Source organism: Paenibacillus sp. A14, assembly GCF_036864815.1.
In the GTDB taxonomy this organism is placed as follows: domain Bacteria; phylum Bacillota; class Bacilli; order Paenibacillales; family Paenibacillaceae; genus Fontibacillus; species Fontibacillus sanfengchensis.
Genome location: NZ_JBAGJD010000004.1, coordinates 57,672 through 115,342, shown reverse-complemented (window position 1 = coordinate 115,342; position 57,671 = coordinate 57,672). Strand labels below are relative to the sequence as shown.

Below are 57,671 nucleotides of genomic sequence, written 5' to 3'. Positions count from 1 at the left end.
TTGACCCGTCTCGCCGGAGAAATCTCCAAACGGCAGCAGCGCGAATCGCGAAAAATCGGCGATATGCTGGCTTATATTGAACAGCATTACCAATCCGAGCTTTCGCTGCAAGACCTCGCCGCCCATTTTCAGGTCAGCCGGGAGTATATCTCCCGCAAGTTCAAACAGGAGTTCGGCGACAATTTCTCCGACTACCTGACGGCCTACCGGATCGACAAGGCGAAGAAGCTGATGCGAAACCCGAACCTGAAAGTCCGGAGGATCGCCGAGATGGTCGGCTTCAATGACGTCAAGTACTTCAGCAAGGTGTTCAAGAAACAGGAGGGCTTGTCCCCGCGGGAATACCGGAGCAAATGGACGGACTAGCATTAAAAAAAGTGCGGACGGCCGAAGAGAGAGAAGAAATCTCCTCTTGCCGTTCGCACTTTTTTTATTAGTGCCTCCTCATCAGACATTAGTCTCACACCCAAAGGCATCTTCAAATCGGATTTAGTATACAGTTCCGGCAGGTATATTCAGGCCAATCCACAATGGATGCGAAAAGATGCAAATCTGCAGGTTTTTAAGCCGAGCCTCGCGGAAATGCGAAAAAAGATGCAAATCCTGCAGGTATTTCTAACGATTTTAAAGAACCGAGCCGGTTTCGTCGAAAATTCCTGCAGAATCGCAGGAATTTTAAAATATTGGCCCCGAACAGGAAAAAAACATGCAGATTTGCAGGAATTCTATGTTACCAAGGTTGTCCGATGGGGCCTTAGCTGGAAAACCTCCCGCTAATATGCCACTCTTGAGCCTTGAATTGGATTTAGCTGAAAAATCCCCTCTTACTCTCTCTCGATTCGTCCGATCCGTTTCCGATCCGGCCGATTTCGGGCTAATTTAGCGGAGGAGTTCCATCCTACGGGCCTTTTCGGATTCCCTCCCTAGACCACGAATTAACGGGAGGAAGTCCCGTTAATCTAATATTAGGGTGATCATCACCTTTCATACCAGGCTAAAAAGGCTTCCGCCACGGCCTTTCCGGCCAAACCGTTCGGGTGCGGATCATTGCCGGGGCTCATAAACTCCGGCCGCAGGCAGTGATCCAGCGGGGCGGGCTGCGACAATACCGCGGCGATGTCGAACACCCGGTCCACGCCGGCTGGAGGAGCGGTCCGCAGCGTCTCGTTCACCCGGCGCCAGACCTGCTCCCGGTCGCCGCTGAAATTGAACGGCGGCACCGTAAACATCACGATATCGACAGCCGGATTGTTCGATTTCAGAATCGAAACGATCCGGGTCAAATCGCCGAGCAGTTGCCCGGCGCTGCGTTCGCCGATATCGATATCGTTCACCCCGAGCGCGATCAGCACCTGGTCGCCCTGTCTCGCTTTGTTCAACCAGGCCGTATCCGTGGCGGCATCGTAGGCCCGCGCCCAGCCCGAACCCAAATTCCAGACGCCGTAGTCCGGTCCGAGCCCGTCGGCAATTCGGGCCACCCAATACTCGTAGCCGTCCACGGCGGTCCGGACACCTTGCGTGATCGAATCCCCGAAGAACACCATCCGGCGTTTTACGGGCTTCCGGTACCCGATCCACGCGGGCATCACGAGCATTTTGTCCGAAAGGGAAAAAAACTCCGCTCCGGCATCCTCCGCGTGCTTCCCGGGGGCATCGAAGGCCGTCACCAGCATCTGCTCGACGTTATAGGGAACCGATCTGCCCGAGCCTGCGGCGATGGTCCAGGAAAAAGCCAGGTCATGCCCGTCCGGCAGCGCAAGCTCCACCGGATCGCTCCAGAACGTCTCCCCCGGCCGGACAAGCCGGGACGGGCTGCCGCCAAAGGTGACGGGCACCCGGGAAGCCGGGTTGACGCTGCCGTCCCGCCGGGTGCCTCCATCGGCCACAAAAGCGGCCTCAATCAGCCAGTCTCCGCCGGGTTGCCCTCCGTTCGCCACCTCGCCGCGATCCCAGGTTGAATCGACGCCGTTGCTGAACCAGAAACGAAGCTCCAGGTTTCCTTGTTCCCGCAGCCGGACGTAAGTCCGGTATGTATGCGTAAATGCCTCAGGGCGCTCTATGATATAGTTAGCCGCGGTCGACAGCACCGTGGCGGAAGAATAGTCCCCCAGCATCGGCTCCATCTTGCCGCTTCCCTCTTGATGACCTGCCCTCTCCATTCGCTGTTCCATGCCATATCCACTCCATCTTCATTGGTCTCTCCTCGAACCATTGTACAAAAAAACCGGAGCTGCGACTACAGCACCCGGTTTAAAAATGTTTTGGTCCGTTCCTGCTGAGGATTCCCAAACAGCTGCTCCGGCGTCCCCGACTCGATAAATTCGCCGTCCGCCATGAAGATGACCCGGTCGGCCACCTCCCGGGCAAAGCCCATTTCATGCGTGACGACGACCATCGTCATCCGCTCTTCGGCGAGCTGCCGCATGACCTGCAGCACCTCGCCGGTCAATTCCGGATCGAGCGCGGAGGTCGGCTCGTCAAACAACAGGATCTCCGGGCTCATCATGAGCGCCCGGGCGATCGCGACCCGCTGTTTCTGGCCGCCGGACAGGTTGGCCGGATAGGCGTCGCTCTTCTCGAGCAAGCCGACCTTCTCCAGCAGGGCGGAAGCCCTGTCGCGGATTTCGGCCGCCGGCAGGCGCTTGACCAGCTTCGGCGCCAGCTCCAGATTGCCGCGCACGGTCAGATGCGGAAACAGGTTGAAATGCTGGAACACCATGCCCATCCGGGCCGTGATCTCTTTGATTTTGGGCGGGGATGCGTATTTGCCGTCCCGCACCAGGAAATCATCCCCGATCCGGATGCTGCCCGCATCCACCTGCTCCAGATGAGCCAGACTGCGCAGCATGGTGCTTTTGCCCGAGCCCGATGGGCCGATCACTGCCACAACCTCGTTCGGCGCGATTTGCAGGGAAACCTTTTTTAGCACCTCCAGTGAACCGAAGGATTTCCGCACATCGCTCACATCAATCATCGTATTATTCATCGTCATCCATGATCCCTTTTAATCGAATTTGAATTTGCGCTCAAGGATTTTGAAAAACAAGGTCAGTATCAGCGTCATCACCAGATAAATAACCCCCGCGATCACGAAAGGCATAATCGTAAAGTCGCGGTTCACCGCGGTTTTCGCGAAATGCAGCAGCTCCGGCACGGCGACCGCGTACAACAGCGCGGTGTCCTTGACCAGGGTAATCGCTTCGTTCGATACCGCCGGGAGCGCGATTCGGAACATCTGTGGCAGAATGATCCGGGCCAAAGTGTGAAAGCGCCCCAAGCCAAGCACTTGCGCCGCTTCATACTGCCCCTTGTCGATAGCAAGCAGGCCGCCGCGGAAAATTTCGGCAAAATACGCGGCGTAGTTCAGCGTAAACGCTAGAGCGGCCGCAACAAAGCGGTCAAGCACCAAGTATTCCCCGATCACCGGCAAAACGGGCAGGCCGAAGCAGAAAAACAGCATTTGCAGCAGCAGCGGCGTACCCCGCATCACATAGATAAAGGCATTGGCCAGCCAGGCCAACGGTTTGAATCGGCTGCGGACCAGCAGCGTTATGGCAAAACCCAGCGGAATGGACGTTACGATCGCCAGAAAAAACAGCAGCACGGTCGTTTTCGCACCCTCCAGCATCGGTCCCGTAATTTCCCAAAAATAATCCATACTCATAAATGACTCTCCTCTAAATGAAAACTAAAAACCGGATATAAAATCCAATCCGGTTTTTAAAACGCCCCGTCTATTTCAACACCTTATCCTCGCCGAACCAGGTCTCCGAAATCTTGGCGGCGGTTCCGTCCTGATTCAGTTCATCGAGCGCTTTCTGCAGCTTCTCAAGCAGTTCTTCATTGCCTTTCTTCACGCCGATGCCGTATTCCTCGGGGGCAAGGGATTCGTCCAGCAATTTAAAGGTGCCCTCTTCCTTGGACATATAGTAGCGGGCCACCACCTCGTCGATGACCACGGCATCCAGCCGCTTGGTTTTCAAGTCGCTGAGCGCAAGCACATTGTCCGGGAATTCCGTGACCGTCTTGATTTCATCCTTGATCGGATTGGCATTCAAGGCGTCCGCCGCCGAGGACAGCGACTGCAGTCCAACCACTTTGCCGGCCAATTCGCTGATCGCGGAAATCGGGGAGTCCGCCAGCGTAACGATCACCTGACTATTCTTCAGGTACGGTTTGGTGAACAGAACCTTTCCTTTACGTTCGTCAGTAATCGTATAACCGTTCCAGATCAGGTCGATCCGGCCGCTGTTCAGCTCGGACTCTTTGGCCGACCAGTCGATCGGCTGGAAGGTGGCTTCCATGCCCATTTTTTTGGCCGCAGCCTTCGCATAATCAATATCAAAACCGACGATCTCGTTATTTTCATCCCGGAAGCCCATCGGGGCGAATTTATCATCGATGCCGATGACCAGCTTGTTATCATCCTTGCCGGCGCCGGAAGCGGAGCAACCGGACATCACAACCAGCATCATACTCAAAATCGTCAGCAGAATTGCGCTCTTTCTTCTCATCTGTATCTCTCCCCCATCATGTAGACAAAAGCGCGATGCGCGCGCTTTAGTTCGTTAATACGTTATCAGATTCTCATGATAACATACTACCAGAAAAGAGTCGAGAGAAATGAGAGTTTCCCAAAAAAAGTGAGCCGATTTTATCACAGGATGGCTTCGGCCAACTCCCGATAAATCCCCACGATCTCCTCCATGCTCATTCGCACCAGCCCGCTGGAGGAAGGAGCCACGAAGTCCTGCACGCCATCCACAAGCATATCCGATTGAAAGCCCCAGCCCGCCCGGGAATTTCCGCTATATTCGGTGTACACGCCTTTGCCGACAAAACAGGCGACCTTGGGTCTGTACTCCTGAAGCTTGCCGCGCAGCAGGGTTCGGCCCTGCTTGTACTCCTCGCGCGTGATATCTTCGGCTCCCCGCGTCGGGCGCGCCACAATGTTCGTAAACCCGTATCCGAGCTTGAGCAGCTCGCTGTCTTCCTCCGCCTTGTAGAGCCGAGGCGTCAGGCCGGACCGGTGCAAAATCCGCCAGAAATTGTTGCGGGGATTGGCATAGTGATGTCCCACCTCCCCGGACCGCAAGCTCGGATTAAACCCGATAAATACGATGGACAAACCGTAATCCAGATGATCCTGAACTTCCTGCATCTCCCGCGAAACCTCCTTTTGTTTTGGCAAAAACACGGCAACCGATCGTCCCGGGGCTTAACGTAAATCCGAGCCCGCGCTGCCTTAAGCGAGGACCCGGCTGCGCGGTGGCTCTAGCGCAAGCGCGTTGCGCACTGATCGATGCGAGATCCGAACTGATCGAAGCTGCTGCGCTGCCCTATCGGAGATCCGCGCTGATCGATGCTGCTGCGCTGCCCTTTCGGCGATCCGCGCTGATCGGAGCTGCTGGCGCTGCCCTAACGGAAATGACAGCCGTTATTTCGCGAATATTCGCACTTTCGGATTTCTAACGGATCCAGTAGCGCCTATTTGAGCTCATTCCCGCCGAATTGACCTCATTTTGCCGAAATAGCGGCTGCTGCTTCCGTTAGAATCCGCAATCGGCCTTGATGGACGAAATAGCGGCTGTGGCTGCCGTTAGAAACTGCAGTTAGGAACTTCCGTCAGCAACTTCTGTCAGCAACTTCGGCCCAGACCGGACCGGATATTCGGACTCCGCGAGGCGAGGCTATACCTTTTCCTGATAAATCCTTCCCGCCGCCTTGCGCCTCTTTTTAATATAATCACCCAGCGCAAAGAACAAACCGTAGATTACCACGAAAAGAAACAAGGCGATCGCCTCCTCGGCCAACAGATACAGCGGGTGGGGCCCCAGCCAATCGAGTACCGACGGCGTATCCGGCTTGTGCAGCAAAAACATATAATTGGCTCCGATCGCGGCATTCAACAAACCTACCGCTAACGCCAGGACATTCAGGAAAAGCATCGTTTTGCCGATCGACCTCCAGGTTGGACGGTACCCTTCCACCCATGTCATATACAGCGGAGCAAGAATAATGGCCAAATGGGCGATGAAAAACTGAAAGAAGCGGAAATGCGGAAATCCGTACGCCAGATTCGGCGTTAAAAAAGCCTGCAGCGCTCCCCCAATTCCGGCAAACAGCAAAATTTCGTACAGCCAGCGCGTTCGGGTCCACAGCATCAGAATCGAGAGCAGGAGCGTAATCGTACAGAGCTCAAGGGGCAGCGTGTAACGGATATCCCAAACCTCCTCGGCAAAATACCAGATGTTCAGACTGCCTTCACATAGAATAAGGAGGAAGATCAATCCGCATCTTACGGCCAGGCGCAAGGTCTTTTTTTCACGGATATGTCGTCTGGTCAAAAAGAGCGCCAAAGCGAAAACGAGCAACAGTGCGATCGAAATGAGATGGGGCGCGGAAAACATAAGAAAATCCGGAGCTTCCCGGGAATTAAAAAACGACAAAATCATAAGTTCTCCTTTTTCAATTAAATAAATATGTATCAAATTGGTTGTGACTTATCGTATCATGCGCCGGAGACTTCGTAAAAATCTTTTCTCCTCATCCGGGAATTTGATATAATAAGCTAAGACATTGGAAAACGTTTTCAGACATAAGCGAGCCGTCCTTTTTGTAAGCGCTAGCATGAATGTTGGTTGTGGAGTCATTTTTGTACCGCCATTATTTCTTGAAAAAGAGAGGGATTCACGATGTCCGCAGCAAAACCACGCATCCTTACCGTAAACCAGATCGGCTATCCGGCGGCCGGACTTAAATCATTCCGCTATACCGGGCCCGGCGGAACTTTTGAAGTGATCCGCGCTTCCACCGGAGAGGTGGCCTTCGCGGGGGAAACCGCCCCCGCCCGGCAGGACGAGGCTGCCGGAACTCCGGTTGGTTCGGGGGAATTCTCCGGGCTGTCCGAACCCGGAACCTACCGTATTCGGATGAACGGCGAGGTTTCGGCTCCCTTTAAGATCGATTATGATCCGTACGCCGAACTGCATACCGGCCTGCTTAAAGCCTTTTACTTCTTCCGCTGCGGCTGCGATCTGGCGGAGGAGTTCGCCGGGCCTTGGGCCCACCGGGCTTGCCACCTCGCGGAAGGCATCGTCTACGGCGAGCCCGAGCGGAGACGGGACAGTGCCGGGGGCTGGCACGATGCCGGCGACTACGGCAAATACACCGGCCCGGGGGCCAAGGCGGTCGCCGATCTGCTGCTCGCCTACGAGCTGTACCCGCAGGCCTTCCGCCGCACCGTGCCGCTCCCCGAGAGCGACGGGCGTATGCCGGATGTCCTTCATGAGTGCCGCTACGAGCTGGAATGGCTGCTCAAAATGCAGGATGAGCAGACCGGCGGCGCGTTCCACAAGCTGACGACCAAGCAATTTCCGGGCCTCGATGTCATGCCGGAAGACGATTTGGCCGAGCTGTATTTTCTGCCGATATCGGCTGCGGCTACGGGCTGCTTCGCTGCCGTGATGGCCATGGCTGCCCGCATTTACCGCCTGTTCGACGGTACGTTTGCGGACCGCTGTCTGGATGCGGCCCAACGCGCCTGGCGCTGGCTGCTCGATCACCCCGAAGTCCCCGGCTTCAACAATCCGCCCGATATCGCCACAGGGGAATACGGCGACGCCCAGGATCTTGACGAACGCTATTGGGCGGCGGCGGAGCTCTTCCGCACCACCGGCGACGAGGCTTTTCACGAGAAGTTCAAACGGCTCGCCCTCCAGCAATTCCCGAAATTTGAACTGGGCTGGGCCGATATGGGCGGCTACGGCTCCCTGGCCTATCTGCTCGGCGGCCCGGGAAAGGCCGATCCCGCCCTCTATGCCCGGCTTCAAGACGGACTCCTGGCGGAGGCCGGCAAGCTGCTGGCGATCAGCTCCGGTGACGGCTACGGCATCTCCCTGACGCCGGCGGATTATATATGGGGCAGCAACATGGTCGTCATGAACCGCGCGATGCTTCTGCTTATGGCCTTCCGCTTCGGCGGCAAACCCGAGTACGAACAAGCCGCTCTTGACCATGTCCATTACCTTCTGGGACGCAATGCGCTCGACTTCAGTTATGTGACGGGTTACGGCGACCGCCCGGTCATGCACCCGCACCACCGCCCCTCGGTAGGCGATCGGGTGGCCGATCCGGTACCCGGTATGGTGATCGGCGGACCGAACCGCGGCCTTAACGACGACTGCATGATGGAGCATCTGCAGGGCGAAGCGCCGGCCCGTTGCTTTATCGACGATGAGCTCAGTTACGCGGGGAACGAAGTGACGATCTACTGGAACTCGCCGGCCGTGTTCGCGGTCTCGCATTTCGTTTCATGATGCGAGCAGGAAATTGGCCGCCCGCTAACGGGAAAATCTCCCGTTAAATTACCGCTATGGGCTTTTGAACCGGATTTAGCTGGAAAAGCTCCATCTATTTCGCGGCCCTATTGCCGTTATACACAATTTCAAGCGAATTAGCGGGAGGTTTTCCAGCTAATTCGCCTCTGCAGCCGCATACACACCAAATTAACGGGAAGAATTCCCTTTAATTCAAACCAAACCATTAGTTGTAGATCAAGTAGTTATAGATCAAGGGTGTGAGAAGAACCCTTTACACCGCTGTCTAATATGCAAATTAATAGTTTTACCTATGATAGCAGGAGATTTACCGACTAATTGAGCTCTGCTGCGGGGAGGGATTCTAATTAAAGGGGAAATCTCCCGTTAATTGCGCAACGGCCTAATCGTGCTTCAGCCTAAGTGTTCGAATTTTATCCGTCAAAAAAAAAGCAGGTTCCCAAGGCGTAACTCCCTGGAAACCTGCTTGATTAGTTTTGCCGGCTTACTCCGCCAGCCCCAAAGCGCGCATCGTGCGTTGCAGCACAATGGCGGCCTCCGCCCGCGTTGTATAACCGCCCGGCAAAAATTGCCCCTTCGCGTTCCCTTTCAGGATGTTCTGTTCCGTCAGCTGTGCAACAGACGGCGCCGCCCATGCGGGGATGGCGCCCTGATCCGCAAACCGCGCCAGGCTGGCAATGCCTGACGAAGCGCCGGATGCCGCCGTGCTCTCCTTCCCGTTCTTCGCGAGTTCCCACGCGCGGGAGAGCAGCACGGCCATTTCCGCGCGGGATAGACGCTCACCCGGGGCAAAGGTGCCCCCACCCTCGCCTTCACCGTCGACGAGTCCGAACTTCACCGCCGCCCCGATATCCCCGGCCAGGGAACCGCCCGCGGAAACGTCGGTGAACGGGTTCGCCTCCGCGGCCGAAGGCAAGCCGAGGCTCCTTACGAGCAGAGCGGTAAACTCGCCCCGCGTCACTTGCCGTCCCGGCGTGTAATGGGACGCATCCGTGCCCTTGATGATCAAGCGGGAAGCCATCGCTTCGATTTCTTTCTCCGCCCAGTGGCCGGTCACATCATTGAACTCTTTCTTGTGTTCCACGATCATGAAGACTCCGCTTCCACTTCCGGGCGACTTCAGTTCCAGCGCAGGCTGGCCGTTCCAGGTTACGGACACCGCCGGAACCGGACGGAACTCGCCGGCCGCTTCGTCGAATTGGACGGCAACGCGATTCGCGCCGCCGCCGGAAGCTCCAGCCGGAAGAGGAACGATCCGGCTAAAAAGATCCGCTCCGAATCCATCCAGAGCCTTCGCCGTTCCGCTGTGAATCAGGCTGGACCGGAACTCCAGCGCCGTCCCCTTCACAGCTTGAGCGCCAAGGCTTGCCGCCGCGGTCTCCAGCTTCTCCAGCTGAACCGCGGACACCGGAGCAACGGAAATGGACAGCAAGGACTGCGGGTTCAACCCGCTCCCTGTTCCCAGCGCCTTGTTCACGCTATCGCTTACCGCTTTTAGCGGGAGGCGATAGCCCCCGGCTCCGGTCTCGATCACGACAGCCGGGGTGGAAGAGGCTTTGGCCGCACCCGCGATCAGCGTCTGGACCGGAAGCCGCACCTCTACGCCCCCGTTTACGTCCGGCAAAGAAATCGTCACATGATCAGCGGCGCCGCCGACAACCGCCTGAAGCGCGTTGTCCAACACGGCCGCCGACTTGACGCTAACCACCGTTATCGTTTGACCCGCGGCGTTCACGTTCTGCGTTGTTTGCAGTTGGTCGCCCGAAAGCTTGGCGCCCGGTGTCTGTGCAGCCGGAGGCGTCGAAGGCGCCGGCGTCGTCACGCGCCCCGAGCTGCCGCCAGATTGGCCGCCACCGCTCACAGGTTTGGCCTGCTCCACGATCCGCCCTTCCACTTGGGGCGCAACCGTACCTCCAAGCGACTTCACATGTTCGATAAATATCTCATAATCCGGATACCCGAGATCTTCATAATAGCTCCCCGAAGCAATCGCTGCGGCAAAAGAGGCATAGCCGTCTCCGCCATTCGCCACAAAGCTGTTGGTGGCCATGCGGTAGGTCGCCTGCAAATTCAAGGGAACATAGCCCGATCCCTTCAGAATTTGAACATCATACACCCGGCTCCCAACCGCTTGGGCCGGATCCCATTTTAACTTCATGCCCGCAATCTGCGGGAATTTGCCGGGCAGATCGTTCAGCTTGGCACCGCTGATCCCGTTTTCCAGCCCGTCCTTCAGCTGCTGGCCCGTTACATCCATAACAAACAGCGTATTCCCGAACGGCATCACGGTGCGCAGCTCACCCATTGTAATGTCTCCCTGATCGATCGGAGCGCGGATGCCGCCTCCATTGGTCAGAGCGATGTCCGCGTTTTTCAACTGCTTGGCTTTCGCCAGCATTCCGTCAGCGATCAGATTCCCCAAACTCGTCTCCCTGGAGCGGACATTCTTGCGTTCCCCGTCCAGCGGAACCGCGGCCGTTCCGATCACGGTCTTTTTCAGCTCCTCGAGGTCCGCGTTGAGCGGAGCGAGTATTTCCGCCGCTTTGGAGTCCTCGGGCACCTTGGCATCGACAGTAATGAGTCTTCCCGTCGTTTGTCCCGGGCCCGTCAGTACCGTCCCTTGGCTGTCAAACACCAGATCGACACGGCCGAGGAACTTGCCCCATTCATTGGCCTGCACGATCACCGTAGGCGTCCGGTGCACGTCATCGACGACAATTTCGGGCTGGTCCAACCGCGTATGCGTATGGCCGCCGACGATCAGGTCAATGCCCTCCACGGCCTCCGCGAGCTCCTGATCCCTTCCGTATCCCAAATGCGAGAGGCCGATAATAATATCGATGCCGTCCTGTTCAATCGCTTGGACCGTTTCCTTTGCCGCTTCCGCCGCATTCCGGAACGTGACATCTTTGCCTGGACTGGACGTTTCTTTGGTATCCTCTGTCGTCAGGCCGAATACCGCCACTTTCTGGCCTTCGACGTCAAGTACGACATAAGGGTATACGCCGGCATTATCCAACGTTTTGGGCCCTTTAGGGTCGACCGTGATCGTAGCCTTGAGCAGTGGAGCCATATTGGCGTCCCGCCTTAAGTCGACATTGGAGCTGACAAGCGGAAACTTGGCTTTTTTCACAAAATCGGCCAGAACCTTCGTCCCTTTGTCAAACTCGTGGTTTCCGAACGTCATAGCGTCATAGCCCATATAATTCATAAATTCAAGATCCGCCAATCCCTGCCATTTCGTAAAATACAGATCCCCGGAAAAAACATCTCCCGCATCCAGCAGCAAACTGTTCCCGCCTTCGGCCCGGACCTGCTTCACCAGCGTGGCTCTGCGCGCCACATCGGCTAAATGGGCATGCGTATCGTTCGTATGCATTACCGTCAGCTCCCAGGTAGCCTGGCCGCCGCTTCCCACCGTGACGACCGCTTGCGCCACACCATAGCCGTCCTCGCTCAGCGCCGTAATCACAGCCTGACCCTCGGCGACCGGTGTCACGTTCCCGTCGCCATCCACTTTCGCGATATCCGGACGCGACGAGCTCCATGTTACGCGGTTCGAATTCGATTCGGCAGACTCCACGGTGGCTGTCAGTTGCTCCCCCCCTCCTCCGGCCTGCAGCCGCAGGCTGTTCTTATTCAGCGAAACCTTGGTTACGTCCAGCTCCAGCACCGACACGGTGCCCCCCACTTCATTGGCGACAAGCAAAAGCGGACGGCCTGTCGGACTGTCGGTTGCCGGAATAAACTCCAGCCCCTCCGGCCCGGTATCCGTGTTGATGCCCGCCGGGAAGTCACGCGTGTTCGTATAGTTCACAAACACCGGATTTTCCGGGTTCGTGATGTCATAGGTCATCACTCCGCCAACCCGCTCCAGGCCGATAAACGCAAAAGCCTTGGTTCCGACCTGACCAACGGTGACGTATTCCGGTTCGGGACCTTTTTTGGGACTACGGTCATCTTTTTCCACCTTACTGTTGCTCACATTAAAATAATCCGGCAGCCGCTCCGCGGTTATCCGCTCAAAATCGCTGCCGCTATCGTATACCTGCGTAGTTACCGTTGCTGCAGAGGAAGCGTCCCAGATGGAGAAAGAACGCGCGCCATACATATACACGCTGTCCGTCCCCATATCGCCGGCGGCTTCCACTTTGTCATAGGTCGCCCCATGCTGGCTCAGGAACTGGGCTGCGGGTGAGGCGGAATCCAGATTCGCCTTCAGCTTGGAAATTTTGCTGCTGTTTACCCGGTGATCCCCCCATTCGGTCGCATCGCCTTCGTTGGCGGTCAACAGGTAGGTCTTCCCGTCCTTTTCGTAAGCCGCAATTCCGTCAGGCATGTACATGCCTTGGAAAGGCGCGGTCTCCAGCTTGATTTCCCCGTCGTTCACCAGGTCCAGGGCGTTCTTCGGATCGCTGAAATCCTTGGTCCCCAGGCCGTGAACCGCCGTGACTTTCCTCTCGGCAATGTTCACTACCGCGATGGCATTGTTCTCCTGAAGAGTCACGTACGCCGTTTTTTCGTCCCCGGACAAAGCGATGTATTCCGGCTCCAGGTCGTGGATCGCATCTTCTTTGGATCCGGGCCCCGTGATATTCCCGTCCGCATCCGCTGCTCCGCGAATATGCACGGCATTATCGATCACCGCGGGATCGTCGAACTTGACGTGAGACACTTTATCCGTTTCCAGGTCGATGATCGTCACGCTGCCTTCGGGGTCGATCCCCGCCTCGCGAGGCTCACCCTCATCGGCGGTCAAAATATACTCCCCGTTCGAGGTAAACTTCACCATATCCGGTTGAATTCCGGCCTCGTAAGTGGTTAGCAGGTTTCCTTCATAATCGAGCACCAGGATTTTGCCGTTTTTGTCCGGTGCCGCTTCCTGAACCGCCGCTGCAATCGTGCGGGTTTTTGCATTGATATCCAGGCTGGTCAAATCCCCGAATTGGAAGCCCTCGGTTTCCGCCAGCTCCTTCACATCGATGCTCTTTTCCTTGGTCAGCCGACCGTCAGCCGTTAAAGGCACGATATCGATCGAAGGCGGATTGGTCGAACCGTTGACGAGATAAAATTTGCCGTTATCCCGGTTGTATCTGACGATTTCGGCAACCCCGCCGTCCTTGTTGGGCGTTCCCGTTTCATAGCCGGCGATTTTGCGGATTCGCAGCGTATCCTTTGCCGGAGCGGGAGACAGAGCCGGTCCAGCCGCGTTCACCTGCAACTCTCGGGTATCGGTAAATTCCGTGGAATTCGCATCCTTGATGGTAAAAGTAACCGTGTAATTGCCTTCCGCACCGGACGCGGGCATCCCCTCAATCGCACGGGTCGTATCCGAAATCGCCAAGCCTGCCGGAAGCCCTGCCGCTGCAAAAGTATAAGGAGCTTGTCCTCCATACACGTCCAGCGTCACGGAATAGAACTGTCCCACGGTTGCGGCGGGCAAAGACGTACCCGATATTCCGATGGTTGCCGACGAGCTCAAACTTGATCCGCGGTCATCCGCGCCAACAACTCCGGTATCCGTCGCTCCGGCGTTCATCATTCCGGCATCCATCGATCCGGCATCCATCAATCCGGCATCCATCGCCCCGACCGTCTCGGTCGCCCCGGCCTCCCCTGTGGCTCCGACCGTACCTGCGGCACCCGCCACTGAACCGACCGTTGTGCTGAGCAAAATTTCCGCCGCCATCAGCAGCGAGATCATCCTCACTATCCTCAACTTCAATCCGATTCCCCCCATATCAGCATCATTCCCCCACAGTCTATTGAAGAATTGTTAGCGCAGGGGCCTTTTTCCTTCATGGATATGTAAAATATGTAAAGTCATCTTTCAGATATATATGTGATCAACCATGCGGCAGTCGTGTGATGTGAAATGTTCTTAACCGCTGCAGCTATCCTCTATCCTCCCAACCTAATACAGATCCTCAAAAAGAAGCTGGTTACTCCAACTAACTAATCGCCCACGTAATTGCGGGAAATCTTCGGTATTTTGCCCCTCCACCTGCCCGAACGAACTTCGCCTTCCTTAAGGAACCGGATTTATCGAGCTAGAAAAGAGCTATAAATGAGAAATTCCTGCAAATCTGCAGGCTTTTTTCCCGAATCGGAGAAGCATTTCAAAATGCCTGCATTTTCTGCAGTTTTTTTCGACGAAAAGCGCCTATTCCTCGCACATCGCTATAAATTCCTGCACTTTTGCATCTTTTCTACTCCGCCCCCGCTGGACTCGCCGAAATTCCTGCAGATTTGCATCCTTTGAGTTCGGTTGCTTGATGCATCTTGCCGAGTGAGAACTCGGGGCCCTCGCCGATAGCGGCTTTTTGGGACGCTATTTGAGCATTTTATGCTCAACCAACAAAATAGGGGGCTTTTTAGGGCCTAACATGGGCCACAAAACAATAAATCCGGGCTTTCTCCCCAACTTTTACCGAAATAGGAGCCCGAAAGTCCCGCGAGTTAGGTGAGGTGGTACGGAAAAAACAAAAAGGACTCTCGTTAAGAGAGCCCATTTTCTCCGCCTTTAAAACGGCCGTTCGGCGCCCCATCGGGCACACCATACGAATGGTCTGCCCGGCGGGCTTGAAGATCGTCCGTAACGTGCCGCCAAGCTCGCGGTAATGCCGCTCCAGCACCGCGCCGTTCGAACGGCACAAATGCGGCCGGCGTGCAGGGGCTAACCCTTCCGCCTGCTTTTGAACCACCGGCAGCACTCAGCCCTCCTGCACCGCGGCCGCCCGGATCTCTTCCAGCATCGCCTCCGCCACCCGCTCGGCCTCCTCCAGAGGCAGGGCGTCGAACTTGTAGGGATTGCTGTGCCCGACATGCTCCCGCCAAGCGGCATTCAGCACATCCCGGCGCCGCCGGACGAGCGAGATGAAGCGGCCGTCCACATTCTCCGCCCATTCCGGCGTCTCTTCCAGGACGATGTGAAACGCATCCTTCAGGATGGCGCGTGCCATCACCCAATGGCCGTCCTCCTCGGGATGAACCGCGTCCCCGTACTTGTAGGCGGAATCCGCCTCACGCCGCTCCCGGATGTAGGACATCAACGGCTCCCGCAAGTTCACGACCGCATAGCCCCGCTCGGCCCCAAACCGTTCCACCCAGTCGGCGTACCTTCCCAGAACTTCATCGTTGTATCCCTGGTAAGGGGTTTCAAAAGCATAGTCCGGCATTCCTTCGGGCAGAGGCTCCCCATTCACGGACAACACATCGAACGGAGGCGGCGTCATCAAGATCACACGCGCTCCGGCCCGCTCCGCCTGTTCCACCGCCCGCTTCATGCCTTCCCGATAGAGCTTGAACCGCTCTTCCGAAAAAGGATGATAAATCCCGTCATTCATCCCGTAGCAGAAAAACACCCAATCCGGCCGGCTCTCCGCCAGTGCGCGTTCCAAGCGTTCATGGACGCAGGGCCGCGGAAAAGGATGGCTGGACTCATGCGTGCCAGCCGCCGTCTCACTGCCGACGCCCAAATTGATGAAATCCAGGCGGCGGTCCGGAAAATGCTTGAGAAAAAACGCCTCAAGATATCGGATATAAGCCCCGTTTTCGGTAATGCTGTCTCCCAGAAAAACAATTCGCTTCCCGTCCGGTACCCGGATCAGGTTATCGGATTTAAGGTTCATGCCTTCCACGCCTTTCAACATAAAATAAAGAATGGTTACATTCTACTGCCGTTATAAAACGATTGGATATGAAAAATAAATCAAATGTGGAACCTGGCCCGGAACTTCCCCGGCGGCTCGCCGGTCCACCGCTTGAACTGGCGGCTGAAATGCGCGATGTCCTTATAGCCGAGGCGTACGGAGACGGCTTCCACGGAAAGCGACGGCTCCATCAACAGGAGCTTCGCTTTTTTCAGCTTCAAAGCGGACAAGTATTGGCGCGGCGACATGCCGTACACTTTGTGAAACATCCGGTTGCAGGATGAGGCGCTGTAACCGAGGCCCGCCGTCACGGCGGCCACGGTTTCCCGGGTAGGCTCGCCCTCCGCCCCATCGGCCTCCACGCATTTCTCCAAACCGGCCGCAATCTCGGAGGCCACCCGGACCGTCCGGTTCCCGGGGGCTTCCGGCTTGCCGCGTTCGGTCAGCGTCTCGCTGAACCCGGCAAACAGCTCGTACACGGCGGACATCGTCCGCATGCGGTTTCCGAGCTGTTCCGCCTCCGCACGGGCCGTGAGCGCGATCAGCTTGTCCAGGCTCGGCCGGATGGCCTGCGTCAACGGGCTGCTCGCGCCATAATAAATCTTCTTCCCCTGACAGAGCAGCCCCCTCAGTACCCTGTCGTCCACGTTAAAATGAAGACAGTAGTAAGTCATGCTCTCCGATCCCGCGGCCCGACTTTCATGGACCTCCTCCGGGCGCAGCAGCATGACATCGCCGGGTTCCTGGACATAGCTCTGGCCGTTAACCGTCATTTCCTGCCGGCCCGCCAGGAGCAAATTCACCTCAAACATCGGATGGCTGTGCCTCGGATAGGACCAGTCCGGGGTTACGGTACGCAGATGCGCCGCGAACAGTTGAAACATGGAATCCATATCCGGCAGCATAAATTCGGCGATCTGATGTTCCTCATGCATCTCCATACTTCGCACCCTCCTTGATCCGCCTATTCCATTATTGAACGTTTTGGGTAAAACGATAATCGCTTTGGACATGGGACTCCGCCTAATCCCTTGATATAATCAAGTTATCACAATGTTCCGAGGTTGAACAGGAGGTTTATCAAGATGGGTAAAAGCATATTTTTCAACGCGCATCACTCCCCGGTGGGAGCCTTTGCCAGCTTTACTTTGGGATATCCGGGCAAAAGCGGCGGTTTCGATCTTGAGCTGGGAAGCCCGCCCAACCAGAATATATACATCGGCCTGCAGGAAGACGGGCAGCAAAAATACAGGGTGCTCCCGTTTTTCGGCGAAGGCCAGGACGAACGGGACCGCTATACTGCCGAGCAAAACGAGACCGGTAAAGAGCCGGCCGAAGCGCTGCTCCTCCCGTTTGCCAAGGATGCCGTCTCCCGCAAGTTTGGCGCAGCCATAGACGAGTGGCAGGCCGGCGATCTGACTTTCCGGCTCTACTCCCCGTTCGGCAGCGTGCCGGACCCCGCGTCGGCCGATGCCGAGGAGCTGAAATTCGCGCTGGTGCCTGCCGTTCTGGCGGAAATCACGGTCGATAATACGCGCGGCGTCTCCGCGAGAAAAGCCTTCTTCGGCTTTCACGGCACGGACCCTTACTCCGCCATCCGGAGGCTGGAGGATACGACCGGAGGAGAGATTACCGGCATCGGACAGGGCCGCCATCTCGCCATCGCCACGGACGACCGCCGGGTCAAAAGCGCGGGCTTCTTCACGATCGAAGACATTCTGAAACCGAAGGTGGAAGAAAACCTGCGGTTCGGGCTCGGTCCGGTCGGCGCATTGCTGATGGATACCCCGGCTGGAGAAAAAGCGACATATCGCTTCGCATTGTGTTTCTATAAAAGCGGTTTCGTGACGACCGGGATGGATGCCGCTTATTTTTACACCCGTTACTTTGCCGATATTGAAGAAGTCGCCCGGTTCGCCTTGAACCAGTATGACCGGAAGGTGGAAGCGGCCGGATGGTGCGAGGGGTTTGCGAAGGCCCCCCACTTGAACGAGGACCAGCGTTTTATGCTTCATCACGCCATCCGCAGCTATTACGGCTCGACCGAGCTGCTGGAGCATCGGGGCGAACCGCTGTGGATCGTCAATGAGGGCGAATACCGGATGATCAATACCTTCGATTTGACGGTGGACCAATTGTTTTTTGAGCTGAAAATGAACCCCTGGACGGTCAAAAACGAACTCGATTTATTCGTCAGCCGGTACAGCTACAAAGATACGGTACGCCTTCCCGGCGATGACACGGTGTATCCCGGCGGCATCAGCTTCACGCATGACATGGGTGTGGCGAATTCCTTCTCACGCCCGGGGTATTCCGCTTACGAACTGCACGCCATTGAGGACTGCTTCTCCCATATGACCCATGAACAGCTGGTCAATTGGGTGCTGTGCGCCGCCGCCTATGCGCAGCATACCGGGGACAGCGCGTGGCTTGGCCGCAATCTCGGCATTTTCGAAGAATGCCTGGAGAGCATGGTGAATCGCGATCATCCCGACCCGGCCCAGCGCAACGGCATCATGGGACTCGACAGCGCCAGAACGATGGGCGGCGCCGAGATTACGACCTATGACAGCCTGGACGTGTCGCTGGGGCAGGCCCGGAACAACATCTATCTCGCCGGAAAAAGCTGGGCCGCCTATGTTGCGATGGAGAAGCTGTTCGCCGCAAACGGACGGCCCGAAGCGGCCAAGCTGGCGGGCGACCAGGCGGAGCGCTGCGCCCGGACGATCGCCGGCCAACTGCGGCCGGAAGGCTACATTCCCGCCGTGATCGCGGAGAATAACGATTCCCGGATTATCCCGGCGATTGAAGGCCTGGTGTTCCCGCTTTATACCGGCTGCCCGGAAGCCCTGGATCCAAACGGCAGGTTTGCGGCCTACATCAGCGCTCTGAAACAGCATCTCGCAACGGTGCTGGTCCCCGGCGTCTGCCTGTTCGATGACGGAGGCTGGAAGCTGTCCTCCACCAGCGATAATTCATGGTTGAGCAAAATCTACCTCAGCCAGTTCATCGCCCGGCACATCCTCAGCCTGCCGTGGGACGAAGCCGGCGCCGCCGCCGATGCCGCCCATGCCGCCTGGCTGACGAGCAAGGACAACGCCTACTGGAGCTGGAGCGACCAGATGCTTGGCGGCGTGATTTGCGGCAGCCGCTACTACCCGCGGGGGGTCACCGCCATCCTTTGGCTGGATGAAGCCAAGATGAGCTAAACCCGAGCGAATGAAAAACAGGAGCCAAATCTCCCTAACCCTAAAAGGGGTCGGGAGATGGCTCCTGTTTTTGGTCCTGCGCCATCCGGCCCCGGGCCGCGCGGTTCCGCCCTTCGCGCTTGGCCTGATAAAGCGCCTGGTCCGCCGCCTTGTATAACCGGTCAAGCGTGATGCCGGGGCCCGGTACCTCCGTGACCATCCCCATACTGATCGTATAGCGGATCGCATGCTCACCGACCGTCAGGTCCTCCCCGCTTCTACGTTCCCGCACCTGCTTCAGCAGTCCTTCGGCTTTGGCATCCGCCTTCGCTTCTTCCGCCTCCGGCAGAAAAAGTGCGAATTCATCCCCGCCGTACCGGCCGAACAAATCGCTGCCGCCGAACCGCTGCCTGACGTTTCTGGCCAAATCCCTTAGGACGGCATCGCCGGCATCGTGTCCAAGCGCATCGTTGATCCCTTTAAAATTGTCGAGGTCCAACAGGATAAATGTCGCCGGCTTCCGATGCTTCGCGCAATCGGCCAGCAGCCGCTCGGCCTCTTGAACGAACGAGCGGCGGTTTAACGCCCCCGTCAAATCGTCGTAGCTGGCTAGCTTGAACATCTCCCGGTCGGCTTTTTCCTTCGAAATCAGCACGAACCCCGTATTCCCCAAGGTCATAATCAGATAGAGCGACAAGAACGACAAAGCCTGGTAAGGCCCCGGCTTGTTCATCGTTACAGGCAGGACCGAGAACAGGGTGACCCCCGTCCGGATCAACAGACCGCCCGCCACAACGAGATAAAGATAGCCGATCAGAACGCGCAGAGCCGACCGTTCCCCGGACCCGACCATGCGGAACACCGGAGGCAGCAGAAAAAGCGCCACCGCCAGAGACACAACGGAAATACGCAGCGGTTCCGTGTTTTGCAGAAGAACCACCAGGAGGTAGGCCGTCATGGAACCCGCGATAAGCCATCCATAATAGCGCCCGGTCCCGGGACTCGGCCCATCGACAATCCGCATCAACGCCAATGTCTCAAGCCCGACACCGAGTAAAAAAACGAGATTGGCCGTGGCGAGAACAACCATGGGGACGCCCGAACCCGGGACAGCCAGCAGAGCCCAAGTGATCGCTTGGCACCCTTTTGCCGCATAAAAGATAGGATAAGAGACATCCTTTGGTTGTTTGTAGCGATAGGCCGTGATGAACATCATCGCAAACAAGTGGCCCAGGGAAAGCAGAATATAAACAGTTTTCATATCCATTTGTAACAGCGTCATATTGAGATAGCCACGCCTTCCCCCGAAGAAAGGTTTATATTCTGATAATAATAACTGAAATTTTAAGCTTTATCGATAGTATGGGATAAAAAAACAGGCCTCCGACGCGTTCGTCGAAAACCTGTTCTTATGTGATCCGATTTATATTTATCAAGTCAAGCCGGTGCAGGCTGGCTCTGTCTGGAAATGACGAACAGCGCCGTCCAGATCAGGATAAAGCCCACAGCTTGCGCCACGGTGACCATCTGTTGGAACGCAATCCAGTTCACCAGCACGCCCACCATCGGAAAGCTGAGCTCGGCCAAGGTAGCCACGGAAGCCTTCGTGGTCGTCAAACCTTTGTAGTAGACCAGCAGACTGAGGAGCCCCGGAAGCAGCGCCTGACCTAGCAAATTCAGCGAAAAGGCGGCCATGCCGGAAGCCTCCGTCGGCAAATGCCAAGCGGCCCCTTCATTCCAGGTCACAGCCAGCAACAGCGGCAGCGCCAGGATGAACCGCAGCGAGGTGACCGTTTCATACTTCATCTGTCCGACCATCATCCGCCCCATTACCGTTGATCCGCCCCAAAGCGCGGCGGCGCCCAGCGAGAGGAGACTGCCGACCTGGATAAAATCATTCCAGTGTCCGAACGGAACCGAAAAGCCGAAGGTCAATAGATAGGTGCCGGCCAGTGCGATGAGAAACAGCAGGGAAAATCGGCGCGGGAGCGACTCCTTCAGCAAAAAGCGGGCCATCAGGATGGCGAACAGCGGCTGAAGCTTTTGCAGCAGCAATACGGCATTGGCATCGCCGTGGGTTAGTCCCATGGTAAACAGGATGGTGGCGATGGCGGAACCGCCCCAAGAGATGAACAAGAGCGCTCCGACATGCTTCCAGCCGATCCCCCGCAGCTCTTGACGGTTCTTCCACAAGGTCGGCGCCACGACCAACGCGATGAGGATATGCTCCAGCAATACAAGCTGGGCCGAAGTGATCGATTTCAGCAAAATCAGACGAAACAGCGGATCGACGCCCCAGAGGGCCGCCCCCAACACGACCAGCCAGAAACCGCTTTTTGCGCGAGTCCCCGAGACCGTTCTCGACGAATTGACTTGAATGGTGGCACGTGATGCATTTTCCATATTCCCGACTCCTTCTTGAATATGGGGTCTACGCGAAAAAGCCCCCGCATTGACATCAGTCAAATTTCGGGGGCCGATCAAATAAGCTTGCGGGGGTGGAATACACCCGCACCCGCATGCCTGTGATTGATCTTCTCCCATCCGGACTTTACCGTCGGCCCTGGAGTCGCACCAGGTCAGTCTCCATCCCTTGCGGAACGGAGAGTCGCGGGCTAAATCATCGATACGATGACCATCACCGCCGGTCAGGAATTTCACCTTACCCCGAAGATCCATATTCATTTAAATTTTAATTTAATGGGTTGCTTTCATAGTACTGCTTGCAGCCGATGAAACTCTGTAACAAACGTCACAATGTGAAGTCACCCTGACCACTGAATGAAAAAACCTCATTTGTGATCATTATAACACTACGATAGCATATTTGTAATCAACTATTTTTTTTATAGTGAGTTACTCGAAGGCCGGAATAGCGATTTCACTGTAGTTGTCTTCCAGAAACTGTTTTACCTCCGGACTCGAAATGGCCTTGGCCAGCTTTTGGACCGCCTCGGAATCTTTGTTGTCCTCGCGGGCCACCAGCGTGATGGCAAACGCGGAGTCCGTCGTTTCCGTGAGCAGGGCGTCCTTTTTGGGCGTCAGGCCGAGCGGACTTGCATAGGCCGGCGTCATGAGAACCAGATCGGCGTCGTCCAGCATCCGGGCCAGCATGAGCAGATCAACTTCCTCGAATTTAAAGTTTTTGGGATTTTCCGTAACGTCAGCTACTGTGGCATTGATTCCTACGCCTTCCTTCAGCTTGATCATCCCCGCCTTCTCCAGCATGACGAGCGAACGCCCCGTATTCGACGGGTCGTTGGCGATCGCAATCGACGCGCCTTCAGGCAGTTCTTCCATGCTCTTGTAGCGTTTGGAATACGCTCCGTAAACGGCGTGATAAACCGGCTGCACAGCTGCGAGCTTGCTGCCCGTGTTCTCATTATATTGCTCCATGTAAGGAACATGCTGGAAAAAGTTCGCGTCGACTTCCTTGTTCGCCAGCGCGTCGTTCGGCTGAATATTGTCGGACAGCACAACCAGTTCCAGATTGACGCCTTCTTCCTGAAGCTGCGGCTTGATCAGCTCCAAAATTTCCGTCATCGGCGGAATCAGCGTAGCGACTTTCAGGGTCACGGCCTGTTTGTCGGACGCTTTCGCGGCGGAAGAAGTATTTCCTTTCTCCGCGCTCCCTTTCTCCGCAGCTCCGCCAGTATTACTGCCGCAACCCGCGGTCAGGATCATGATCAGGGCTACCAGCCCAAGCATCCATTTTCTGTTGTTCATCTCCAACATCCTTCCCTCTTGCTCTTTGTTTTTTGTGAATGGACCTGATCTATTGATTTACATAGCCCGTTAACAGGTATTAACGGGAAAAAGCTTTTATCGGCTTCGGCTCGCGTTATCTTTTATCCAGCCATCTGGAAATCCGGCTGCCGGCGAACTGAATGAGCTGAACCAGCACAATCATCAGGACGATGACCGCGGCCATCAGCTCCGTCTCGAAGCGCTGATATCCGTACCGGATGGCAAAATCACCGACCCCTCCGCCGCCCACGACCCCCATTACCGTGGAATAGGAAATAAAGCTGATCGTCGAGGTGGTGAGACCGAGCACGAGTCCGGAACGGGCTTCGACATAAAGAAATTTCATCACAATCTCCAGCTTGGAAGCCCCCATCGAAAGAGCCGCCTCAACCACGCCGCGCGGAACTTCCAACAAAGACTGCTCCACCTGCCTCGCATAGATGGCCATGGAGACAACGCCCAGGGGAACGGAAGCCGCTATGGTTCCGATCGCCGTTCCTACGAGCAGCCGGGTCAGCGGAATCATAAATACGACGAGAAGCAGAAACGGAAAAGATCGCACCACATTCACGAACCCGTTCAGCAGCGACGACCACGTCCGATTCTCGTAAAGCTGCCCTTTGGCCGTCAGAAACAGCATCGTTCCGAGCGGGAGGCCCAGCAGCACGGCGGCGGCCACGGAAATCCCCACCATCAGAAAGGTTTCTCCGACGGCTTCGGCGATCTGGATCCGATACTGCATCACCTTTTCGGCCATCAAGGCGAAATCAAACATCGGCTCCCCCTCCCTTTCCAAGCAATTGTTCCCGATAGGACATTCTTGGGCGGGACACTCCCTCCAAAGGCCGGCTCGGCAGGGCAAAGCTGTCCACCAGCCTGCCCCGCTCCATGACGGACACCTCGTGGCAGAGTTCCTTCACAACCTCCATCTCATGCGTCACGATCACGATCGTGACCCCGAGCGCCCCATTGATGTGCCGAAGCACCGCCAAAATTTCCGAGGTCGTGTCCGGGTCCAGGGAGGATGTCGGCTCATCGCACAGCAGCACGGCCGGCCGGTGGGCCAAGGCCCGGGCGATCGCGACCCGCTGCTTTTGCCCGCCGCTGAGCCGGGCTGGATATTGATCCGCTTTGTCCTCCAGTCCGACAAACCGGAGGCACTCCAGCACGCGCTCCCGCCGTTGCGTTCTTCCCGTACCGGTCAATTCCAGCGGTACGGCCACGTTTCCGCTCACGGTGCGGTTATGCAGCAAATGGAACTGCTGAAACACCATGCCGATCGAGCGGCGGGCGATGCGCAGTTTGGCTTCTGGCAGCGCCGTCAGGTCTTGGCCGAGCACGGTAACCCCGCCCGTATCGGGCGGCTCAAGCAGGTTCATCATCCGGAGCAAAGTCGATTTCCCCGCCCCGCTCGGTCCGATAATGCCGTGAATCGTTCCTTCGCGGATGGTCAGGGAAACCCGGTCGACCGCCGGGAAGCGTCCGGCCCCGAAGCCGTAGCTTTTGCTGACTTCATAAAGCGAAATCATTGGTCTCCTGTCCCCCTATGGATCAACAAAAGTTGTATCAATATTTTTTGCATACTGTTACAATGCGTAAATCCCCTTGATTATAGATCAATTTGAATACTGTGTCACCAAAAATAGTTTATTATTATACAACTATTAGAAAATAGAACATTTTCCAGCTTGTTTACGTCTATATTCTAAGGAATAATCGCAAACCCGGGAGGAGATTAACAGCATGTTAAAAAAGAGACGGAGAAAGCGTGCCTCGGGAGCCGCCAGCTCCTTGATATTAGCCGCTCTGATGCTGAGCGCGTGCTCGGAGAATACCGACTCGCCCACAGAAAATACAGCTTTCGAAGCGAATTCGTCCCAACCTTCGCAGACCGGGCTTCAGAAGAACAAGCCTGATCAAGAAATCCAAAGCCCAAGCCGGTTGCCGGAGGCGGAGCAGGATCGGATTGCGGACGATTTTGAGGCACTGCTTAAACAGGGGGGAACACTCAAGGAGGCTTTTGATTCTCTCGGTCAATATACCGGCAAAATGAGCGGGGAACGGATGTCGACGATGCTGCTGGCCTTCGAAGACGCTCAGATGGAAGCACTGGGCCCGCTCACCGACCGGTATTATGAAGGCAACCGTCAGGAGATGTTGAACCAGGTTATTGAGGAAGGAGATACGCTGGAGGAGCTGATCGGCAAAGTTCAGGATGACTCGTTGAAAACACTGCTGACCGAAACCCGGGAAGGCAAGTTCGTGCTGGACTGGACCGAAGGGATGTTCAGTCCGGCACCCGATTACACCGCTCTCGCCGCGTTCGGGAGCCAGGCCGGGGATGACACCGCCGCCTATTTGGAGCTGATGGCCCAAGAAACCGTGCAACCGACTTCCCGTGATGCCGGCCTTACGATTACTTGGGAGGAACTGCTGAACCGATCGCTGGCTTTGGAAAAACTCACAACAAAATACCCCGATTTCAAATGGACGGAGGAATTGAAACCCAAGCTCGATTACTATAAACGAACCCTCATGTACGGCCTGGACAATACGCCGCTGTTCGGCTTTGAGACCTCCGTCATGGAGCCCGAGGCCAGACAGGCTTATGAGGCGGCGCTTGCCGAAGGCGATGTCGAAGCAAGTCCCTTGCTTCAGAACTTGAGGGCCTTTATGGACGAGGCCACGAAGGAAGAGTACAAACTGAACGAGTCCCTGGAGGAACTTCGCAGCAAGCTAACCTCCGCCGACAGTTAATCCGCAACACAAAAAAAGAGAGCACCCGCTCTCTTTTTTTGTTAAATCGTCGGCATTACATTGCCGCCATTGACCGGAATATAAGCTCCGGTAATAAACGAGGCCAGGTCCGAAGCCAGAAACGCGACCGTATTGGCGATGTCCTGATCCTCGCCCCGGCGCTTCATCGGTACCTGGGCAATATAAGCGGCGTCGTGCAGTTCGGCTTCGCCGCGGTCTTTTTCGCTGATCGTCCATCCCGGCGCAACCTGATTGACCGTAATTTGATGAGGGCCGACCTCCTTCGCAAGTACGCGGTATACTCCGTCCATGCCCCGTTTTCCCGCCGTATACGCCGATTGGTGCGGGAAGTTCTGCATGGCGCATTCCGTGTTGATTCCGATCATCCGCCCGCTTCCTTTTTCGATCATAGCCGGAATAAACGCCTTGGCCAAAAATACGCTCTGCAAGACGCAGGAATCAAACTGGCTGACATAATCCTCGGCCGACTGCTCCAAAACGGACTTCCACTCATATTGGACGACCGCGTTGGCCACGACGATGTCGGGATTTCCGAGCCTCGCCTGAATCTGCTCCTTCATTCCCAGGACAGCATCCTCACGGGTAATGTCCGCCTGTACAATCATCGCGTCCCCGCCTGCCTTCGCAATTTCCTCCATCAACTCCAGCGCCTTGGCTTCATTGCTCATATAATGGATCGCCACTTTGGCTCCGCACCGGGAGAGCGTCCGCGCCATCACGCGTCCAAGCTGGCCGGTCGCTCCGGTAATCAGCGCGATTTTCCCCGTTAAATCTATATTCATCATGAGATGATTCTCCTCTCCTGGCGATGGTCCCGCTGGCGTGTTCTGCACAGGGCCACAGGCCACCCCTTAGCTGCCGTTCGCTAATAAATTTCTGCATGCGCTTCCGGATTCCTGCGCAAGCCCGTTTCCTGAGGGGTACGGATAGCATTATGCTAAATATTTTTTATATTTTGCAATATATATATTGCATTTTGACGCGTCACATATTAATATAAGGCCAACAAGAGGAAAACAGCAACTTCACGAAAGGGGTTCACAACATGACCTGGTTTAACAAAAACAAACTGACGGACGAACGTATCGTCAACTTAAAAAATCAAATTTACAGGGAAGCCTATCTCCTCATCACGATCATCTGCTCCGCGTCCATTATCCTGAAGACCTTTCTGCAGAAAGACCCGTCGGCCCTGACGGAAGTCATAGTGTTATTGGCCGGCGGTATTTACTACGGAATCCGCAGCGTCATGCTCGGCATCTACTCCGAGGAAGTGGAAGTCCATGACCGGGAGAGCAAGACCCCCTACAGCCGGAAAACTGTATGGTCCGGTCTCGCGATCGGCTTGGGGATCGCCCTCTTCTTCGGAATCCGCAGCGCGGTGCTTTACGGAAAAAGTGATTTTCAGACCCAGGTCTGGTACTTTTTCCTGGTCTTTGTGGTCTCTCTCATCATTTACCTGCCGTTTTTTATCGCCTTTCAGGTGACCGTCCATCACTGGGCCAACAAGGCAAGCAAGAAATTTGCGGAAAGCGATTTGCGCGATCCTGAATAAGTGAGGAGGTAGGGGAATAGCGCATGAAAAACCTGAAATTAAAGCTGGCCCGCGTCGAAAAAGATCTGTCACAGGACGAACTGGCCAAGCTGGTGGGCGTATCGCGGCAAACGATCGGGCTCATCGAGCTCGGAAAATACAATCCGTCCCTCAGCTTGTGCATCGCCATATGCAAGACGTTGTCCCGGACCCTGGACGACTTGTTTTGGGAGGAAGAATCGTAGCGGAGCGAGTCCGCCGATTTTTTCATACATACATTCATTACTTAGGGGGAGAAAAAGATGACACACCTGCAAAAGAAGACAGCAAGAACCTTGGCCGCGCTGCTGGTAACCGCCGTGCTGGCCGGGGGGTGGCCGATGGCCGGCAAAGCCGGGGCAGAAGCCTCCACTTCCACTTCCACTTCCGTCCCCGTCGCCGGAAAAGTGACGGAAGTGCGTACCTCCAGCGAGGCAATATCGGATTGGAAAGCCTGGGCGAAGAACCACGCCTATCGTCTGGAAACGATTCAGCCCACGGAGGCCGGACAAACCGCCAACTACGACGATTTGCAGATGCTGAAGCCGCTGCTTCAGGACAAACGCATCGTCTTCCTGGGCGAAAGCTCGCACGGCGTTGGAGAATTCAACTCGGTCAAGACCCGGTTGATCCAGTTTCTGCACGAAGAAATGGGCTATAACGTGCTCGCTTTCGAAAGCGGCCTCTCCAATACGGCCCTCGGCTATGGAAAAGCCGGAGCGGCCAGCGCCGAGGAAACGATGAAGAGTTCGATTTTTGGCGTGTGGTGGTCCAAAGAAATTCTGCCTTTATTCGACTACATCAAATCTTCCGCCCGGACGGAGCAACCGCTTGTGCTTACCGGCTTCGACATGCAGCTGCAGTACCCGCTGATCGAAGGGGATTGGCTTCAGGACGCGGCGCTGGCGAAAAAGCTGAAAGAGGCGGAGGAAAAACTCTCCGATTATTCCGCAAGCGCCGATATTAAGGCTTATCAAAAGGATAAAAGCCGGTTGATCTCCGTTTATAAGGAAGTTCTGAAATCGCTGAAAACGGAAAAGGTGCAAGCGAAGCTGAAAGAGCTGTACCCGACGAATCCGAAGCTTCCGATTCTGCTGGAACGCAGCCTGAACGACCGGATTCGCGTGGCGGAGGAATATGTCGAGCTGTCGATCCAGTCCAACGTCGACATGGCGGCGGGAGATTATACGGCGTTCCTGAAAACGATGGAATGGCGCGATCAAGCGATGCTGAACAACCTGCTGTGGCTGGCGAACGAAGTGTATCCGCAGGAAAAATTCATCGTCTGGGGCCATAACGACCATATCCGCAAAGCCCAAAGCAAGGTCATCGGCTCACCGTATCCCATCAAACTGATGGGCGAAATGCTTCCCGACGAGCTGAAAAAATACAGCTACGTCCTCGGCCTGTACGCTTCCAGCGGCAAAACCGCGGACAACACGGGGGCCGAACATGAGGTCCTGCCTCTGGAGCCGGGATCGGTGGAATCCATCCTGTCGGCGGAAGGTGCTCCTTATACGTTCATCGATTTGCGCTACCGTCAAAACGAAAGAGGCAACTCCTGGATGTTCGAACCGCGGCAAACGTACAGCTGGGGCATGATTCCGGAAAGTTTAATCGCGCGCGACCAGTACGACGGACTTCTGCTTATCAACAACGTTCATCCGCCGCAGTACCTGCGGAACAAGAAATAGTATAGGTTGAACTGTCGATTTGCATATTAGACAGCGGTGTAAAGGGTTCTTTTCACACTCTTGACTCGCAGCAAATGGTTTGGTTTCGAATTAAAGGGAATTCTTCCCGTTAAATTGGTAGGTATGCGGCTGCAGAGGCGAATTAGCTGGAAAACCTCCCGTTAATTCTCCTGAAATTGTGTATTCCGGCAATAGGGCCGCGAAATAGATGGAGCTTTTCCAGCTAAATCTGATTGAAAAGCCAAGATCGATACATTAACAGGATATTTTCCCGTTAATTGATGCAGACTCCGACGATGGGACTCTATGTCTACAATTAGTACAACCTATATAGTTTGAGGGCGGGGCGAAACGCCCCCAAACCAAACGGAACCAAAAAGCCGCTTCCCCTGCCGATCCGAAAATGGATCGGGGGGAAGCGGCTTTCAGCGCTTGCGGCTGCGCCGCCCTGCCGCAAAGGGCCGCCGCACGGCGCCTAGCCGAACAGCCCCAGCAGCCGCTCGGGGCTGAGCTCGGCGGTCGACGGCAGCAGCAGGTCGGCCTCGCCGAGCCGGTCGGCGCTGCCGATGCCGACCGCCTTCATGCCGGCGGCCCGGATCGCCGCCACGCCCGCGGCCGCGTCTTCGACGCCGGCGCAGTGCTGCGGCGGCACGCCGAGCATGTCCGCCGCCCGGAGGAACAGCTCCGGGTCCGGCTTGCCCTTGCGCACGGCGGCGGGATCCGCCACCGCCTGGAACCAGGAGCCGGCGCCCAGCCGCTCCAGAATCAGCGGGGCGTTCAGGCTCGCCGACGCCAGGCCGACGGCGATGCCCCGCTCCCGCAGGGCGGCGATGAGCTCGCGGATGCCCGGCAGCAGGTCCGCCGGAGTGAGCCGGCCGAGCAGTTCCCGGTAGCGCTCGTTTTTGCGCAGCGTCAGGGCGGCCTTCTCCGCGGCGGTCCATGCGCGCCCGCTCCGCTCCAGAATGATCTCGAGCGACTCCGCGCGGCTCACCCCTTTCAACCGTTCGTTCACCTGACGGTCAAAAGGGATGCCCAGTTCGTCGGCCAGCTCTTTCCAAGCGAGATAGTGCAGCTCCGCCGTATCCGTGATCACGCCGTCCAGATCGAAGATGACGGCCTCCAGCTTCCGGACGAGCGAGCGTCGGACCGACGAGCCCGCCGCGGACAGCTCCAGCTGTTCGCCGCGATGCCGGAAGGTGAGGCGTTCCCCCTCCAGCAGCGTGTACTCCACGGCTTCATGCCCAATCCGGACATCCAGCAGACAGCCGCGATGCATGATCTTGAACCGCAGGCTGTCCCACTGAGCCGGCAGCGCGGGCACAAACGACGGCACGCCGTCCCCGAACAAGCGCAGGCCCGCGAAGCCGTTGACCACCGCCATCCAGGAGCCGCCCATCGCGGCGGTGTGCAGGCCGTCTTTTACATTGCCGTTGACATCGTCCAGGTCCATCCGCACCGTGCGGTTGAAGTATTTGTACGCCTCCTCCAGACGGCCGATCTCCGCCGCAACAATGCTATGAATGCAGGGCGACAAAGAGGAGTCGTGCGTGGTCAGCGGCTCGTAGTACCGGTAGTTCCGCATTTTCTCCGCCAGCGAAAACCGGTCGCCGAGCAAAAACAGCGCCAGCACGAGATCTGCCTGCTTCAGCACCTGGTGCCGATAGATGACGAGCGGATGATAATGCAGCAGCAGCGGATATTTGTAGGACGGCGTATTTTCGAAATCCCATCGTTCCTTGCTCAAAAAGGAGTCGTCCTGCGCCACGATGCCCAGCTCGGCATCGCCGGGAATATACATTAAATCCGCGGCCCTCTTCCATTCGGCCGCTTCTTCCTCCGTGAGCGCCAGCTCCCGCTGCAGCCGCTCGTAGTCGACAGGGTAATCCCTCCGCAGCTTCTCCGCTGTCTTGCAGGTGTAATAAAGCTGCTCCCGGACCATCAGATTCGTATAGGCGTTGTTGTTGACCACCGCCGTATATTCATCCGGTCCGGTGACTGCGTCGAGGCAGAACGCGCCGCCCCGCGCGGGATTGTAATGCCCGAGGTCGACCCAAAAACGGGACGTCTCGAACAGGATTTCCGCGCCCTTTTCCGCCAAATACCGTTCGTCCCCCGTCGCCAGCACATATTGGCGGATCGCATAGGCGATGTCGGCGTTAATATGCGCTTGCGCCGTTCCGGCCGGGAAAAACGTGGAGTTCTCCTCCCCGTTGATCGTCCGCCACGGATACAGGGCGCCTTTCTGCGACATCTGGGCCGCCCGCTCCCGGGCCTTCCCCAGGGTGGCATAGCGGAAATCGAGCAGGGCGCGGGCCACCTCGGGCCAGGTGAAGGTGAAGAAAGGCATCATGTACATTTCCGTATCCCAGAAATAATGGCCTTCATACCCTTCCCCCGACAAACCTTTGGCCCCGATATTCGTAACGCCGTCGCGGCCGGTGGCCTGCAGCAGACCGAACGCGTTGAACCGTACGCCCTGCTGCATGGCGGGGTCGCCGCCGATCTCCACGTCCGCGCGGCTCCAAAAACGTTTCAGAAAGGCCCGCTGCTGCGCGGCCAGCTCTTCGAAGCCCAGCCGGTCCGCCAGCTCCAAAGTTTCCGCGCTGCGTCCCGGAAGTTCTTCCTCCGGGTAATCGCGCGAAGTATGGTACGCGATATATTTGGTTAACCGGACGGTCTCCCCCCGGTTCAGATGCAGCGTATACCGAATCCCGTCGCGCGTCCCGCTCACGCATCTTTCCACCCGACAATCGCGCTCGTCCGGGGCTTCCAGGCGGTGGTACAAGCCCGTGTGCAGGGCAAACCGGGTGTTGCGCGTCCGGTGCCGCATCCAGCAGCCGGCCCCGTCCTGCCCGGCTTCCTCGAGCAGCAGGCTGGGCTCGGCCCGCCGCACCCCCAGCCTCGGATCGTCCGAGCCTTCCGGGCCCGTGACCTGGGCGTCGATCTGCGAGGACAGCTGAATTTCGCCGGAGAAATTCAGCGTCTTGACCTCGTAGTGGATAGCCGCCAGGTGCTTGTGCTCCAGCGAGACCAGGCTGCGGATCGCGATTTCCACCCGGTGCCCGTCCGGGGACTCCCACTCCACCATTCGGCGGAGCAGGCCTTCCCGCATATCCAGTTCACGGCTATGTTTGTGAACGATGCCGGTGTGCAGATGAAACGGCTTCCCGGCGATACAGAGTTCCACGATCCGCGCATTGGGAACATTGAGCATTGAATGATTATGCATAGGATAGCCGTAAGCCACCTCGGGATAATGAATCGGCTCGGCATCGTAAAAGCCGTTGAGATAGTTCCCGGTAACGGATGAGCCCTCCGTTCCGTGGTACCCCTCTTCAAAGTTTCCCCTCATCCCGATGTAGCCGTTTCCGAGAGCAAAAATGCTTTCGCTCAACTGCTGGTTTTCCTCAAGATAAGCGACCTCTCTGATGCTCCATTCCGTAAAAGGATACAAGGCATATGCATGTGCTTGTGCTTCCGGTTTTATGATCATCTTTTTTCCCATCCTCATTCCAAGCTTCGTCTGTGCTACGCACCATTACCCTCCGGTCTCAGCCTTTAATCGAACCGCCCATGAGGCCCCGGACAAAGTATTTTTGCAGCAGGAAAAAGATCGCCAGCGGCATCAGCATCGAAATAAACGCCGCCGAGGTCAGCAGGTGCCAATCGTTGCCGCGCGAACCGACCAGGTCGGCAATCTTCATCGACATGACCTGAACGCTTGGCTGGTTACCGATAAAGATCAGGGATACCAGGTAATCGTTCCATACCCAGAGGAATTGGAAGATCCCGATCGAAGCGAGCGCGGGCACCGACAGCGGCAGAATCAGCCGGGAAAAAATCGTGAAATGGCTCGCGCCGTCAATGAACGCCGACTCGAACAGGTCCCTCGGCAACTGGCTGATGAAGTTGTACATGAAGTAGGTCACCAGCGGCAGGCCGAACGCCGTATGCGCCAGCCAAATGCCCAGATAGCTGCCGTTCAGGCCGAGCGAGGTGAAATCCTTCAGCACCGGGATCAGCGCGACCTGCAGTGGAATGACCAGCATGGCGATAATGACGACGAACAGCGTCTTTCGCCCCGGAAAACGCAGCCACGCAAAGGCATAGGCGGCAAAAGAAGCGATCAGGATCGGAATCACCGTCGCCGGAACCGCGATCGTCAGCGTATTCCAGAACGCTTGGGAAAGGCCGGTCCCCTTCTGCACGGATTCGCTGCCGTCCGGATTCTTAAGCTTGTATTCCTTCCCGGACAGCACGTTTTTGTAGTTATCCAGCGTCAGATCCGGTTTGAATACCCAACCCCGTTCCATCACGCTAAGCGTCCGCTGCCGCCGGTTCTCCCACATCAGCCGCTCCCCGTCGACCATGACGCCCTGCTTCAGCTGATCGTCGGTGAACGTCTTGCCGTTGACTTCAATCGGTTTGCGCAGGTCCAGATCCTTGGACAACTGTACGGTCTCGCCGGATTGCTTCCATGTCTGGTGGGGGAATACGTTCCACCAGCCGGTCTGCAGAATATCGGCGGCAGGCCGGAAGGAGGAGATGAACAGCCCCAGCGTCGGCACCAGCCAAAGGAGACAGATGAACCCGAGGACGATATTCACGATCGTCTTGCTTCCTTTTCGTTTGGCGCTGCGTGCCATCAGAATCCCCCCTGTTTGCGGAACTGCCGCAGATTCACCAGGACGACCGGAAGAACGGCGATCAGCAGCACGATGGCCAAGGTCGAACCGTAGCCGAAGTTCCGGTACATAAAGAATTGCCGGTAAAACTGCGTGGCGACCACTTCCGTATCGTACTGCCCCCCCGTCATGACCATGACCACGTCGAAAATCTTCAATGTAAATACGATGATCGTGGTGGTTACGGTCAGAATCGTCGTTCCGATGTACGGAATGATGATGCGGAAAAAGATTTTGATCTCCCCGGCCCCGTCCACGCGGGCCGCCTCCAGAATATCGTCCGGAACGCCTTTGATGGCGGCCGAGAAAATCACCATGGCGAAGCCGGTCTGCATCCAGATGAGGATTAGGATCAGGAACAGGTTGTTCCACGGTTGCACCATACTCGTCCAGGCTTGCGGTTCGCCGCCAAAAAAGGAGACGATGGCGTTGAGCAGCCCGATCTGATCATCTCCGGGCTGATAATAGTAAACAAATTTCCAGATAACCCCCGCAGCCACAAAGGATATGGCCATCGGCATAAAAATGATGGATTTCGCCAGCTTTTCGAAGCTGCTGCGGTCGGCCAGGATCGCGATCAAAAGCCCCAAGCTTACGCAGGCCAGCGTACCGATAAACACCCACAGCAGATTGTTGCGCAGCGCGGTCCCCATCAGCCGGTCGCTGAAGATGGCCGCGTAATTGGCCAGGCCGACGAATTTATCCGACGAGGCGTTGAAAAAGCTCAGGTAAAGCGTGCGCAGCGCCGGAAGCACCACCAGCCAGCCCAGCAGAATGGCGGCCGGGCCGATGAAAATGTAGGGCAGCATTTTTCTGCGCACTTTCTCGGGGTACCGTTCCGCAGCCCAGTTCAGGCTCATGTAGATCAAGTAGACGCCCAGCACGCCCCAGATTACGGCAAGCACCGCGGTGACGAGCGGATTCAGCGATGCATCGCGGAAGAACAGGAAGATCGCGCCATGCACGACGAGGTTGGCCAAAAGGACCGCCGCCGAGACGACGACGGCCTTTGGACTTGTTCTCTGCTTTGCTTGAGTACTCATGGCGACCCCTTAGTTGTTCCAGCCGGATTGCATTTGTTTCAGGGCTTCGTCCAGCGATGCCGTTCCGCTCACATAGTCGGTCATCCCTTTCCAGAAGGTCCCCGCGCCCACTTTGCCCGGCATCAGGTCGGACCCGTCAAACCGCAGTGTCGTGGCTTCCTGTACGAGCTTAGCCATGCGGCGGTCCGACTCGGACATGTACCAGTCGAGCGGAGCGTCGTTCATCGGCGCGATCACGCCGCCGGATTGTACCCAGGATTTGATCGACTCGCCTGTCGTGAAGAACTCCATTACCGCGCGGACTTCCGGACGGTCGTTGAACATGGCGTAAATGTCGCCGGCCACGAGAACCGGTTTGCCGTATTGCTCATCGATCGGCGGCAGGTAGAACCAGTCGTAATCTTCATCCACTTTGGCCGATTCCGGGAAGAAGCTGGTGATAAAGTTCCCCTGACGGTGGAGCCAAGCTTTTGGCGGACTGTCAAAGAGGGGCGTCGCCGCATCGCCAAAGGCTGTCGTCACGATCGATTTGGTGCCGCCGTACACGTAATCCGGGTTCAGCCAAATATCGGACATGATTTCCACCGCGCGCTTCACTTCAGGCGAAGTAAATGGCAGCTCCCCTTTGACCCATTTGTCATAGTTTTCGGGAGACGTCGTCCGCAGCATAATGTCCTCCACCCAGTCGGTTGCCGACCATCCCGTGGCCGCGCCGCTCTCGATGCCGATCGACCAGGCCGGATCGCCGTCCTTGGCGATTTGCTCGGTGAGCGCCATCATTTCATCCCAGGTTTGAGGAATTTTGTATCCGGCTTCCTCAAACTGCTTTTTCGGGTACCAGACCAGACTTTTGGCGTTGCTGCGGTTCCAGATGCCGGCCATGATTTTGCCGTCCTTCCCGTCCATGGTCGCCATGTCGAGCCAGCTTTGGTTATAGTTCGCCTTCAGCTTTTCCTGATCAAGAATGTTCGTCAGATCGATGACCTTGCCGGTTTTCGCGATCGAGGCCAGCAGCCCCGGCTGCGGGAAGTCGGCGATATCCGGCGCGTTTCCGCCATCCACGCGGACGTTGATCGTCGCTTCGAATTCCTTGGACCCCTCGTATTGAATATCGATGCCGGTTTTCTCCTCGAATTCTTTGATGCTGTTTTCGAATTTGACCTGGTCGGCATCCACGAACGGTCCGAACATGGTCACTTTGGTGCCTTTATATTCGCCTTTCAGCGCCAGATCGAGCGGTGATCCCGTACCTTCCCCGCCGCCGTTTGCCGCGCCTTGATTATTTCCCGCCGCCCCGTTCTCCGCCGGTGCCGGAGCCGGGTCGTTCTTCGCGGCCTTGTTTCCGCCGCCGCAGGCGCTTAACATCATCGTGAATGAAAGACAGAGTACGAGCAGTAATGCGAACTTGCGTCCCATCGTTTTCTTCATCCTTCAACATCCCCTTTTGATTATTTCGTATTTAGCGGTCAGATCTGAGGGTCTTGCGGTGTCGGCAGGCTAAAGGCGGATCACCTCCTTAAATAATGGCTCGAAAGCCGGAGCCCTAATCAAGCGCCAAGTCTTCTTGTTTATTTGTACACGCTTTCATTTTTGCCGATTTAGCCTCTCTCACTTCTTTTTATTAGCGGCTGTGGAAGGGCTAATTTGCGAAAAAGCGTAATGAAATGCATTCGTTTGAAAAGCTTTTCACATTTGCCCGAAAAATACTTATTTTTCCCGGGTGGATTCTCTTACAATCAGTCTATGCTCCAATCTCTCCCGCGTGACCTTCACTCGGCCGGTCGCCACCAATTCATGAAGCTTCTCCACCGAACGGTACCCCATCTCGTACATCGGCTGGGCGATCGTCGTCAGCTTCGGGATGAACATGCCGGCCATCCGGACATTGTCGAAGCCGACCACAGACACCTGGCCAGGCACCAAAATGCTGCGGTCCTTCAAGTAGGAGATGACGCCCATGGCAAATTCGTCAGCCACGCAAAATACCGCTGTCGTCTCGGGATACTTGTCGAACAACTCCCGGGCCGCGTCATACGCATGCTCGAACCGGTAGCTGGCGAACACGATGTTGCCGCTGTTATGCTCAAGCCCCGCTTCAGCCAAAGCCCTGGCAAATCCGCGGCAGCGCGGCGGTCCGGCAACCGAATTCGGATCGTCGAAGCCCATCATCGCGATTCTTCGGTGTCCTAGCTCGATCAGGAATTTTACGGCATCATAGGCTCCCGCCTCGTCATTCACCTCGACGCTGGGCACCTCGTACTCGTAAGAGTGAGAGGACACTAGGACGAAGGGAATCCGGTACCCCGCCAGTTTCTCGTAGTATTCCGGAATCAGCTTATCGCTGGCAAAAATGATTCCGTCCACCTGCTTCTCATGAAACGCGTCGATATAAGCCAGCAGGCGCCCTTCGTCCCGGTCCGTATTGCAGATCATCAGACTGTAGCCCAGCTTGATGCAGGCGTCCTGCATACCGCGGATAATCCCGGCATAGTACAAATTCTCGATGTCCGGGATCAGCAGCCCCAGCGTGTAGGACTTCCGGTAAATCAAACCTCTGGCAAAAGAGTTCGGCTGATACTTCAGCTCCTCGATCGCCTCAAGCACCCGCAGGCGTTTGTCCTCGGTGACCGTGTCCGGCGCGTTCATCACGCGGGAGACGGTGCTGATGGATACGCCCGCCAATTTTGCTACATCCCTTATCGTTGGTTTCATAATCAGGTCTTCTTTCTTTTTGAAAAGCTTTTCAAGGGCATTATAGCAAACCGGAAAGGGGAATGACAATAGTTTTTTTGAAGCGCTTACAATTTAATATTTATATTAAATTCCTTGCTTCTTTATACAGGGGTAATGATGGTGCTCTGAGCCGTCGACCACATGATCGAACCGTTTGGGAAGTCATTGAGCCTAACAGCCTTTACTTCACCGGAACACGATGGGGCAGCCTTCTCGTTCGGAACTCTAGCGGAGCGGAACTTTAGCGGAACTGGAACTCTTACGGAACTATTAGCCGCTATTTTGCTCTAATCCACACTTTCGGATTTCTAACGGAACTGACAGCGCCTATTTGGGCTCATTTCCACCAAAATGACCTCTTTTTGCCGAAATAGCGGCTACTGCTTCCGTTAGAATTCCTAATCCGCTGGTTTGGATGAAATAGCGGCGATAGCTTCCGTTAGAATCACTGCTGGCGGATAGGCGCCCCCAATCGCACCAGCACCTCTGGCGGATAGGCCCTCACGATCGCACCAGCACCTTTGGCGGATGGGGCCGAAGGTGGCCTTGAACGGCCACGGTCGGCAATCGCCGTCTCTTACGGAACTATTAGCCGCTATTTTGCTCTAATCCGCACTTTCGGATTTCTAACGGAACTGACAGCGCCTATTTGGGCTCATTTCCACCAAAATGACCTCTTTCTGCCGAAATAGCGGCTACTGCTTCCGTTAGAATTCTTAATTCGCCGTTTTGGATGAAATAGCGGCGATAGCTTCCGTTAGAATCACTGCTGGCGGATGGGCGGCCACGATCGCACCAGCACCTTCGGCGGTTGGGGCCGAGAAATAGCGCCGCTCGGACAATGACTAGTTAGAGGCACGTTATGGCGTCGCGACCTTATCCAACTCCTGAGCGCGGAACCGGAGGAACCCCCCGTTGGCCGTGCCGACGTAGATCTCGTCACCCGAACGGTTCACCGTCCCGTTTCGGGTCTCTAGTTCGCGAAGCTCCGCGTAGCCCGTTTTCACGTCGGCCACCCGCCCCAGCAGCTTCCCGGTCTTCTTATCCAGCATCAGCAGATCTTGGCCAAAAGGGAACAGCAACGTATGCTCAAGTACCGTGAAGCTGCCGGCCGCCAACGGGGACAAATCCGCATCCGCGGATGCGGTGGTCGGCATCTGCCATAGGCTTTTCCCCGTAGTTGCCTCCAAAGCGGCCGGCAATCCGTTTATCGTCAGATAAAGGGTATCTCCCTCCAGCTCCCCCTTGCTGCCTTTGCCGGAAATTCGCCACAGTTCATTTCCCGCTTTGGCATCGTAAAATATCGTTTCGAACGAGTCCGCCCCCCAATAATCCGCGCTGTCCAACGGATGTTGGATCAGCAAATATCGGCCGTCCGCCAGCTCTTCGAAACGTTCTCCAGGCACGGCGGGATAATCGGCCAGGACTTGGCCCGCCGAAACATCCAGCCATTTCCAGTTGTCGCCGAGCAGGATCCAGCGTTTGTCCGGGTCCGATCCGTTGAACGGATCCATTCTCGGGCCGCCCGCGTAGTAAGGCTCTATGGAGTAATCCTGCGCCTGTTCCCCTTTCGCCTCAATCGACCAGACCGTCTTTCCGTTATCCGGATTGAGCGCCCGCAGCTCTTTCCCTTCCCTGATCAGTACGTAAGGATCTGCCGCGCTGCGGTTCAGGATTCGCGCCTCTTCGCCGAGGTCTGACTCCCACCGGGTCCGGCCGTTTCGGGCGTCCAGAACGATCAGTTTCGTACTCGTCTTCCGCTGAATATCACCGCGGTCGTTCCATGTGACCAGGATGACGGAATCCCGGGCAGCCCACATCCCCATCTGGCTCTTGTCTCCGAACCGCTGCTCCCACAACACCTTGCCGTCGGACAGTCTCAACTTGCGAACCCGATTGTCGTATTGCTTCTCCTCCGGGCTAAAGGAGGTAAATAGGGTGACCTCTTCCCTGGCAGGGTCAAGGGACGCCTCCAACTGACCATACCCGGCATTAATTTGCCAGCGCGTCTTTCCGTCTTCCCGGCCGACCGCATAAAAGGAAGCATCATAATGCCCCCCGCTGTACCCGCCGTCGTCTCCCTTCAGCAGCAATACCTCTTTCCCCGAGCTCAGGAGGTAGGGGTAAGCCAGTGTGCCTTGATTCCTCCAATCCGGCTGCACCCGGAGCGTTCGAGGAAGCGAAGTAACGAGATAATCCTGCGAAAACATATCATCATCGCCCGAGTACATGCGGCTTTGGTACCGATCCGCCCCGGGAAATATCCAATGGATGGCCGCCAGTTTGCCAGCTGGGGTAAACGTCGCCTGGAAATGGGCGTCTTCCCTTTCATATCGCCAGCTGGAGCCGATGATCATCGGCTCGCCGCCGTTATTTTGAAGATCGCCGGATACTTCCGTCAGCGCCGGGTCTCCCAGCAACTTTTTTACCTTGGCGGCATCGTCTCCCGGTTTAAGCAGCACATCGGTTAGCCCGCGCACTATATCCAAATCCGGTTCCGCTCCATCCTGAGCGTTAAGAAGCGGCAGCGGTACAGCTTCCGTCGCGGAGATATCCCTTCCCTTTACCCAAAGCACAGCCGGACGATACACCTCATCCCCTTCATCCTCATGCCAAGCCGCCGGGGGAATGATCACGCCGTACCACTCCTTCCACTTGGCGAAGGCCACGAACGTATTGTCCCCGTTATCACTTCCGGTTCCCCATCGAGCCTTGCTCAACGGGGCCAGCGCCAACTCGCCCTCCTTGCGCAGCCTAATATATAGCGGCTCGATCGATTCGGCGCTCTCGGCGGCTTCGGAAGCGTACCATTGCGGAATCCAAAGCGTTCCCCGGTCATAGGTATGGAACTCCAGCATTTCACCGGACACGGACAAAATCTTAAAATTATATCCGGGCTTGCCGAAATAAGTGATATTCATCCTCCGAATATCGGTGTTGCTACTGACTGCCCTTGAAAAAAGCGGGGTCCCGAAACGAATTTGCGTCGCGTCCCCGGGCTTGGGGAGGGTCGAGAACCACACCGTGGGGACGGGCTCTCCTCCGTCCGTTTGCGTTTTTGATGCGGCCAAGCTTTTGCCCCTCTCCGTCGGCTGGGCCGCCAAAAAATCCGGAAGAACGCTCACGGCTTCTTTAAGATTGGCTACCGGAACTTGACTCGAGGCTGCAGCCGTTAATCCGGGAAACGCCCCGCCAACCAGACAAAGCAGGGCCAAGCTCCCCTTCACCACCTTGATGAGAGGAGACCTCGGCCGTTTTTCCGGTTTTTGTGTTGTTTTTTCCATTTCGGGTACCCCCTTTTTTCCTGTCCATACCATTTTAGACGTATATTCTTGGAAAAAGTTCTACCCTGGACGAGCGATCCCTATTCGATCTGGCCTCTGCAGCCGCGGAGAAATCCTGTGCATGTACGAGGATCTTCAGTGCCCGGTCGTGGAGCAGGTCACCTTGGCCGAGTTTTCGCGCACGCGAAAAATGGACCGCCACGTCAGCCGCCTGCGCAAAATCTACAGGCAGCGGCGCGAGGTCCTGATGGAGGCGTGGAGCGCCGTTTCGGCCGGGCCGTCGTCCGGCAGCACCGCGGCCTTCCCTGGAGCTAAAGGGCGTACAGCCTGCTGCCGATGCGGGCCGACACGTTGCTCAACCCTAAAGTATAGGCATAGTCCAGCGTTTCCACCTGATCCAATTTATAGGCGGAAACCGGGCTTCCCGGCCTTCTTTTGGTATTGAGCAGGGCGATAATTTCCGCTCCCGACCGGATTCCCATGCCGTGGGCGAAGTAATTTCCGTCCGGCAGCAAAATCCCGTTCTCCCCCCGCCACTCGGGCGTGTTCGGATCAAAATCGGGGTTTTTGAAATAGACGACATCGCCCGGAAACGCCTCTCCGCCGGGAACAGAGATGATGCGCAGGTCGCTGTCATATTTCCAATCGTACAATAGCAAGCCGCCGAAATAGGCGTTAAACGCCGGTTCCCCGATGGCCTCCAGTACCCCTTTGTACAGGGCAATGACCATAGCGGTAGCACATTCGAATGCATAGGCCCGCCCGTTGCGGTAAATATCGCGGATCCCCTCCGCCGGGGATACATCGTAACGTAGGCGGAACCCGCCGTTATCCAGCCGTATCCAATAATTCTCGTTGCACCGGGAATTCGCAAAAGTGGAAAACCGCGCTCCGCTCTGGTAAAGACCTATGGCCGACTCCACAATCCGGCTTCGCGTCTTGAGTTCAAATTCCAGCACCTGGGCGGAACGGTACGGATACGTCACCGGGCTGGCCTGTTTAAGCCGTAAGATTTCCCGCTCCACACCGCTTAGCTGCAGTCTGTCCACCTGCTCCATTTCCCCGGGGGGAAGAAGAATCATGTCTGTCACCTCGTTTATGCCGGGGATAAACTGTATTATCCCGGCTGCGTTTTTTATGCTCGCTTGGGCTATTGTACGCTCATGATGCTTGAAAAGTGAACGCGGAACAAGGCATGTTCCTACTTCCGAGTGCTTGAGCTAGGATCCCGGAACTGAGTGTAAATAATAATAGGAAAAATAAACCATATTTTCGCCCTCTATCAACAAAGTTCGACAATTCCGATATATTCTCCAGGGCCTTCTTTTTCCGGCTCATTTATCAGGAAGGGTGACGAGATGATTAAATTAGGGGGCAGAATTTTCTTTTTTTTAGCATCGCTAACATTGATTGTCGGTGTTCTCGGTTGCAATAAACCGGCGGACCCGCAAAACGCCGATGAGCCGTCTGGTTCCAAGGAGCCGGTTACGCTCAAATTTATATGGTGGGGCTCGGACCAGCGCAAAGAGGATACGCTGAAAGTCATCGAGCTGTATAAAAAGAAGCATCCCCATGTAAACTTCGAAACCGAAAGCTTGGGCGGAACGGACGAGGTTGCCACCCAGCTTGCGATTGCAACGGCAGATCAGAATACAGCGGATATTATTCAGGCCGACTACAGCTTTATTTTCAACTACATCAACCGTGATTTGATCGAGCCCTTGGATACTTACATCGCGGATCATAGGCTGAATGTCTCGGACATGGATCCCGCCTATCTGGCACCGGGCCAAAAAGACGAGCTTCTCTACGCTCTTCCGATGGGTAACAATGCCCAAAGCTTCTTTTACAATCCGGCGATATTCGAAAAAACCGGCGTCGCCGTCCCCAAGGAAGGATACACGATCGACGATCTCCACCAAACGATGGTTCAACTTAAAACGAACATGGCGGAAGCTGACTTTTATCCGCTCGGCAACATGATCGACGTAAATTACTATTTACGCGCGGAAGGGGTATCGATGTACAAAGCGGACGGCAGCGGTCTAGGTTATGAGGACGACAAAGTCTTGACCGATTATTTTACCTTATACAAGCAGTGGGTGGATGAAGGCCTTCTGATCAAAAACTCTGTCGGTTCCTCCAAAAATAATAAGGATCATCCGATCGTTGCCGGGAAAACGGCGCTTTTTTCCGGTTCCAGCAATAATAACACCGTATTGACCAAGCTCGCGGGAAGTCCGATCAAGCTGCTTCCGTTCCCCAAAACGCCGAGCGGCCAAGAAGGCGGCTGGATCAAGCCCTCAATGCTGATGGCGGTCTCCTCCTATTCCAAGCACAAAGAGGAGGCCGTAGCGTTTATGGATTTCTTCTTGAACGATCCCGAGGCTAACGATATTCTGCACGGTGAGCGCGGCGTCCCGGCGTCGGCCGCCATGGCGGACCAGGTGGCGGGGCAGGATCCGGCCGCAAAAGAGCAGGTGGAGTTCATCAATTATATGAAGGCACACTCCAAGCCGCTAGAGCCTCCAAATCCGAGCAGTCATGTTGTGATCAACAATGCGTATCAGTCCGCGCTTCAGAAGGTGCTGAGCGGGAAGCTCACCCCGGCGGAAGGGGCGGCCGAATATCGGGCTCAAGCCACTGAAATCCTGAATATGACCAATAAGGGGGCGGCCGGAAAATGAAATCTTCCATCACGCGCATGACCATACGAAAAAAACTGTACGGCGGCTTCGGCCTCGTGCTTGTGCTTCTGGCCCTGATGTCATTCATCAGCTATTCCTACCTGGTCTCGGTAAATGATTCCTACACGAAACTCATCAAGGAGAAGAGCGCTACTGTCCAGTTGATCAAGGACTTGTCATTGGCCGTCGAAAGCGAACATTCACATGTCTCGGAATACCTGCTGACAGGCGACCAGGCCAGCCTGGATGGCTACAACACGGCCCAAGGCACTTTCCTGTCTTCGCTGCACCAACTCCACTCCTTGGTTACGGACCGGGACGAGAAGCAAATTCTCGCCGGCCTCGATCTGCTGCAAAGTCAATACAGCAGTGTCGCGCTACAGATGATCGACGCGAAGAAGCAGAACAAAACCGAAGATTTCCTGAAGGCGCTTGAGAGCCAAGGCGTAGTGAGGGACAAATTCAGCAACACGGCGTTCCGGTTTGTGGAATTGAAGCAGACGCAGCTGGATGGGGAAGCCCAAGCGACATTCCGAGAGGTTGAGCAGACAAAGCTGATCGTAATCAGCATTACGGCCGCCACGCTGCTGGTCGGGATCATTGCCTCTTTCCTGATCAGCCGGACGATTTCCCGGCCGATCCTCAAGCTTCACGGTATGGCATTAAAAATCACCAAGGGCGACTTGCGGGACACGCAAGTCGACGTCCGCAACACCGACGAAATCGGGGACCTCGCCAAGTCCTTTAACGATATGGCGAACAATTTAAGGGCGCTTATTCATGAGGTGGGGCTCCACGCCCATCAGGTGGCGGATTCGTCCGGACAGTTGTCCGACAGCGCGGAACAGACCGGGCAGGCCACCGAGCATGTGGCGGACATCATGGAATCGCTTGCGGCGGGTACGGAGTCGCAGACGAACCGGATCACAGCCAGCGTTGCCCGGGTCCGCCGCATGGATGAAGATGCCGATATTATTTCCGGCCGGGCTTCCAAGGTAGCGGAGTCGGTACAGCTGACCTCTTCCGTTACCACGGAAGGAGGCGAGGCCGTACGGACGGCGATTAACCAGATGTCCGCCGTGCAGTCCAATGTCAGCGAGGTGTCCGGGCTCGTCGGGCTTCTGAATGAACGGTCGAAGGAGATCGGCGATATTATCGCCATCATAACCGACATCGCCAACCAGACGAACCTGCTTTCGCTGAATGCGGCGATCGAAGCCGCCCGCGCTGGCGAGAACGGACGCGGCTTCGCGGTCGTGGCAAACGAGGTCCGCAAGCTCTCCGAGCAAACCTCGCAATCCGGCCGGAAGGTCCATGAGGTGATAACGGCGATTCAAACCGAGATGGACCGGACGATGGTCAAGGTTTCGCAAAGTGAGCGGGAGGCGCTCGCAGGGATTCATGCCGTAACCACGGCGGGTCAAGCCTTCTCCCGGATCGAAACGGCCATCCGGGAGGTGTCCGCTCAAATTCAGGAGGTGTCGGAATCCTCGCGGAACATGTCCCTTGAAACCCGGGAGCTTGTCGAAGCTTACGATGAGATCAACCGGATTGCCGTCTTGACCGCGGAAGGCACGCACAGCGTCTCGGCCTCCGCGGAGGAGCAGATGGCCAGCGTACAGCAAATTGCCGCCTCGTCCAAGGAGCTCTCGTCGCTCGCTCAGGAGCTGTGGAAGAGCATCGACAAATTTACCGTATAGATTGTGCTCACAAAAAGCCAGCCCCTATGCAAGCCACCTTTTTCGGCTGCATGAGGGCTGGTTTGTTTTAATCGTATTTTTACAGGTAATCGACCGGATGCGCGTTAAGCTTCCATTTTTGATTTTCATAGATAAACGGCACCTGAATCAACCGCGACTCCCCTTCGGCTTCCGGCACATCGTATTCGAAAACCTTGGTGCTGCCTTTGTCCTCGACCACCCGGGACAGCTTCGCTTCCTCCCAATTGGTCAGAGCGCCGACATCATAAGGCATATACGCCAGCTTCCCGTCTTTCTCCACCACCATATCCGAATCGACCCACTCCGTAATCAGGGCGTCGGCATACGAAGGTTCGAGGTATTCCTTTATTTTGTCCTTGGTATTCATGTCATCGCAGAAAAAATAGTACCCCAGCGGATCGTCCCCAATCCGGCGCTCCTCCAGCGGCTTGCACTTCTTACCGCCATCATAGAAAACCGTGAAGAAACGGGTAACCCCTTCATCCCGTAATTTTAGCGCCGCTTCTCCGTCGAGCGGGGGAATCACGTCATCTCCCTCATCGTCATCGTCCGTGCCCCAGCCCATCTCGTCCTCGGGGGTAACCAGAAGTTCGGAGGGATCTTTCTTTTTGTATAATTGATCATTGTATTCCTGGGAAATATCCGTAATCCGGTATTCGTCTTCTTGCCTTGAAAAGGTATAAGTTCCGGGCGAGTCCTTGAACGTTCCGTTTTCGTCAATCCCTTCAAACTTGAAGGGCACTTCGATAACCGTGCGGTCCGCAGTCTGCTCCACCATTTTGAAGTTCCCGTCGGGGTCCACGAAATACTGTCCTTCACTATCGCCATAATTTCCGCATCGTTCGGGACTGCAGAAGATTTCATGCGTGGCCATCACATAAACCAACATATCCCGGCTAAAAAAGGCGGACAGTTCGTTTTCCAAATCACTTCGCACAAACTTTCCATAGATCGGAGACACCCCGAAATAGCCGATTTGGGGGCTGTCTTGATCCTCGACTTCCCGCTCCTTGAGTTCCTTAATGTCCCGTTCTGTCTCCAGAACCCGCTTTTTGGCTTCCTCCAGTGACAACGGCTGCTTGGCGGTGTTTTCCTGCGTTTCACCTTTTTGTCCGTTGCTTGGGCCCGCGTTTGGAGCGGTACTTTTGGAGCTGCAGCCCACGGCGGCCAAGAGTAAAATCATTACCGCTACAATCTGTAACCAAAATCGAGTGTGTTTCAATTTAAGCACTCCAGTCTTCTTTTACCTATTATGCAATTCCTTAACTTCCCCGCTATCCAGCTCAATGAACACCTGGGCCGCCTCTTCTTTTTGACCGAACCAGTCGATAGGCACCACGGCATCGTACAATGTCCAGTTTTCCGTATTCATTTCATCGACATTGACGTACTCCGACTTTTTCAACTCGACTTCCTTCCCGTCCGCTTTCATCCACACCCGTTTCACCGTGAAGTCCTTACTGTATAGGTGAACCGCAAGATTCATTTGCTCGGAATGATTCGTATTGTAGGCAAGGACATACGTATCATAGAGTTTGGCGTATTCATCCGGATTCCCGCTAAACAAACTGATCAGATTCCGAAACGGGTAAATACCTTCCGCCCACTCCATATCCGCCTCGTCGCCCGATTGAACGGAAGCGGGGTACAGTTCATCCTTGTTGGCGGTTCGCATAGGCTCACACGCACGGCTAAGCGTCTCCGACGCAGCCGGACCTCCCCCTCCCCCTACGGGTTCCGGGGCCAATTTCTCGAGAAATTCCCCACGGCTGGAGTAGTAGCTGTCCTCATCCGAAATGGTCAGCTTGACCGGTTCGCTTATTTGCCCCGAGTCCGCATAAAAAAGTCTCTTGCTCTCTTCCGAAAACACTGGGATAATGGCCGCCAAATTGACGGTATCCGAGGTCCAGACCGGGTTCGTCCTAAACGCGGCAAACCGGCTGAAATCGGAGTCGAGCCGCTCGTTGGTCCAATACCTGTAAAGTGTATATTCATAAGGGGCAACGACCGTGTTTTCCTGCATCTGTACTTTATCAGCCGCTAAAGAAATATAAGGAAAATAAGGAACCGGCTCCTCGCCAACTTCCGCGTCCAGAGCCCTGAAACATGCGGAAGCTTGTTCGGCCAGATTCCCCGAATTTTTTATATCCGGATCTTGCGGAGCTACCTTTTCCGCTTGTTCAGTTCGTGAAGAATGATTACTGCTTAAAGGTTGTTGGTATCCCTGTGTTTCCTTTGAACAACTACTCAACAGAACAGCCAAAATTATTGAGCACACGGTTAATATAAATGTTGGTTTACGGCTATCTTTTGCTATAAAGTTCATTATAGTCTGCCACCACCCATCCCTTGTATTTGCCTTTCGCCGAACCATTCTTAAGCATTTTCTTCAATGATGTCACTTCTCCCCCTGATGGATTAACAATGAGCATGTCTTTGGTTTTCTCATCATACCCCACCGCCAGAATCCAATGGCCTGATGGGGCGCTCTTTTGAAGATTTGGTTTGGTTATATCAATCAACACGGGATTCCCCTGATCAATTGAAGATTTGGCGTATTTAAACAAGGTTTCGACACTTTTATCCGAACTGGTTGTTGCTTTAAACAATGCCTCATTCCCCATATGCCGATCAAACTGGATATTTGGAATGCTCTCCATCTTTAAACTTGCTCCCGAAAATACATTTTTTCTCTTTAACTCTTTATTCAGCTGTGAAGGGGTAATAACTTTCCCGTTTTTCCAGGATTCAGCCATCGCGACTGCGGTTAGAGTGCAACCGGCTTTATAGATAGCTGTGTCCGAGCTGTTTCCAAGCTTTTCGTAATACCAACTCGGCCTCGTCCCATCTACATATCGATCTTGGGAATAAATCGGCATGGAACTTAAATTGGGAATCGTCGTCCAATTTTGTATTCCAGCACTCGCTACAGACTTATATGATCCTAGATTGGTGTTCTTGGGAGGTTCAGGCGACTTCGGCTTATTAGTTTGGGAAGGTTTTGAGGGAGCCTCAATAGCTTGCTTTGTTGTACCTTCGCCAAATACCCCTAATAAAATAGCCGCTATTCCCGGTTGGACATCCTTGGCAGTCTCTTTAAAGTTGCTGTCCGATGTGTATTTGCCTTTCGTCCCTATCGTTGTCTGGTTAAATACATAGGTTGAGTTTTGCCCCTCCAAATAATAACCAAAACCATTGTATAGTTCCGCAAAAACTAACATGGCCGCCAAGTCCTTTGAGTCATACGTCAGTTGAACTCCAAAATTCATTTTCTTAAGCTGATTTTTCAATACTCTTATCGAGTCTTCCTCAAATGTTGTTCCTTTAGGTATCTTATTTTTGCCATCCTGCATGGAATACTCAAAGGCTTTACCACTTGAAAAGTACTTTTGACACTCCCTATAATGTATAGCAAAAATAAGTTCAGGCGGTATATCAAGCTCTCTCCCAATCTTCTCATATACAGCCTTATGTTCCTGCCACCATTTAAGTAAAAATGCTTTTGTCGAATCCGGCAATTTACTCTTTAAGTCCCCGGAAACGAGAAAATCATGATTTCGTTTATAGGCTCCCCCCGGGTTTGAATTTGCCTTTACGGTCTTTTGATAGACAGAAAAGTCAAATCTTGCGTCTAAAACTTTCTTTCCCTTATCTTCAACCTCCCTATGCAAAAGTGCCTGCCCAGCTGGCCCCGCTCCCATCCACAGTTCCCGATAGTCCACATCATCGACCATCTCCGAGGAGAGAGAATACTTGGTTTTCAGAGCCGTCCTGAGTTTTTCGGCATAGGCGTGGGCCCCGTCCATTTCTTTTTGCATGTTTTTAGCTTTGTATTCATGCCACGCGGTTTGGGAACGGCCAATTTCGGTCAAAAGCTTGTGAATTTCGCTCAATTGGGATTTGGCCCACGCTCCTTCCTTCCCGCCTTTCATCATCAATCCCAGCAAATATATGTATTGGTTGTCCTTCGGCATCTCCATCGGTATAAATTTACCGTCTTTAGTAATGGAAAAAGAAGGATCGTAAGAACAGGCCTGAATCGGCGCTCCGGATAACAGGTGGCTTAACTTGACCTCTTTTCCATAATATTTCTCGTCAATCCCCAAACCCTTCAAGACTTTTCGCAGTCTCTCCGCTTCTTTGTGGGCCCCCTCCATCAACGGCTTGTTGTTGAACGCTTTGTAGACGGAATAAGCCACTTGGGCCCGGCCAATGTCATATCTCGCTTTAAAAATCGTGTCCAGCTTTTGCTTGGCCTCTTGCTTCTCCTCCTCCGTCCCATGAAGGGCTTGCTGATGTAGTTTTTGCACGACCGGATCCTCAAACAGCGGATCCTTCAGATATTTTGCGGCACCGTCTCCGGTAAGCGCCCCGGTTTTTCCATAGTATGAAGAAGGGAGAGCGAAGTGCTGCTGGATCGTTTTTTTGACCGTTTCTTCACTGTCCATATAGGCCTGGGAGACTTGTGTCAGCCCTTTGGCTTTCTGGCGCAACGATGAAGTTAATATTCTCGCGGAGTCTGTCACCTCGTGCAGGCTGTCCACCACGGCATCCAGAGCGCGTTGCACTTCCCTCTCTTCATCATACCAACCTCGAAGGTCTTGGAGAAATCGGTATAAACTCTGATGCACCCTACGTTCCCCGTCTTCAATGCCGTCCCCCAAACCTTTCAGCTTTAGGGAGAGCTCATCTATTTGGGTCGGATCTACCTTGATACTCATGGCCTTATTCCTTTCCTAAAAATTTTAAAGCTCCTCACCACCCCAAAATGTAATGCTTTAACAGGGAGGTTGGCGCTATGCTACTTTACGATTTAATGTTTGGCCAGCTAAACGATTCCTACTTATTCGTTGGGATGAAACTCATCGGCCATCAATCCTCCGACTCATCAGCCTCAATGAGCTGGACGTCTTCGATATCCATGAGCATTTTCGTTACTTCTTCCTCTTCTTCCACATACGTAGACTCATAAGCCTGATCCGCAAGTTGGGTATAAACGATTACAATACCGTTGATCTCCCCCAGTTTGTTCCAGGGGTATTCGTCCGGCGGCGAGGCTGCCCACTCCTCCGGCGTAGCGCCGGAAATATTCATAATCCAAGCGGGATTTTCCAGTGCTGTATTATGAAAAATGTCGATTTGATCCTCGTATTGCTTGATAACATATTTCCCTTTCCACGATTCCGGAAATTGGAGAGAGAATTTGACCGTAGTGTCATTTCTTTTAATGGTAAATATATTGGGGTCCCTGTAGTCCTCTTCCATCTGAACCGCCGGTTGAAAAGTCGCTAACATTTCATCAACTTGCGACTCCATACTGTGGTAAACCTCGGCTTCCTCTTGATCGCTTGGCATGTTAGTTTCCAGTCTCCTTGCTGCTACAACCCCATCCTCATTTTCAAAAATGATCTTATATTCGGCCTGATCCATTTCATTCCACTCTCTTACATTCATAGCCACGATTTCAACCAAAGGATAAGCTTCCTTCTTGCCTAGATATGAAAGGGTATACGTATTCACCATTTCGCGAAGCGATGTCTTTCCTACCCAGTTCCTCGGGAGTTGGAACGAACCACGGTTCGTTTGAATTTCAGTAGCGCTACGTAAAGTGGGCTCCTGGTCATAATATCCCCAAGAACTCACCTCCATTGTGGAGGGAGGGTCATATACGTTCTTGGTGGAAAATACAACGCTAACCTCTTTCATGGGATAGGTGATACTGTAGCGTTTCTCCAAATCGGGGTCCTCCATGACCATCGTCTCGCCCGCTTTTTTCATAACATCCGAGAATGTCATTTGTCCTCTCGCCCCGCCATAGTGAATCGGGTTGGTTTCCGCTATCTCCACATGGCTAACCGGTACTTCGTCTTCCTCCGTCAAGTAAAAGGTTAACCCCGCTTTGTCCAATTTGACCCACGGCATCCCTGTCGCTGAATCAGTTCCTTCTATAGGGGCTTCCTTGTAATCCTGCTGCAGTTTTTGGATCAATGCGGCTTTGTCCAGATCAAAATACGCGACAAATTTGCTAAAGAAGTCCGGATTTTTCAAATCATATTTCGGGTCAAATTGGTCGGTTTCGGTATTGACCGTCGCAGTTGGCTCTGGCTGCACCTGAGTTGCTTCAGGCTGTCCCGCCCTTGTTCCGCATGCGGTTACTGCCATCAGCACACCCAGTAAAATCAAGGTCAATATAACTTGTTTTCGTCTCACTTCAATCCCCCATTGAACTTACCTGTCTAATGACCTGCACATCTATTTAAGGCCATGCTTGTTAATAGACCACCTTACTTATACCAAATATCTATGTTAATAGCAGAGTAAGGTAGCGAAACTACAACCACTTTGTACGTTTTGTCCTTAAACACCTTTTCTTTGAGTGCTGCCTCCGGATCCTTCTTTTGTTTAGCGTAGTTGACTGCCGATTTTACGGTATCCGCATCAATTTTTTGAGATAACAATTCCTCTATGTCCTTAAACCCTTGTTTCGGATTGTCATCGGGATCGTCGATAGATAGCATCAGATTCAGGATTGTAGCTGTGTTCCCGTCTTCTTTTTTATATTCAGAAGCTACGGTTAAGCCTGAGTTGTAAAATGTATAGAAACTAAACCCCTCAGTCTTATTCTTCTCGCTCTTCCCCTCTCTGTTTTTCGAAGCCTCCCAGGCCTCCCAGTCAAACAACTCTTCTGTATTCGAATCGCTACCCTTGGCTCCGTTAGCCCCCGATCCTGCACCTGTATGAATCGATACCATATAGTTCAAAGAGTCCCAGTTCACTTGCGCGCCAAGAGCCTCGCTTACAAAACGAAGCGGTACATAGGTTCTGTCCGATTTCCGCAAGGCCGCCGTGTCCATTGGCTCGGTTTTGCCGTTCACCGTATAAGCCTTTTTGCCGAGCGTCAGGACGATCTGATTGGAATTCAAGTCTACGGTCACTTTCTTTGTTTTGCTGTTCCAGGCCACTTTGGCGCCAAGAGCTTCACTTACAAAGCGTACCGGTACCTGGACCCGATTGCTTTTATCCACCAAAGGCTGAGCATCCGGAAAACTCATTTTCTCCCCGTTTAATTCCACGCGCAAAGACAACTTCGCCGCGGAAGAGACCATTGGCATTGTGGTAAATATGAAAAGTAGGGACAGAAGAAAAAATCCTATTCTCTTAAGTTTCATTAAATAAACCCTCTCTCGTTTTTTTGCTTCGATTAGCACCCCATCACAGAAACAACGTGACGTGGGGACTATTTACATTCCCCAAGCCCTTGAGCTTTAGGGAGAGCTCATCGATTTTGGCCGGATCTACTTTGATACTCATGGTTTTGTTCCTTTTCCTATAATTTAAAAAATCCCCCCACCGCCCCGAAAATGTATGCTTTAACAGGGAGGATGGAGGGGGTTCTTCATGGAATTTTCGCCTAGCTGTTCAAATCGTCGAACATGGAGCCGATGACGGTGATCTTCATGCTGTCCAGTTCTTCGACACCTTTTAAGGTGCCTAAAACCTTATAGGCATGTTTGAATCCCTTTAGATTAATATCATCGAACCAAACCTTAACGCTGTAATTCCCGTTCGGCATGTTCGCATGGGTATACAGATATTTGTTTTCCGGATTGACGACGATCGTAATTTTGGAGGTCTCCGTGATTTTGTACATATGTTGGCCGTCTTTCACGTATTCTCTATATTTGTACTTCGAATGGCTTTTCGCTGTCTTGGACTCGCTATACCCTTCCAGTACTCTCTTCCAGAACTCATGAGTACTATCTTCGGCCGTGTCCTCGGAATGAAAAACTTCGTAGATGTCCTGCGTGTACCGTGAAGGATCATCGCTTCGATCCAATACATCGATCAGTTTTTCGCCGTTCACGCCTTTGTTTTGTTCAACCGTTAAGACGCCTTTTTTACGTACAAAGCCTCCCCCTTTAGGGGCCAAACCTTCGTTCAAAATATTTACGGCTTCTTTCTTGTTGTTGATATAAATCAGGTCGGACTCATAGCGGAAAGCCCCGATTAGACTGTTCACCAAATCCTTGTGATCCTGGGTCATTTCGCCGTTCTGCGGTTTTTTGTCTTTAAATACGACCGTATTCAAAGTAAACGTATAGCTGCCGGCCGGATTGAAATAATAGCCCGATTTGATCGGATAGGCGTATTTCTGAAGTTGCTTATCCGTAGCGAAGACGGCTTTATCGTAAAGCGATTTTTTATTCGTTCTTCCCGCTGCCGCTTTTCTGGATTGGCTATATTCGGTTTCGAGAGAACTGGTTTTGTTCAAGGTCAAGCCCCCGCTTGCCTGTTGGATAAACTCCCGTTTATACTGACCCGGGACTCTGGTCCAATTGTAGGGCTGTCCGTTTTCGTCTTGATGATGCATCCAACGAATTACGGAATAATAATAGGGCTCATTCGTCCAAAACAATTTTTTCTCGAGTGCACTGCCATTATTGTTTTCGATCTCGTCCCGGTAAGTATATTTTTCGAGTTCCTTCTTGCCGTTGTAAACGTACATGGCGTATGGTTTTTTTATGTTGCCGCTGTCAAACTCAGCGGTTACAGTCCCATATTCTGTTCGTGATTTAGTTTGGCACTTTTCGTTTTCCCCGCTGCCTGAACAATCCTCATAGTACTCCGTATATTGATAAGGCCGGCTCACGGAACCTTCGTAGTAAATCTCCCCGATGCGGAGCAATGGATTATCCGGATTGCTGAGATTGACATATTGTTTGTTTTCCGGATCATCCTTCTTGCCATTAATTCCAAAATCTTTCCGCATGATGGTATAAGTCACTACAGGAGCCCTGGTTATACTTTCACTGGCTTCATCGACTTGATTGTTAAACACCTTGTATTCTCTTAATAAATCATCAGTTCTATTATGAGCATTCAAAACCCCTGTTGCATTTCCAGTCCATCTTGCGTCAGGTAGATCAGGCAATTTCAAGGTCACTGTATTTGCCGGTAAAATGATCTTTTCTTTTTTGGTCAACATATCATACGGCAACGGAATCGGTTTAACAACCTTTATAGTAGACTCCACAATATTGTTGTTCAAAGCCGTCTCTTTCGGGGAGGTTCCATTCTCGTTGACTTTAAACTGAATGCGAACATCACTATCCGGCATCGTGAAGGATGCCGTAAGCCGACGCTCCTTATTGGCACCTATAGGGATCGTGCCCGACGGTTGCGCATAATGAGCATTATCGTTAAAAGACAGCTGGTCCGTTTCTTTCGTTAAAGCTCCGCCTCCCGCCCGTGTTATGGACCAGGAAAAAGCCGGAGTTACTCCATTGGCAAATGTCGACTCCACCATCACCGAAACGTTTACCGTTTCACCGGCTACCGCCTGGGAAGGCAACTCATCAAACGAGACAGATAAATCACTTCCCTGAGTAGCAGCAAATGCAGCAATAGGAATATCCAAGTAAGTGGATCTCATATATACACGTCCAAATCCCTGAGACAGGTATGTCGGAGGCTGAATGATATGAACATATTTAATCCAGCCGCCTTCCGGAGCTCCGTTCGTGTAGTACACTTTTCTCGTCGCATACTCGGAATCTTTATTGTTATGCATAAGATCATCACCATAAGCAACTCCGGCGTACTTGGTGTTAAGTGCTTTTAGAATCTGCTTTTCGAAATTACCGTGAGGTAAATATTCATACAGCTTCTCAGGAATCTCTCTTCTGTAATTATTCGGGAAATCATCAAAATCATTCGCATTCCCTTTATCTTCCCACGGGGTGGGTATCAGTCTAAGTTTATGAATTGGCACGCCGCTCCACCCTGCATCCCAAGGAAACCCATCAGTGGAAACTGAATCTCCAAACTTGTTATATCCAGAATACCTACGCATTTTTTGGCCTTTATGGACTATCTCTGTATCATGGCTGCTCCCGTAGACTATATCAAATCCCGTAAATTTCTGAGGATTTCTAATCCCTTCATCTATCTGCTTTTGTATGAGAGCAGCGTTAAACGCACCATTTTTAGTTTTGGCAGGATAATAATTATCTTCCCCATACAATACTTTCATGTCTTCATTCGCTTGCTTTAACACTAATTCGGGGGTAAGAGTCTTTAAATAGCCAACCAAATCATCTTTATAATCTAATGGCTCAGACCCCACTTTAGTTTGAGGAATAAATCCGCAAAATAGAACGATTAACAAAAATGCAGCCAATCGCTTCCTTATCATAACCTCACCTACTTATACCAAACGTTGATGTTTATGTCACCATATGTCTGAGATTGAACAATCACTTTGAAGGTTTCATCTGTAAAGGTCTTCTTGGCCAATTCATCTTCCTCTAGCTTCTTTTGTTTTACGTAATTCATTACAGAATCAACCGTCTTTTTATCAATTCTTTGGCTCAGAATTTCCTCAGCATCCTTTTGTTGTTGGCTCAGGTCATCCCCAACATGGCCAAAGCTCACCAGTAGTTGAAGAATCGGTCCCTTCTTTGTTTTCGGATCATAACCACTATCTAAAACACTTAACCCTGAATTATAAAAACCGTTAAAACTAAATCCCTCTAACTTTATTTTCTCGCTCTTCCCCTCCACATTTCTTGAAGCTTCCCAAGCCTCCCAATCAAACGGTTTTTCTGTATTCGCATTGTTACCATTGCCCCCGCTAGCTCCCGCACCCGTATGAATCGACACCATATAATTCAGAGAGTCCCAGTTTACTTGCGCCCCAAGAGCCTCGCTTACAAAACGAAGCGGTACATAAGTTCTGTCCGATTTCCGCAAGGCCACCGTGTCCATTTGCTTGGTTTTGCCGTTCACGGTATAGGCCTTCTTGCCGAGCGTCAGAACGATCTGGTTGGAATTCAAGTCTACGGTTACTTTCTTTGTTTTGCTGTTCCAGGCCACTTTGGCACCGAGCGCCTCACTTACAAAGCGTACCGGCACCTGCACCCGGTTGCTTTTATCCACCAAAGGCTGAGCATCCGGAAAACTCATTTTCTCCCCGTTCAATTCCACGCGCAAAGACAACTTCGCCGCGGAAGAGACAGCGGGAAGCGCAGCCAACAGCAGGATCAGCGACAACAGAATAAAACCCGTCTTTTTCAATTTCATGATTAGTCATCTCCTTTTATATTCATTTTAGATGTCATATGTCTATGTATCTCAATTCCCGAAATTCGAGTTCATTGCTTTCGTGACTAAATGTAGACGTGGCGACCTACGCCACCACGTCTACGGACAAAAATTAGATTTTCAGCTTGCTTGCGAGATCCGCATCGCTTTGTCTCTTGACTTCAGCGATTTGACCGATAAGTTGTTTGTAGTCCTCAATCCATTTGTTCAAGCTTGTTACGACTTGGCCTTTGGTCGTTTGGAAGTTCGCGATAAACGCTTCTTCCGAACCGCCGGACCACCAGGATTTCACGCCTTCGACCATCGTGGCCATCCGCTTCAAATCGGATTCGATTTTCGCGATTTCGGACTGCAATTTGTTTTTCAATCCTTCCGCTTGGTCAAAATCAAACTTTTGTTGGTTTGCCATTATAAATTCACCTCCTTTCAAGGATTTTCCTCCCCTCTTCATCCAGCAGAGGAGTCAAGCCTCTAATCACCGCCGCTCCCTATCTCCCTGGAACGGCAGCCCCTTTACTTTTCTCCGCCGCGGCCTTGGCCTTTTTGGCTTCATCGGCTTGGTCCACCCTGTCCGCCAGCCGGTTCAGGCCGCCAGACAGTTTATCCAACTTGCCCAGGAGTCCGGTCACTTCCCTCTGGATCTCCTTGTAGCCGGTACGGAACCCGTTCCCGGCCTCCCCTTGCCACCAGTCTTTCGATTGGTTTACCGCGGCCTGGCACTTCGCGCTGTCGCTTTTTAAATCCGACTTGACGTCATACACCAACTTAGCCTTCGCTTTGATCTCAGAGACGGTTGACATCGGTCACTGCCCCCTTTCGGAAAATCGCCCCTAATAACCGGCCGCGGCCACGGCTTCTTTTACCGGCTCGGCGGCACATCTCAGACCGGTGAACTTGTTCTTGACGATAAAATATCCGTCCATCGCCTCGAGTTCCTTTTCCGTCGCCCCATACGGCAGTCTCGCGGAGAAGAGCGTCTGTTCCTTGATGCTGCCGATCAGCAGGCCGGTCTGCTCTTCCTTGATCGCCTTGCCGAGGCTGTCCCAGTTGCCGGTAAAATCGGAGATGTTGTCCGCCGCGATCACGGCGACCTTCATACCGCGCTCCTGCTTCACGATGCGTTCGATCAGCTCTTTCAGGGAATATTTATCGCCGTCCGTAAACTCGCTGAGCTTATCGAAGGCAAAAATAATCTGTTTCCACGAACGCACCAGTTCCTGCACATCTCCGCTGCTGCGGCGGCACTCCGCCATCTGTCTGCGGCGCTCGTCCAGCAGCTCCTGTATCCGCTCGATAAAGTCTTCTTCCGCTTCGCCCAGATCGGTGACATGCTCCCGGCCCATAATATCGAACAGGCCCATGCCGTTGGAATCGAGGGCATACACCTCGGCGTCGCCGAGCATGTTGATCCAGGAGCGGAGCAGCGTACTCTTGCCGGACATGG

General features: G+C 54.2%; 42 protein-coding genes and 1 riboswitch (2 of these 43 cut by a window edge). Of the genes, 9 read left to right on the top strand and 33 right to left on the bottom strand.

Going from position 1 to position 57,671, the window contains the following annotated elements; translation table 11 throughout:
* Nucleotides 1-366 carry the 3' portion of a response regulator transcription factor gene (locus V4U88_RS11830; RefSeq protein ID WP_334073474.1) on the top strand. Its footprint begins 1,266 nt before the window's first position, so only the last 366 of its 1,632 coding nucleotides appear in the window; its start codon lies off the left edge, out of view; it ends in the stop codon at nucleotides 364-366.
* A gap of 611 nt (nucleotides 367-977) precedes the next feature.
* Here V4U88_RS11830 and V4U88_RS11825 read toward each other — a convergent pair.
* The 6 genes from V4U88_RS11825 to V4U88_RS11800 form a co-directional block, all read right to left on the bottom strand.
* Nucleotides 978-2,171 (bottom strand): SGNH/GDSL hydrolase family protein, encoded by a 1,194-nt coding sequence (locus V4U88_RS11825; protein WP_334073473.1) that lies wholly within the window; start codon nucleotides 2,169-2,171, stop codon nucleotides 978-980.
* Nucleotides 2,172-2,236: 65 nt separating this feature from the next.
* Complete coding sequence (locus tag V4U88_RS11820) at nucleotides 2,237-2,986, bottom strand: amino acid ABC transporter ATP-binding protein (RefSeq protein WP_334073472.1); 750 nt, start codon at nucleotides 2,984-2,986, stop codon at nucleotides 2,237-2,239.
* 18 nt (nucleotides 2,987-3,004) lie between these two features.
* Nucleotides 3,005-3,664 carry an amino acid ABC transporter permease gene (locus V4U88_RS11815; RefSeq protein WP_334073471.1) on the bottom strand — a complete coding sequence of 220 codons (660 nt, stop codon included), beginning with the start codon at nucleotides 3,662-3,664 and terminating at the stop codon, nucleotides 3,005-3,007.
* A gap of 70 nt (nucleotides 3,665-3,734) precedes the next feature.
* Entirely contained in the window at nucleotides 3,735-4,514 is a 780-nt protein-coding gene (locus tag V4U88_RS11810) for an amino acid ABC transporter substrate-binding protein (protein ID WP_334073470.1), read from the bottom strand.
* Between the two features lie 143 nt (nucleotides 4,515-4,657).
* Nucleotides 4,658-5,161 (bottom strand): mismatch-specific DNA-glycosylase, encoded by a 504-nt coding sequence (locus tag V4U88_RS11805; RefSeq protein ID WP_334073469.1) that lies wholly within the window; start codon nucleotides 5,159-5,161, stop codon nucleotides 4,658-4,660.
* A 529-nt stretch (nucleotides 5,162-5,690) separates the two neighbouring features.
* Nucleotides 5,691-6,455 (bottom strand): YwaF family protein, encoded by a 765-nt coding sequence (locus tag V4U88_RS11800; RefSeq protein WP_334073468.1) that lies wholly within the window; start codon nucleotides 6,453-6,455, stop codon nucleotides 5,691-5,693.
* A gap of 240 nt (nucleotides 6,456-6,695) precedes the next feature.
* Between V4U88_RS11800 and V4U88_RS11795 the strand changes: the two genes are divergently transcribed.
* On the top strand, nucleotides 6,696-8,318 hold the full coding sequence (locus tag V4U88_RS11795; RefSeq protein ID WP_334073467.1) for a glycoside hydrolase family 9 protein: 1,623 nt from the start codon (nucleotides 6,696-6,698) through the stop codon (nucleotides 8,316-8,318).
* Between the two features lie 505 nt (nucleotides 8,319-8,823).
* On the opposite strand, the gene V4U88_RS11790 is transcribed toward V4U88_RS11795, so the two are convergent.
* The 4 genes from V4U88_RS11790 to V4U88_RS11775 form a co-directional block, all read right to left on the bottom strand.
* Nucleotides 8,824-14,064 carry a choice-of-anchor I family protein gene (locus tag V4U88_RS11790; RefSeq protein ID WP_334073466.1) on the bottom strand — a complete coding sequence of 1,747 codons (5,241 nt, stop codon included), beginning with the start codon at nucleotides 14,062-14,064 and terminating at the stop codon, nucleotides 8,824-8,826.
* A gap of 649 nt (nucleotides 14,065-14,713) precedes the next feature.
* Nucleotides 14,714-15,052: a hypothetical protein gene (locus V4U88_RS11785; protein WP_334073465.1), complete on the bottom strand. Its 339-nt coding sequence runs from the start codon at nucleotides 15,050-15,052 to the stop codon at nucleotides 14,714-14,716.
* Nucleotides 15,053-15,991: an SGNH/GDSL hydrolase family protein gene (locus V4U88_RS11780; RefSeq protein WP_334073464.1), complete on the bottom strand. Its 939-nt coding sequence runs from the start codon at nucleotides 15,989-15,991 to the stop codon at nucleotides 15,053-15,055. It abuts the gene before it with no gap.
* Between the two features lie 59 nt (nucleotides 15,992-16,050).
* On the bottom strand, nucleotides 16,051-16,932 hold the full coding sequence (locus V4U88_RS11775) for an AraC family transcriptional regulator (RefSeq protein ID WP_334073463.1): 882 nt from the start codon (nucleotides 16,930-16,932) through the stop codon (nucleotides 16,051-16,053).
* Nucleotides 16,933-17,076: 144 nt separating this feature from the next.
* On the opposite strand from V4U88_RS11775, the gene V4U88_RS11770 reads away from it, so the two are divergent.
* Nucleotides 17,077-19,200 (top strand): glycoside hydrolase family 52 protein, encoded by a 2,124-nt coding sequence (locus V4U88_RS11770; RefSeq protein ID WP_334073462.1) that lies wholly within the window; start codon nucleotides 17,077-17,079, stop codon nucleotides 19,198-19,200.
* 40 nt (nucleotides 19,201-19,240) lie between these two features.
* Here the strand turns inward: V4U88_RS11770 and V4U88_RS11765 are convergent, their stop codons facing one another.
* From V4U88_RS11765 to V4U88_RS11745, 5 genes are all read right to left on the bottom strand, one after another.
* Complete coding sequence (locus V4U88_RS11765; RefSeq protein ID WP_334073461.1) at nucleotides 19,241-20,446, bottom strand: GGDEF domain-containing protein; 1,206 nt, start codon at nucleotides 20,444-20,446, stop codon at nucleotides 19,241-19,243.
* 170 nt (nucleotides 20,447-20,616) lie between these two features.
* Nucleotides 20,617-21,582, bottom strand: coding sequence for a DMT family transporter (locus V4U88_RS11760; protein WP_334073460.1), 966 nt, complete (start codon nucleotides 21,580-21,582; stop codon nucleotides 20,617-20,619).
* A gap of 125 nt (nucleotides 21,583-21,707) precedes the next feature.
* Nucleotides 21,708-21,858, bottom strand: a riboswitch (FMN riboswitch).
* Between the two features lie 177 nt (nucleotides 21,859-22,035).
* A complete protein-coding gene (locus tag V4U88_RS11755) occupies nucleotides 22,036-22,914 on the bottom strand; it encodes a MetQ/NlpA family ABC transporter substrate-binding protein (protein ID WP_416367221.1) in 879 nt (292 codons plus the stop codon).
* A 106-nt stretch (nucleotides 22,915-23,020) separates the two neighbouring features.
* On the bottom strand, nucleotides 23,021-23,701 hold the full coding sequence (locus V4U88_RS11750) for a methionine ABC transporter permease (RefSeq protein WP_334073458.1): 681 nt from the start codon (nucleotides 23,699-23,701) through the stop codon (nucleotides 23,021-23,023).
* Nucleotides 23,694-24,455, bottom strand: a complete 762-nt coding sequence (locus tag V4U88_RS11745) for a methionine ABC transporter ATP-binding protein (protein ID WP_334073457.1) — start codon at nucleotides 24,453-24,455, stop codon at nucleotides 23,694-23,696. The genes V4U88_RS11750 and V4U88_RS11745 overlap by 8 nt, the downstream gene beginning before the upstream one ends.
* 214 nt (nucleotides 24,456-24,669) lie before the next feature.
* Between V4U88_RS11745 and V4U88_RS11740 the strand changes: the two genes are divergently transcribed.
* Nucleotides 24,670-25,683 carry a hypothetical protein gene (locus tag V4U88_RS11740; protein WP_334073456.1) on the top strand — a complete coding sequence of 338 codons (1,014 nt, stop codon included), beginning with the start codon at nucleotides 24,670-24,672 and terminating at the stop codon, nucleotides 25,681-25,683.
* A 41-nt stretch (nucleotides 25,684-25,724) separates the two neighbouring features.
* Here the strand turns inward: V4U88_RS11740 and V4U88_RS11735 are convergent, their stop codons facing one another.
* On the bottom strand, nucleotides 25,725-26,486 hold the full coding sequence (locus V4U88_RS11735) for an SDR family NAD(P)-dependent oxidoreductase (RefSeq protein ID WP_334073954.1): 762 nt from the start codon (nucleotides 26,484-26,486) through the stop codon (nucleotides 25,725-25,727).
* Nucleotides 26,487-26,749: 263 nt separating this feature from the next.
* Between V4U88_RS11735 and V4U88_RS11730 the strand changes: the two genes are divergently transcribed.
* From V4U88_RS11730 to V4U88_RS11720, 3 genes are read left to right on the top strand one after another with little or no spacing between them, the layout of a single operon-like run.
* On the top strand, nucleotides 26,750-27,259 hold the full coding sequence (locus V4U88_RS11730; protein ID WP_334073455.1) for a DUF6773 family protein: 510 nt from the start codon (nucleotides 26,750-26,752) through the stop codon (nucleotides 27,257-27,259).
* A gap of 23 nt (nucleotides 27,260-27,282) precedes the next feature.
* Complete coding sequence (locus V4U88_RS11725) at nucleotides 27,283-27,483, top strand: helix-turn-helix transcriptional regulator (protein ID WP_334073454.1); 201 nt, start codon at nucleotides 27,283-27,285, stop codon at nucleotides 27,481-27,483.
* 57 nt (nucleotides 27,484-27,540) lie between these two features.
* The gene (locus tag V4U88_RS11720) at nucleotides 27,541-28,971 is read left to right on the top strand and encodes an erythromycin esterase family protein (protein ID WP_442951884.1); all 1,431 of its coding nucleotides are present in this window, start codon (nucleotides 27,541-27,543) and stop codon (nucleotides 28,969-28,971) included.
* A 475-nt stretch (nucleotides 28,972-29,446) separates the two neighbouring features.
* Here V4U88_RS11720 and pgmB read toward each other — a convergent pair whose 3' ends face one another.
* From pgmB to V4U88_RS11685, 7 genes are all read right to left on the bottom strand, one after another.
* Complete coding sequence (pgmB, locus tag V4U88_RS11715; RefSeq protein WP_334073453.1) at nucleotides 29,447-32,464, bottom strand: beta-phosphoglucomutase; 3,018 nt, start codon at nucleotides 32,462-32,464, stop codon at nucleotides 29,447-29,449.
* A 58-nt stretch (nucleotides 32,465-32,522) separates the two neighbouring features.
* Nucleotides 32,523-33,617, bottom strand: a complete 1,095-nt coding sequence (locus V4U88_RS11710; protein WP_334073452.1) for a carbohydrate ABC transporter permease — start codon at nucleotides 33,615-33,617, stop codon at nucleotides 32,523-32,525.
* Entirely contained in the window at nucleotides 33,617-34,699 is a 1,083-nt protein-coding gene (locus tag V4U88_RS11705) for a carbohydrate ABC transporter permease (RefSeq protein WP_334073451.1), read from the bottom strand. Before V4U88_RS11705 ends, V4U88_RS11710 begins: the two co-directional genes overlap by 1 nt.
* A gap of 9 nt (nucleotides 34,700-34,708) precedes the next feature.
* Entirely contained in the window at nucleotides 34,709-36,127 is a 1,419-nt protein-coding gene (locus V4U88_RS11700) for an ABC transporter substrate-binding protein (RefSeq protein ID WP_334073450.1), read from the bottom strand.
* A 279-nt stretch (nucleotides 36,128-36,406) separates the two neighbouring features.
* Nucleotides 36,407-37,411: a LacI family DNA-binding transcriptional regulator gene (locus V4U88_RS11695; RefSeq protein WP_334073449.1), complete on the bottom strand. Its 1,005-nt coding sequence runs from the start codon at nucleotides 37,409-37,411 to the stop codon at nucleotides 36,407-36,409.
* 881 nt (nucleotides 37,412-38,292) lie between these two features.
* A complete protein-coding gene (locus V4U88_RS11690; protein ID WP_334073448.1) occupies nucleotides 38,293-40,716 on the bottom strand; it encodes an outer membrane protein assembly factor BamB family protein in 2,424 nt (807 codons plus the stop codon).
* Between the two features lie 311 nt (nucleotides 40,717-41,027).
* Entirely contained in the window at nucleotides 41,028-41,798 is a 771-nt protein-coding gene (locus tag V4U88_RS11685) for a protein-glutamine gamma-glutamyltransferase (protein ID WP_334073447.1), read from the bottom strand.
* A 276-nt stretch (nucleotides 41,799-42,074) separates the two neighbouring features.
* Between V4U88_RS11685 and V4U88_RS11680 the strand changes: the two genes are divergently transcribed.
* Entirely contained in the window at nucleotides 42,075-43,403 is a 1,329-nt protein-coding gene (locus V4U88_RS11680; protein WP_334073446.1) for an ABC transporter substrate-binding protein, read from the top strand.
* Entirely contained in the window at nucleotides 43,400-45,103 is a 1,704-nt protein-coding gene (locus V4U88_RS11675; protein ID WP_334073445.1) for a methyl-accepting chemotaxis protein, read from the top strand. The genes V4U88_RS11680 and V4U88_RS11675 overlap by 4 nt, the downstream gene beginning before the upstream one ends.
* Nucleotides 45,104-45,182: 79 nt before the next feature.
* On the opposite strand, the gene V4U88_RS11670 is transcribed toward V4U88_RS11675, so the two are convergent.
* The 10 genes from V4U88_RS11670 to essC all read right to left on the bottom strand — a co-directional run.
* A complete protein-coding gene (locus tag V4U88_RS11670) occupies nucleotides 45,183-46,307 on the bottom strand; it encodes a DL-endopeptidase inhibitor IseA family protein (RefSeq protein ID WP_334073444.1) in 1,125 nt (374 codons plus the stop codon).
* 60 nt (nucleotides 46,308-46,367) lie between these two features.
* Entirely contained in the window at nucleotides 46,368-47,147 is a 780-nt protein-coding gene (locus tag V4U88_RS11665) for a hypothetical protein (RefSeq protein ID WP_334073443.1), read from the bottom strand.
* 280 nt (nucleotides 47,148-47,427) lie between these two features.
* A complete protein-coding gene (locus V4U88_RS11660) occupies nucleotides 47,428-49,845 on the bottom strand; it encodes a C39 family peptidase (RefSeq protein ID WP_334073442.1) in 2,418 nt (805 codons plus the stop codon).
* Nucleotides 49,846-49,996: 151 nt separating this feature from the next.
* Complete coding sequence (locus V4U88_RS11655) at nucleotides 49,997-51,334, bottom strand: hypothetical protein (RefSeq protein ID WP_334073441.1); 1,338 nt, start codon at nucleotides 51,332-51,334, stop codon at nucleotides 49,997-49,999.
* 74 nt (nucleotides 51,335-51,408) lie between these two features.
* Nucleotides 51,409-52,293 carry a copper amine oxidase N-terminal domain-containing protein gene (locus tag V4U88_RS11650; RefSeq protein WP_334073440.1) on the bottom strand — a complete coding sequence of 295 codons (885 nt, stop codon included), beginning with the start codon at nucleotides 52,291-52,293 and terminating at the stop codon, nucleotides 51,409-51,411.
* Between the two features lie 242 nt (nucleotides 52,294-52,535).
* Complete coding sequence (locus tag V4U88_RS11645; RefSeq protein WP_334073439.1) at nucleotides 52,536-55,304, bottom strand: hypothetical protein; 2,769 nt, start codon at nucleotides 55,302-55,304, stop codon at nucleotides 52,536-52,538.
* A 23-nt stretch (nucleotides 55,305-55,327) separates the two neighbouring features.
* On the bottom strand, nucleotides 55,328-56,206 hold the full coding sequence (locus V4U88_RS11640) for a copper amine oxidase N-terminal domain-containing protein (RefSeq protein WP_334073438.1): 879 nt from the start codon (nucleotides 56,204-56,206) through the stop codon (nucleotides 55,328-55,330).
* A gap of 133 nt (nucleotides 56,207-56,339) precedes the next feature.
* The gene (locus tag V4U88_RS11635) at nucleotides 56,340-56,636 is read right to left on the bottom strand and encodes a WXG100 family type VII secretion target (protein ID WP_148450944.1); all 297 of its coding nucleotides are present in this window, start codon (nucleotides 56,634-56,636) and stop codon (nucleotides 56,340-56,342) included.
* A gap of 79 nt (nucleotides 56,637-56,715) precedes the next feature.
* Entirely contained in the window at nucleotides 56,716-57,027 is a 312-nt protein-coding gene (locus V4U88_RS11630; RefSeq protein WP_334073437.1) for a WXG100 family type VII secretion target, read from the bottom strand.
* 30 nt (nucleotides 57,028-57,057) lie between these two features.
* Nucleotides 57,058-57,671, bottom strand: partial view of a type VII secretion protein EssC gene (essC, locus tag V4U88_RS11625; RefSeq protein WP_334073436.1) — the 3' portion only. 3,262 nt of this gene lie beyond the right edge of the window; only the last 614 of its 3,876 coding nucleotides appear in the window; its start codon lies off the right edge, out of view — the gene reads right to left on this strand; its stop codon occupies nucleotides 57,058-57,060.

What these genes read in the sequence shown, in the direction of transcription:
- V4U88_RS11825 (WP_334073473.1), bottom strand. Translation starts at nt 2,171, where the DNA reads ATGGAACAGCGAATGGAGAGGGCAGGTCATCAAGAGGGAAGCGGCAAG.
- V4U88_RS11820 (WP_334073472.1), bottom strand. Translation starts at nt 2,986, where the DNA reads ATGAATAATACGATGATTGATGTGAGCGATGTGCGGAAATCCTTCGGT.
- V4U88_RS11815 (WP_334073471.1), bottom strand. Translation starts at nt 3,664, where the DNA reads ATGAGTATGGATTATTTTTGGGAAATTACGGGACCGATGCTGGAGGGT.
- V4U88_RS11810 (WP_334073470.1), bottom strand. Translation starts at nt 4,514, where the DNA reads ATGAGAAGAAAGAGCGCAATTCTGCTGACGATTTTGAGTATGATGCTG.
- V4U88_RS11805 (WP_334073469.1), bottom strand. Translation starts at nt 5,161, where the DNA reads ATGCAGGAAGTTCAGGATCATCTGGATTACGGTTTGTCCATCGTATTT.
- V4U88_RS11800 (WP_334073468.1), bottom strand. Translation starts at nt 6,455, where the DNA reads ATGATTTTGTCGTTTTTTAATTCCCGGGAAGCTCCGGATTTTCTTATG.
- V4U88_RS11795 (WP_334073467.1), top strand. Translation starts at nt 6,696, where the DNA reads ATGTCCGCAGCAAAACCACGCATCCTTACCGTAAACCAGATCGGCTAT.
- V4U88_RS11780 (WP_334073464.1), bottom strand. Translation starts at nt 15,991, where the DNA reads ATGTTGAAAGGCGTGGAAGGCATGAACCTTAAATCCGATAACCTGATC.
- V4U88_RS11775 (WP_334073463.1), bottom strand. Translation starts at nt 16,932, where the DNA reads ATGGAGATGCATGAGGAACATCAGATCGCCGAATTTATGCTGCCGGAT.
- V4U88_RS11770 (WP_334073462.1), top strand. Translation starts at nt 17,077, where the DNA reads ATGGGTAAAAGCATATTTTTCAACGCGCATCACTCCCCGGTGGGAGCC.
- V4U88_RS11765 (WP_334073461.1), bottom strand. Translation starts at nt 20,446, where the DNA reads ATGGATATGAAAACTGTTTATATTCTGCTTTCCCTGGGCCACTTGTTT.
- V4U88_RS11760 (WP_334073460.1), bottom strand. Translation starts at nt 21,582, where the DNA reads ATGGAAAATGCATCACGTGCCACCATTCAAGTCAATTCGTCGAGAACG.
- V4U88_RS11755 (WP_416367221.1), bottom strand. Translation starts at nt 22,914, where the DNA reads ATGTTGGAGATGAACAACAGAAAATGGATGCTTGGGCTGGTAGCCCTG.
- V4U88_RS11750 (WP_334073458.1), bottom strand. Translation starts at nt 23,701, where the DNA reads ATGTTTGATTTCGCCTTGATGGCCGAAAAGGTGATGCAGTATCGGATC.
- V4U88_RS11745 (WP_334073457.1), bottom strand. Translation starts at nt 24,455, where the DNA reads ATGATTTCGCTTTATGAAGTCAGCAAAAGCTACGGCTTCGGGGCCGGA.
- V4U88_RS11740 (WP_334073456.1), top strand. Translation starts at nt 24,670, where the DNA reads ATGTTAAAAAAGAGACGGAGAAAGCGTGCCTCGGGAGCCGCCAGCTCC.
- V4U88_RS11735 (WP_334073954.1), bottom strand. Translation starts at nt 26,486, where the DNA reads ATGAATATAGATTTAACGGGGAAAATCGCGCTGATTACCGGAGCGACC.
- V4U88_RS11730 (WP_334073455.1), top strand. Translation starts at nt 26,750, where the DNA reads ATGACCTGGTTTAACAAAAACAAACTGACGGACGAACGTATCGTCAAC.
- V4U88_RS11725 (WP_334073454.1), top strand. Translation starts at nt 27,283, where the DNA reads ATGAAAAACCTGAAATTAAAGCTGGCCCGCGTCGAAAAAGATCTGTCA.
- V4U88_RS11720 (WP_442951884.1), top strand. Translation starts at nt 27,541, where the DNA reads ATGACACACCTGCAAAAGAAGACAGCAAGAACCTTGGCCGCGCTGCTG.
- pgmB (WP_334073453.1), bottom strand. Translation starts at nt 32,464, where the DNA reads ATGATCATAAAACCGGAAGCACAAGCACATGCATATGCCTTGTATCCT.
- V4U88_RS11710 (WP_334073452.1), bottom strand. Translation starts at nt 33,617, where the DNA reads ATGGCACGCAGCGCCAAACGAAAAGGAAGCAAGACGATCGTGAATATC.
- V4U88_RS11705 (WP_334073451.1), bottom strand. Translation starts at nt 34,699, where the DNA reads ATGAGTACTCAAGCAAAGCAGAGAACAAGTCCAAAGGCCGTCGTCGTC.
- V4U88_RS11700 (WP_334073450.1), bottom strand. Translation starts at nt 36,127, where the DNA reads ATGAAGAAAACGATGGGACGCAAGTTCGCATTACTGCTCGTACTCTGT.
- V4U88_RS11695 (WP_334073449.1), bottom strand. Translation starts at nt 37,411, where the DNA reads ATGAAACCAACGATAAGGGATGTAGCAAAATTGGCGGGCGTATCCATC.
- V4U88_RS11690 (WP_334073448.1), bottom strand. Translation starts at nt 40,716, where the DNA reads ATGGAAAAAACAACACAAAAACCGGAAAAACGGCCGAGGTCTCCTCTC.
- V4U88_RS11685 (WP_334073447.1), bottom strand. Translation starts at nt 41,798, where the DNA reads ATGATTCTTCTTCCCCCCGGGGAAATGGAGCAGGTGGACAGACTGCAG.
- V4U88_RS11680 (WP_334073446.1), top strand. Translation starts at nt 42,075, where the DNA reads ATGATTAAATTAGGGGGCAGAATTTTCTTTTTTTTAGCATCGCTAACA.
- V4U88_RS11675 (WP_334073445.1), top strand. Translation starts at nt 43,400, where the DNA reads ATGAAATCTTCCATCACGCGCATGACCATACGAAAAAAACTGTACGGC.
- V4U88_RS11670 (WP_334073444.1), bottom strand. Translation starts at nt 46,307, where the DNA reads ATGATTTTACTCTTGGCCGCCGTGGGCTGCAGCTCCAAAAGTACCGCT.
- V4U88_RS11665 (WP_334073443.1), bottom strand. Translation starts at nt 47,147, where the DNA reads ATGCAGGAAAACACGGTCGTTGCCCCTTATGAATATACACTTTACAGG.
- V4U88_RS11660 (WP_334073442.1), bottom strand. Translation starts at nt 49,845, where the DNA reads ATGAGTATCAAGGTAGATCCGACCCAAATAGATGAGCTCTCCCTAAAG.
- V4U88_RS11650 (WP_334073440.1), bottom strand. Translation starts at nt 52,293, where the DNA reads ATGAAACTTAAGAGAATAGGATTTTTTCTTCTGTCCCTACTTTTCATA.
- V4U88_RS11640 (WP_334073438.1), bottom strand. Translation starts at nt 56,206, where the DNA reads ATGAAATTGAAAAAGACGGGTTTTATTCTGTTGTCGCTGATCCTGCTG.
- V4U88_RS11635 (WP_148450944.1), bottom strand. Translation starts at nt 56,636, where the DNA reads ATGGCAAACCAACAAAAGTTTGATTTTGACCAAGCGGAAGGATTGAAA.
- V4U88_RS11630 (WP_334073437.1), bottom strand. Translation starts at nt 57,027, where the DNA reads ATGTCAACCGTCTCTGAGATCAAAGCGAAGGCTAAGTTGGTGTATGAC.